Below are 56,211 nucleotides of genomic sequence, written 5' to 3' on the forward strand. Positions count from 1 at the left end.
GTCGTCGAGCGTGGCCAGTGACGCCTCGATGTGCGCCAGCGAGTTCGGGCCGCGGTGCGGGCGGCCACCGAGCAGGTCGACGAACCACGGGTGGCGCTTCACCGCCGCGCGGATGCCGTGCGCGATCTCGGTCAGCGCCGTGCGCCACTCCGTGCCCGGTGCCGGCAGCGCGATCTCGCCGTAGACCTCGTCGACCATCAGGTCGAGCAGCTCGTCCTTGGTCTCGATGTAGCCGTACAGGCGCATCGGGCCGGCGCCGAGTGCGGCCGCGACCTTGCGCAGCGACACCTCGTCGAGCCCGCCCCCGTCGGCGAGCTCCATCGCGGCGGCGACGATCAACTCCCTGCTCAGCGGGGTCGGTGACGGTTTGCTGGGCGGCTCTGGGCGGTCCCACACGAGTTCGTTCGGCATCGGGCTGGACGATACACCGTCTATCTGCGATACAGTGTATTGAGCGATACGCCGTATCGAGAGGGGACGGACATGAAGACACAGGTGTTGGTCGTGGGTGGGGGACTCGCCGGGACGTCGGCCGCGTTGTTCCTCGCGTGGCGCGGGGTGGACGTGGTGCTGGTCGAGAAGCATCCGGGCAGCTCACCGCACCCGCGGGCGGTCGGTTTCAACGCGCGGGTGGGCGAGTTGCTGCGCGCCGTCGGGATCGAGGACGAGCTGCCGAAGAGCAGGATGTCGAAGGGTTTCGGGATCCGGCGGGTCCGGGCCGAGAGCCTGGTCGGCAAGAAGTACGACGAGACGTTCTGGACGCCGCCAGCCCAGCTCTCCGACGTCGAGTACTCGCCGGTCAGGGGCGTCGGCGTGGCCCAGGACCGGATGGAGCCGCTGCTGCGCGACAAGGCCCGCGAGCTGGGCGCCGACATCCGGATGAGCACCCGGATGCTGGAGTTCTCCCAGGACGACAAGGGCGTCACGGCACTCGTCCAGGGCGACGGTGAGCCCTACGAGATCCGGGCGGACTACCTGGTCGCCGCGGACGGCCACCGCAGCCCGATCCGGGAGCAGCTCGGCATCACCCGCACCGGCCGCGGGTACATGCACACGTCCCGCAGCGTGCTGTTCCGCGCGCCGCTGGACGAGTACCTGAAGGACGGGATCGGCCAGTTCGTGATCGACGACGTCGGCTTCCTCACCACCTACGGCGACGGCCGGTGGGTGCTGATGCTCGACGACGGCGAGTACGACGAGCCGGAGCTGCGGCAGAAGATCTTCCGGGCCATCGGCCGCGACGACGTGCCCGTCGAGATCGTCACGACGGGCAAGTGGACGATCAGCGCGTCGGTCGCCGACGAGTTCTCCCGCGGACGGATCTTCCTGGCCGGCGACGCCGCGCACACGCTGCCGCCCAGCCGCGGCGGGTTCGGGGCGAACGTCGGCATCGAGGACGCGCACAACCTCGCGTGGAAGCTCGCGGCGGTGCTGAAGGGCGAGTCACGCCCCGAGCTGCTGGAGACCTACGACGCGGAACGGCGGCCGGTCGCGACCCTCTGCCACCAGCAGATCTTCGCGCGCAACGACGGCCACAACCGCGACGGCCAGGCCGAGGCGGCGCAGCTCTACGACAACAACGCGATGCACTTCGGCATCCTCTACCGCTCGGCGGCGGTGCTCGGCGCGGGCGAGGACCTGCCGCCCGCACAGCTCCCCGAGCAGTGGAACGGCCAGCCCGGCACGCGTGCCCCGCACGTGTGGATCGAGCCCGGCAAGTCCACGTTGGACCTGTTCCAACGCGGCTGGGTGCTCGTCGCGGACCACCCGCAGTGGGAGGAAGCGGCCAGGGCGCTGGGCATCGCGTGCGAACGGGTCGAGCGGCTGGACGCGTTCGGACTGTCCGAAAAGGGTGCGTCGCTCGTCCGCCCGGACGGCTACGTCGCCTGGCGCTCCACCGACCTGCCGGACGACCCGGCGAGTGCGCTGGAGGACGCGTTCAGCTCGACTTCTGCAGGAACTCGGTGATCAGCCGGCTAGTGGTGTGGGGCGCCTCCTGGTTCGGGAAGTGCCCCACCTCCGGCAGGTAGCGGAACTCCGAGGACGGCCCCAGCCACGGCAGCGAGTCGCGCGCCGACGACTCCAGGGTGATCGGGTCCAGCGCGCCGTGGATCTGCAGCACCGGCACCTGCACCGGCTTGTCGACCGCCTCGGTGAACCGGCGGCCGTCGCTGCGCAGCTGCGAGCGCACCGCCCAGCGGTAGTACTCCATCGCGCTGTGGGCGACGCCCGGCACCGTCATCGCCTGCCGGCAGCGGCGGATGACCTCGTCGAACTCCGGCGCCGACCGCCACTTCGGGCCGGACCAGGCCGAGAGCAGCCTGGCCACCTGCAGGCCGTTCTCGCCGGTCAGCCAGCGTTCGGGGTGGATCGGCAGCTGGAAGCGCAGCACGTGCGAGTTCAGCAGCGGGTGCCGGCGGAACGCGCGGCGCATCGCGAGCGGGTGCGGTGCGGACAGCACCGAGATCGACGAGACCACGCGCGGGTGCAGTGCGCCGACCGTCCACGCGGTGGCGCCACCCCAGGCGCTGCCGACGAGGTGGGCGCGCTGGGCGCCGAGCGCCTTGATCAACCCGGCGACATCACCCGCGAGGGTGAAGCCGTCGTAGCCGCGCGGGGGCTTGTCCGAGTCGCCGTACCCGCGCAGGTCGACGGCGACCGCGCGGTACCCGGCCTCGGCGAGCGCCGTCAGCTGGTGCCGCCACGACCACCAGAACTCGGGGAACCCGTGCAGCAGCAGCACGAGCGGCCCGTCGCCCAGCTCGGCGACGTGCAGGCGGATGCCGTTGGCCGACACGTCGCGGTGCGTCCACGGGCCGGCGACCCGCACCACCGACGGGTCGGGCTTGCGGCTCAGTCGGAGTCACCCTTGCGGTGGGTGAGCGCCGCGACCGTGTCCTTCGCCGCCGCGATCGACCGCTCCGGTGCCCTGAGCTTGCGCACCTTGCGGTAGCCGAGGAACGCGAACAGCACGGCGGTCAGCAGCATCACGGCGAAGACGAGCCCGAAGCCCGCCCAGTAGCCCCAGCCGAACCACTCGGCGAAGCCGAAGCCGAGCGCCATGAACAGGAAGAACAGGCTGAAGCACAACACCGTCAGCGCGACGATGAAGAAGACGCTGCCCTTCACGCCCTTCTTGATCTCGGCCGTGATCTCGCCCTTGGCGAGCTCGACCTCGGCTCTGACCAGAGTCGACACGTGCGCGGTCGCGTCGCGGACGAGGCCGCCGATCGAGGCCTCGGCGGTGGGGTCGTCTGCGGTCAGCGGAATCGACGCGATGTGTTCCCTGGTACTCACCCCGACATCGTGCCATGTGCCCGGCTGCGGCGAATGAGCAACACCGCGGCGAGCAGCGACGAGATCATCGAGGCGATCAGCACGGCGGCCTTCGCGGTGTCCGGATCGGCCAGCGAGAGCTCCGCGATGAGCAGGCTGACGGTGAACCCGACCCCGCCCAGCACGGCCACCGCCACGATGTCGCGCGGCCCCGCCCCGGACGGCCAGACCGCCGCCTTGAACCACACCGCGAGCGCCGACGCGCCCACGATCCCGATCACCTTGCCGAAGACGAGCCCCGCGACCACCCCGATCGCGATCTTGTCCGTGAAGAGCTCCCGGAACGCCTCGGCGCCCACCGGGACACCCGCCGCGAACAGCGCGAACACCGGCACCGCCACCCCGGCCGAGAACGGCTGCAGCCGGTGCTCGAGCCGCACGGCCGGCGCCTCCTGCTCGTACGGGTCGCGCCGCACCCGCGTCAGCAACGCCAGCGCGACGCCCGCGATCGTGGCGTGGATGCCCGACTCGTGCATGAACCACCACGTCGCGAGTGCGATCGGCACGTGGAGCCAGGCGCTGGTGATCCTCTTGTGCTGCAGGAACCAGTACAGCGCCAGCAGCAGCACGACCGCACCGGCCGCCAGCAGGTTGAACTGCGAGGTGAACAGGACCGCGATCACGATGATCGCGCCCAGGTCGTCCACCACGGCCAGCGACAGCAGGAACACCCGGATGCTCGACGGCAGCCCGGACGCCGTCAGCGCCAGCACCCCCAGTGCGAACGCGATGTCCGTGGCCACGGGGATCGCCCAGGCCTTCTCGATGCCCGGCTGCCCCCAGCCGACCCCGAGCGCGATCAGCGCGGGCGCCACCATCCCGCCGAGCGCCGCGATCACCGGCAGGGTCGCGGCCTTGACGTTCGACAGCTCACCGACGACGAGCTCGCGCTTGAGCTCCAGACCGGCGACGAAGAAGAAGATCGCGAGCAGCCCGTCCTTGGCCCAGTCGCCGACGCTCAACGGCCCGAGGTGCAGGTCGCGGAGTCCGAAGTAGGCGGACGACAGCGGCGAGTTGGCCCACACCAACGCGATGGCCGTCGCCGCGAGCAGCACGGAGCCGCCGACGGTCTCGGTGCGGAGGTAACGGGCGAAGTCAGCGATCTTGCGGGGCACGGGTCTCCCAGGGCGGTCAGCGGACACGACAAAGCAGTGCCGACCAGACTTCCCGGCTCACCCTGATGCGATCCTAACGGCGACGGGCGCCCTCCGCAGAGAGCGCCCGTCGTCGTTTGCGCTGATCAGTCCTCGGACTTGCCCGACTGCAGGCCTGCCGAGATCAGGTCCATCACCGACGAGTCGGCCAGCGTCGTCACGTCGCCGACCGCGCGGTTCTCCGCCACGTCGCGCAGCAGGCGGCGCATGATCTTGCCCGAGCGCGTCTTCGGCAGCTCCGGCACGACCATGATCTGCCGCGGCTTCGCGATCGGGCCGATCTCCTTGGCCACGTGGTCGCGCAGCGCCTTGATCGCCTCGGCACCACCGGCGTCGTCACCCGCGCCGCCGCGCAGGATCACGAACGCCACGATGCCCTGGCCGGTGGTCTCGTCGTTCGCGCCGACGACGGCCGCCTCGGCCACGGTCGGGTGCGAGACGAGCGCGGACTCGACCTCGGTGGTCGAGATGCGGTGGCCCGACACGTTCATCACGTCGTCGACGCGGCCGAGCAGCCACAGGTCGCCGTCGTTGTCGTACTTCGCGCCGTCGCCCGCGAAGTAGAAGCCCTGGTCGGCGAACCGGGACCAGTACGTGTCCTTGTAGCGCTCGTCGTCGCCCCAGATGCCGCGCAGCATCGACGGCCACGGCTCGTCGAGCACCAGGTAGCCACCGCCGCCGTGCGGCACCTCGACGCCCTCGTCGTTGACGACCTTCGCGCCGATGCCGGGCAGCGGGCGCTGCGCGGAACCGGGCTTCGTCGCGACGACACCGGGCAGCGGCGAGATCATGATCGCGCCGGTCTCGGTCTGCCACCACGTGTCGACGATCGGGGCGGAGCCGCCGCCGATGTTCTCGCGGTACCAGATCCACGCCTCGGGGTTGATCGGCTCGCCGACCGAGCCCAGCACGCGCAACGACGACAGGTCGTGCTTGGCCGGGATGTCCGCGCCCCACTTCATGAAGGTGCGGATGAGCGTCGGTGCCGTGTAGTAGATCGAGACGCCGTACTTCTGCACGATCTCCCAGTGGCGGCCCTCGTGCGGGGTGTTCGGCGTGCCTTCGTAGACGACCTGCGTCACGCGGTTCGACAGCGGGCCGTAGACGATGTAGCTGTGGCCGGTGACCCAGCCGATGTCCGCGGTGCACCAGTACACGTCGGTGTCCGGCTTGAGGTCGAACACGTTGAAGTGCGTGTACGACGCCTGCGTGAGGTAGCCGCCGGACGTGTGCAGGATGCCCTTCGGCTTCCCCGTGGTGCCCGAGGTGTAGAGGATGAAGAGCGGGTGCTCCGAGTCGAACGCCTCGGGGGTGTGCTGGTCGGACTGCGAGTCGACCAGCTCGTGCCACCACACGTCCTTGTCGGTCCACGCGACCTCGGTGTCGGTGCGCTTCACGACGATGACCTTCTCCACCGACGGCGCGCCCGCGACGGCCTCGTCGACGGCCGGCTTGAGCGGAGCCGGGTTGCCGCGGCGGTACTGGCCGTCGGTCGTGATGACGAGCTTGGCCTCGGAGTCCTGGATGCGGGTGCGCAGCGCCTCGGCGGAGAAGCCGCCGAACACGACGTTGTGCAGCGCGCCGACGCGGGCGCACGCGAGCATCGCGAAGATCGCCTCCGGCACCATCGGCATGTAGATCGCGACGCGGTCCTCGGCGCCGATCCCCAGCGACGTCAACGCGTTCGCGGCCTTCGAGACCTCGCGCTGCAGCTCGGCGTAGGTGATGGCGCGGGAGTCACCGGGCTCGCCCTCCCAGTGGATCGCGACCTGCTCGCCGTGGCCGGACTCGACGTGCCGGTCGACGCAGTTGTACGCGACGTTGAGCTTGCCGCCCACGAACCACTTCGCGAACGGGGCGCCCGACCAGTCGAGCACCTGGTCCCACTTGGTGTCCCAGTGCAGCCGTTCCGCCTGCTTCGCCCAGAACGCCTCGCGGTCGGCCTTCGCCTCCTCGTACAGCGCGGGCTGTGCGTTCGCCTGTGCCGCGAACTCGTCGGAAGGCGGGAACGTCCTGCTCTCCGTGAGCAGGTTGTCCAGAGCGTTGCCCTGGCCTGGCGACTGCGTCATGGTGCGAGACCTCCTGGAAAGTCCAGACCTGTCGTGGATGCGGGTACTGACCGTAGTGCGAGCCAGTTCACTGCGACAGGTTCCACCCCAAAAAGGTTCAGACCAATTTGGGGCGGTCGGTTACACGGCTGTCACTGTGTAACCCGTTTTGTCTGGTCCAGGCACGTGTGGCGCGATGAACGGGCGCAGTTGCGCGCTCAACGGTCCACCCAGTGAGCTGGATCACCCGTTTCACCTGGTCAGGTACTCTGCGCGACCGTGACCGATCCTCTCGCCCCACTGCTTTCCTTGCCCGGCGTGGCCGATGCCGCGAGCGCCGCCAAGGACGCCGTCTTCCAGGTGCACCGCCATCGGGTGAACCTGCGCGGCTGGGCCACGACGGCGGCGGAGGCGTCCGTCCGCGCGGCCCGTGCCTCAGCGGCGCTCGAGGGCGGTCCGACCGAGATCCCCTCCTCCGGCGAGGTGTCCGACCCGGTGCTCGCGGGGTCGTTGCGCGTCGCGGAGGCGCTGGGTGGTCTGGTGGCGACGTGGCAGCGCGCGCCGTTGCAGGCCCTCGCGCGGTTGCACGTGCTCGCCGCCGCCGACCTGACGACCGACATCGGCCGCCCGCGGGTGTCCGAGGACGTGTCGCAGCGGCTCGACCTGATCGGCTCGCTCGTCACCGGCGGGACGTCCGTGCCGGCGCCCGTGCTCGTCGCCGTCGTGCACGGCGAACTGCTCGGGCTGGCGCCGTTCGACGTCGCCAACGGCGTGGTGGCCCGTGCCGCCGCCAGGATGACGTCGATCTCCAGCGGCCTCGACCCCAAGGGCCTCGGCGTGCCGGAGGTGGCGTGCCTGCGCCGGTCCGCCGAGTACGAGGCCGCCTCGGTGGCGTTCGCGTCGGGGACGCTGGAGGGCCTCGCGCAGTGGATCCTGTTCGTCTGCTCGTCGCTGGAGGCGGGCGCCCGCGAGGCCAAGAGCATCGCGGACGCCGCACTCGCTAGTTGACGATCTCGGCCAGGACCTCGGCGGCGCGGATCGCGTCCTCGTCGGTCACGTAGAGCGGCGCGAACCCGAACCGCAGGATGTCCGGCGGCCGGTGGTCGCCGATGACCCCGCGCGCGATCAGTTCGTCCATCACGGGCTTCGCGTTGGCGCAGCGCACCGAGATCTGGTTGCCGCGGTTCTCCGGGGTGATGACCTCCAACGAGGTCAGCTTCTCGACCTGCTCGCGGAACAACGCGGTCAGGGCGAGACCGCGCTGCCGCAGTTCGGCGAGGTCGATGTCGTCCCACACGTCCAGTGACGCGTCGAGGGCCAGCATCGACAGGATGTCCGGCGTGCCGACCCGTGCGCGCGCGATGCCGGGGTCCGGTTCGTAGGACGGCTTCATGCCGAACGGCTCGCGGTGCCCGTTCCAGCCAGAGAGCGGGTTCTCGAACGTCGGCTGTTTCGCGTGCGGCACGTAGATGAACGCGGGCGCGCCCGGTCCGCCGTTGAGGAACTTGTACGTGCACCCGATCGCGAAGTCGACTTGGAGCGCGTCCAACTCGATCGGCAGCACGCCCGCGCTGTGGCAGAGGTCCCAGACCACCTGGGCGCCCACGGCGTGCGCCTGTTCGGTGAGCGCCTTCATGTCGTGCAGCTCGCCGGTGCGGTAGTCGACCTGGTTGAGCAGCACCACGGCGGTGTCCTCGGTCAGGTCCAAAGAGGACGGATGCGCCGCCCGGATCTTCCTGCCCGTCAACGAGGCCACGGACTGCGCGATGTAGCCGTCGGTCGGGAACGTCGACTCGTCGCACACGATCTCGATGCGGCTGGTGCCCTGCACCGCGCCCATCAGCGCCTTGAAGACGTTGACCGACGTCGAGTCGCCGACGACGACCTGGCCGGGTGCCGCCCCGACCAACCGGCCGACGCGGTCGCCGACCCGTTGCGGGGTCTCCCACCAGCCCTCGCTCCACGACCGGATCAGCCGCTCACCCCATTGGTGCGCAACGACTTCCTGCATCCGTGCGGCGACGTGCCTCGGCGGCGCGCCGAGCGAGTTGCCGTCCAGGTAGACGACACCTTCGGGGATGTCGAACAGCTCCCGCCTCACACGTAGCTCCTCGCCGTCCACAGTTCCGGGAACACCGCACGCTGCGTGCGCTTCTCCAGCCATGCAACACCAGCGGAGCCACCCGTGCCCACCTTCGCGCCCATCGACCGCCGGGTCGCGAGCAGGTGGTCGTAGCGCCAGCGGGCGAACTCCTCGGCGATGTCGGTCAGCGCCTCGCCCAGCTCCAGCAGGTCGCGGTCGTCACCGCGGTAGATCGCCGCCCACACCTGCTCGACCTCGGCGGACGGCTCGTAGGCCTTGGTCAGGTCGCGGTCCAGCACGGCCTGCGGGATGTCGAAACCCCTGCGCTTCAACGCCGCCAGCACGTCGTCGTAGAGCGACGGCTTCGCCAGCGACTCCTCCAGCTGCGCGTGCATGGCCGGCACCGCGCGGTGCGGCACGAGCATCGACGCGGACTTCTCGCCGAGCAGGAACTCCATCTCGCGGTACATGCCGGACTGGAAGCCGGAGCCCTCGCCGAGCGCGTCGCGGAAGGAGTTGAACTCGGTCGGCGTCATCCGCGCGATCGGCCGCCAGGCCGCGGACAGCGCCTGCAGGTGCAGGTCGGAGCGTCGCAGCGTGCGCACGGCCGCCCGCAGGTCGTCGGCGCGCAGCTCGGTCTGGGCCTGCCGCCACTCGAAGCAGAGCAGGCCGAAGTACAGCTCCATCACCTGCGTGATGACCAGGAACGACATCTCGCGCGGGTCCTTGGACCACTGCTGTTGAAGGGTGTGCAGCACCGACGCGTGCACGTAGTCCTCGTACGGCGTGGTGCCGCCGAAATCCAGCTTGGGGGAGACCGGGCAGCTCATGGCTCAATCCTCGCGAGAACCGCACGCCACCTGAATGGGTGACGAAAGGCGTTCGGGTCGAACTTCTTCCGAACGCAAAGCGAGTCGCCGAGTAGCTTTGCGTTCATGTTGGACGAGGTGGACAAGGCCCTCTTGGAGGCCCTCCAAGAGGATGCGCGGCTGTCGTACAACGAGCTCGCGCGTCGGGTCCACGTCTCGCCGCCGACCGTCGCCCAGCGCGTGCGGCGGTTGGAGAACATGGGTGCGATCACCGGCTATCGGGCCGTGGTCGACCCGACCGTCGTCGGACGTCCAGTCGTCGCGCTCGTGCGCATGAAGTGCTACGGCCCCCGGTGCATCACCGTGCACCCCCAGCTGCTCGACGACCTGCCCGAAGTGGTCGAGGTCGTGCGGCTCACCGGGGACATCTGCTCGGTCGTCAAGGTCGTCACCACGTCGATCGTGGAGCTGGAACGGCTGCTGGTCCGGCTGGCGGCGCACGGAGAGACCTCCAGCGCGATGGTGCTGTCGACGCCGATCCCGTGGCGTCCGGTGCTGCCCGGCTGACCGCTCATCGACTAGCTGCTCATCGATTGGGTGCCCACGACGAGCGCCAAGGCCAGGCGGTCGGCGTCCTCGGTGCCCGGTTCCGCGGTGTAGACCGTGATGCGCAGGTCGTCCTGGGCGACGATCAACGTGTCGCAGTCGAGCGTGATCAGCCCGGCCGCCGGGTGGTCGACCGTCTTGTGCCGGGACGGGTCCGGCACCGGTGGCGACGCCTCGTCGTGCCAGAGCTCCGCGAAGCGCTCGCTGGTCAGCAGGTCGGCGACCAGCCGCCGGAGCCCGAGGTCGGCGGGGTACTGCGAGGCCGTCAGCCGGAGGGCGGCCACGAGCCGTGCCTCGTGCTCCTCCTGTTCCCGCGGCGAGTGCACGACCCTGGTGGGCATGCGGGTGACGTTGCGCCAGACGGCGTTGCGCTCCAGTCCGGTCCAGGACGTCGTGTCGCCCATGAGCGCGTCGTACGGCGCGTTGGCCAGCACCAACGTCCAGCTGGCGTCGTACACGACCACGGGTGTGTACGAGAGGCGGTCGAGCAGCCGCCGGACGCTCGGCGTGATCCGCGACGGCACGACGTCACGGCCGGGCGTGGCGTGCCCGGCCAGCGTGTAGAGGAGGTCGCGTTCGGCGTCGGCCAGCCGCAGGGCCCTGGCGAGCGCCTCGACCACCTGGGCCGAGGGCGCCGTCGCGCGGCCCTGTTCGAGGCGGGTCAGGTAGTCGGCGGAGATGCCGGCCAGCGCGGCCAGCTCCTCGCGGCGCAACCCGGCCGCGCGCCGTCGCCGACCGGCCGGCACCCCGGCGGCCTCCGGTGACACCCGGTCGCGCCAGCGCCGCACCGTCCGCCCGAACTCCCACGTCTCCACGAAGTCCAGTGTGCGCGGGCTCGCGACCGTTGTCCTGGGCACGTCAGTCCCAGGAAAACGGGTCGGCTGGCTGACGTCCGGCACCGCTCGCAGTGTGGGGGCATGAGCGAAACAGGAACTGTGCTGATCACCGGTCCGACCCGCAACCTGGGCAGGCACGCCGTGCTGGCCATGGCCCGCCGCCCGCGCGAGCGGAGGCCCGACCTGCTGCTGGTCGGTCGCCGGGGTGCGGACCTGACCGCGGTCGCCGACGAGGCCCGCGCGCTCGGCGCGTCCGTGCGCGAGATCGGCTGCGACCTCGCGAGCCTGGAGGACGTCCGCGCCGCTGCCGCGACCGTGCGCGACCTGGTGACCAGTGGCGCCGTGCGGCCGCTGCGGGCGTTGGTGGCCAACGCGGGACTGGCCGTGGCGGGACAGAAGTCCGCCGACGGCTACGAGATGACGTTCGCGGTCAACTACCTCGCCCACGCCCAGCTGATCGGCGACCTGCTCGGCTCGTTCGCCGCCCCCGCGCGGATCGTGCTGATCGGGTCGAACACCTACCACCAGAACCGCTGGCGCAAGCTGCTCGGCGTGGCGCCGGCGCAGTGGGCCGATCCCGTCGAACTGGCGCGTGCGTCCGGCGAGGACTCGATGACCACCTACTCCACCGCGAAGCTGGCGATCCTCTACTACGCCCACGAACTGCAGCGGCACGCCGGCGACGGCGTCAACGTGTCCGTGTTCGAGCCCGGCTGGATGCCCGGCACCGCACTCGGCAGGAGCGCGCCCGCCGCCGTCCAAGCCGTCAGCAGGGCTCTCGGGAGGATTCCCGGGGTGTCGACGCCCCAGCGCTCGGGGCCGTTGCTCGCCGCCATGGCGTTGGACGACAAGTGGGCGCACCTGCGCGACGGGGCGTTCGTCGTCAAGGACGAGCTGACCGAGGTGCAGCCCGTCGCGCACGACCGCGCACGCGAGCGGCGCCTGTGGGAGGCGACCGCCGAACTGTTGCCCGGATAACACGAATCTAAGATACCAATTAAGCTAGTCTCGATCTTGTGAGGCTGACCAAGAGCACCGACATCGCCCTGCGGATCGTGATGCGGCTGGCCGTCGTCGACGACAGCGCGAACCCCACGACGCGTGAGGTCGCCGACGTGATGGGCGTCCAGTACACGCACGCGGCGAAGGTCGTCGCCCGGCTCCAGCACCTCGGTGTCGTCGAGGCCCGGCGCGGCCGCGGAGGTGGGCTCACGCTCACCGAAGCGGGCCGGTCCGGGTCCGTCGGGCACCTGGTGCGAGCGCTGGAAGGTAACGGCGACGTCGTCGACTGCGAAGGCGAAGTGCCGTGTCCGCTCAGTTCCGCCTGCCGGTTGCGCCACGCGCTGCGCCAGGCCCAGGAAGCTTTCTACGCCTCGCTCGATCCGCTCCGCGTCGATGACCTCGTCGCCCAACCCACCGGTCCCGTACTGCTCAGCCTCCAGCTGAGGTGAGGAGCTCGTCGATGCTGTCCCCGAAGTCCGCCGACCTGGTCGAGGCCACCCTGCCCGCCGTGGGCGCCTCCATCGGTGAGATCAGCGCGTTGTTCTACCAGCGCATGTTCGCCGACCACCCCGTCCTGCTGCGCAACCTGTTCAACCGCGGCAACCAGGCCAACGGCACCCAGGCGCAGGCACTGGCCGGGTCCGTCGCCGCCTTCGCGTCCGGCCTGCTCGCCGGGAAGACGCCCGACGCGATGCTGCGGCGGATCGCCCACAAGCACGTGTCCGTCGGCGTCACCACCGGCCAGTACGCCGTCGTGCACAAGTACCTGCTCGGAGCCGTCGCCGAGGTCCTGGACGTGAACGACGAGATCGCCGCGGCCTGGAGCGAGGTCTACTGGCTGATGGCCGACGCCCTGATCGGCATCGAGCGGTTCCTGCCCAGGGGGCTGCAGGAGCACCGGGTCATCGCCCGGTTCCAGGAGACCGAGGACGTGGTGACGTTCGTGGTCAGACCGACCAGCGGTCCGGTGGCCCCGAGCAAGCCGGGGCAGTACGTGTCCGTGCACGTCCCGCTGCCCGACGGCGCCCGGCAGATCCGCCAGTACAGCCTCTCCGGGCGGACCGACGACGCGCTGCAGTTCTCGGTGAAGCGCGACGGCGAGGTGTCGAACCAGCTGCACGACTTCGCCCCGGTCGGCAGCACCATCCGGCTCAGCCAGCCCGCCGGCGACCTGACGCTCGAGCCCGGCGACGGCCCGGTGCTGCTCGCGTCCGCGGGCATCGGCTGCACGCCGATGATCTCCATGCTCGCCGAGCTCGCCGCCACGGACTCGGCCCGGCAGGTCGTCGCGGTGCACGGCGACCACGACCAGCTCACGCACCCGTTCCGCGCCGAGCTCGCGCAGCTCGTGGCGAAGCTGCCGGACGCGCAGGCGCACGTGTTCTACGAGCGGCCGTTCGGCGAGTGGCCCGCCGACCGGACCGGGTTCGTCGACCTCACCTCGGTGGAGGTCCCGGCCGGCACGACCGCCTACCTGTGCGGCCCGGTGCCGTTCCTGCGCGCCGTGCGGACCCAGCTGCTCGCCGCGGGGATCACCGACATCCACTACGAGGTCTTCGGGCCGGACGTGGTCTCAGCCGGCTAGCCGGTCCAGAGCGTCGCGGACGTGGCCCTTCGCGTCCCGCAACGCCTCCGCCGCCCGAGCGGCCGGCACCCCGGCGAGCAGGTGGACCAGCGCAACCTTCAGGTCACCGGACGCCTCCACCAGCGCCTGCTCGCAGTCCGTCGCGGGCAGGCCGGTGGCCTCGTGCAGGATCCGGATCGTGCGGCCGCGCAGCTTCGCGTTCGTCGCGCGCATGCTGACCATCAGGTTCGAGTAGGTCCGGCCGAGCTTCACCATCACCGCGGTGGAGAACGACGTCAGGACGAGCTTCTGGGCCGATCCCGCCTTCATCCTGGTGGACCCGGCGATGGCCTCGGGACCGGTGTTCAGCGCGATCAGGACGTCCGGCGTGAACGGCACCGACGCGTTGTTCGACACCAGCACGGTGTGGGCGCCCAGCGCTTGCGCCTCTTCCAGCGCACCGATCACGAACGGCGTGCGGCCGGACGCCGTCACGCCCACGACCAGGTCGTTCCCGTCCGCGTGCCGCCGGATCTGGGCGGCGCCCGAGTGGTCCTCGACCTCCTCGACGGCACGGACCAGGGCTTCCTGGCCACCGGCGTGGTGGGCGACGAACCAGTCCGCGGGGGCGTTGAACGTGGGGACGAGCTCGGCGGCGTCCAGCGTCGCGAGACGACCGGACGTGCCGGCGCCGACGTAGTGGACGCGGCCGCCGCCCGAGATCGCGGCGACGCCGAGGTCGACCGCGCGGGCCAGCTCCGGCAGCGCCTCCGCGACCGCCGACGGGACCTTGCGGTCCTCGTCGTTGATCATGCGCAGCACGTCGATCGTGGAGACCCGGTCGATGTCCGCGGTGCGGGGGTTCCGCCCCTCGGTCGGAGACTCCACGCGCACCGCCACACCGTTCCGGGGGGAGGTCATTTAGACGTCTCCCGCGGTCGTCGCCTGCCGTCCGGCCTGGCGCCCAGCCGGTGGCCGGACACCGCTTCGTACGTCGCCTCCAGCGCCGTCTTCGCCGTGTCGACGTGGTGCTGGGCGACGCCGATGAACAGGCAGTCGATCACCGTGAGCTGGGCGATGCGGCTCGCCATCGCGCCGGAGCGGAAGGTGGTCTCGCGCGCGGCCGTGGTCAGCACGTGGTCGGCGGCCTCGGTGATCGGCGAGCGCGGGAAGTTCGTGAGGGCGACTGTGGTGGCGCCGGTCTCGCGGGCGACGCGCAGCGCCTCGACGGTCTCCGCGGTCGAGCCGGTGTGCGAGATGCCGACGGCGACGTCCGCCCCGGTCAGCACGGCCGCCGACGTCAGCGCGATGTGCGTGTCGTTCCACGCGAAGCAGGTCAGCCCGATGCGGTGCAGCTTCTGCTGCAGGTCGAACGCGACGAACGCGCTCGCGCCGAAGCCGTAGACGTCGACGCGCCGGGCGCCCGCCACGGCCTGCACGACCTGGGCGAGTGCCTCGACGTCGAGCTGTTCCGCGGTCTCCTCGACCGCGCGGGCGTCGGCGAACGCGACCTTGCCGACGACCTGCGCCAGGTCGTCGCCGGGACCGATGTCGCCGCCCATGTCGTGGTTGGCCCTGGCCTGGCTGCGCGCGGTGTCCGCCGCGAGCGCGATGCGCAGCTCCGGGTACCCGCCGACGCCGATGGCCTTGCAGAACCGCGTCACTGTCGTCTCACTGGTGCCCGCCTGCTCGGCGACCTCGGTGATGCTGCGGTGCGCGACCGTGGCCGGGTTCTCCAGCACCACCTTCGCGACGCGCTGCTCGGCGCGCGCGAGCCCCGGCAGCAACGACCGGATCTTCACCAGCGGACTGGACTCGGCACTGCTCTCAGTGGACACGTGGGAAACTTACTAACCGCCACTGCGAGGGTCAACGGAGTGTGTCCGAAAGTCACTCTGTCGGCGCGGGGGATCACCTGATGTCCGGCACCTTCCTCGTCGACACGGCGATCCGGTTCCAGGCGTTGATCGTGAAGATCAACGCGATGAGCTGCGCGAGCTCCTCCTCGCCGAAGTGCTGCGCCGCCCGCTCGTAGACCTCGTCGCTCACGTACTCGTGGCTGCTCAGCACGGTGACGGCCTCGGTGAGGCGCAGCGCCGCCTGTTCCTTCTCGGTGTAGAGATCGCCTGCTTCCTCCCACGCGCTGAGCAGGTAGATGCGGGCCTCGGTCTCGCCTCCCTTCCGCGCGTCGACCGTGTGCATGTTGAGGCAGTAGGCGCAGTGGTTGAGCTGGGAGGCGCGGATGCGCACGAGCTCGGCCAGCTGCTCGTCGAGGCCCTCGCGGGCGGCGGCGTCGAGCGCGATCATGGCGCGGTAGACCTTCGGGGCCTTCTTGGCGATGTCGATGCGGTTCGTCACGTCTTCGAACCTATGCCGCTGATTGGCTCTGTTCGTGGTGCAATCTGGTCGTGGAATCGTGGGCCAATCTTGACTTCCACCTCGACCTGTCCGGTCCGGGTGGGCTGCGGCAGCGGTTGACGGCGTCGTTGCGGGAGGCCGTGCGGTCGGCGCGGTTGCCGCCGGGGACCAGGTTGCCGGCGTCGCGGTCGCTCGCCGCTGACCTGGGGATCGCGCGGAACACCGTGGCCGAGGCGTACGCGGAGCTCGTGGCCGAAGGGTGGCTGACCGCGCGCCAGGGATCGGGAACCGTTGTCGCGCAACGGGTCGCGCCGCCTGCGCCGGTCAAGCGCGTGGTGTCGTCGGCCGAGGTGCGGTTCGACCTGACGGTGTCGACGCCGGACGTCACGGAGTTCCCGCGCGCGGAGTGGGTGCGGTCGACGCGGCGGGCGGTGATGGCGGCGCCGTCGGAGGCGTTCGGGCCGGGAGATCCGCAAGGGCGCGTCGAGCTGCGGACGGCGTTGGCCGAGTACCTGGCACGGGCCCGTGGCGTGCGGGCCGATCCCGAACGGATCGTGGTGTGCTCGGGGTTCGGCGGTGCCGTCCAGATGTTCAACCGGCTGCTGCGCGGGCCGGTGGTCGTCGAGGAGTACGGGCTGGAGTTCCACCGGTCGTTGTGGAAGTCCACCGTGCCGTTGGCGGTGGACGACCACGGCGCGAACACCGAGCAGTTGCCGGACGACCTGCGTGCCTGCGTGCTGACGCCGGCGCACCAGTTCCCGTTGGGCGGTCCGTTGCACCCGAGGCGGCGCGCTTCGGCCGTGGAGTGGGCACGGCGCGTGGGTGGCGTTGTGCTGGAAGACGATTACGACGGCGAGTTCCGCTACGACCGGCAGCCCGTCGGGGCGGTGCAGGGGTTGGATCCGGAGCACGTCGTGTACCTGGGCACGTCGAGCAAGGCGTTGTCACCGGCCTTGCGGATCGCGTGGATGGTGCTGCCGGACCGGTTCGTGGATCCGGTGCTGGCGTTGAAGACCGATCGCGAACAGCACGTCAGCATGCTCGACCAGTTGACGCTGGCCGATTTCCTGTCATCGGGTGCGTACGACAGCCACGTGCGGCGAATGCGGTTGAAGTACCAACGGCGTCGCGACCGGCTCGTTGACGCTGTTTCGCCGTATGCGTCCGTGTCCGGAATCGCGGCCGGAATGCACGCCGTGCTGGAGACGCCGCACGAAACCGCGATTGTGGAAACCGCACGGGAACGGGGAATCGCGGTCAGTCCGCTCTCGTGGTTCCGGCACTCGTTGAGCTCCGACGACCGTTCCGGCGTCGTGGTGAGCTTCGGGGCGCCCGCGTTTCCACGGGCGCTCCCGCATTTCGCCGAAGTGCTAGCGGCGTGCCACTGACCAGCCTTCGGCCGTGACGTCGCTGCGTGCGTGCACATACACGCCACGGCCGTTGTACTGGCCCGCCTTGGTGTAGATGAATCGGGACTTCTTTTGTTCCGTGGCAACCCATCGTCGTTCAGTGGTGGTGATCGTGCGTACGTCCTGCCATTGGGTGCCGTCCCAGTGCTGGATCGTCAGCTTGTCGCCGCTGTCTCCGTCGACGAAGACCTCGACGGGGCGGTCCGCGGTGAGGGTGGCGCCGGAAGTCGTGGCACGCCACTGCTTTCCGCCCGACTTCACGGCGAGCGCGTTCGCCAGTCCGTCGGCGACCGCTCGCCGAGCCGGGTTGACGCTGCCCCAGTCACGGCTCGGGTGCACGCGGTTGGTCAGCAGGACCGCGATCGACCGGGAGGCCTTGTCGATGACGAGCGACGTGCCCGTGTACCCGGTGTGACCTGCGGTTCCCGGTCCGCTCAGCGCACCCATGTACCAGCGCTGGTCGAGCTCGAAGCCGAGGCCGTGCGCGTTGCCGGGGAACTGCTGGTTGAAGTTCGTGAGCATCAGCTCGACGGAGTGCTCGCTGAGGATCCGGTGGCCGTCGTACGTGCCGCCGTTGAGGATCGTCTGGCCGAGGACGGCGAGGTCCTCGGCCGTGCCGAACACGCCGGCGTGCCCCGCGACTCCGCCGAGGGACCAGGAGTTCTCGTCATGCACCTCACCGCGGACCATGCCGCGCGGTGGTGCCGTCTGGAACTCGGTGGCGGCCGTGCGGTCCTTGGCCTTCGGGTTGTAGCCCGTGTCCTTCATGCCGAGCGGTGTGGTGATGCCGTCTTTCACCGCTTGGTCGAGCTTCTTGCCGCTGACCCGGAACACCAGTTCGCCGAGCGTGATCAGGTTCAGGTCGGAGTAGACGTACGTCGTGCCGGGCGTGGACTTCGGCGCCACGTCCATCACGGCTTTGATGCGTGACGGGATGTCCGGGTACTTCTGCCACAAGGGGATGAACGGTTCGAGACCGCTCGTGTGCGTCAGAAGCTGTTTGACGGTGATGTTCTCCTTGCCGTTCACGCCGAACTCGGGCAGGTAGGTGGCGACCTTGGCGTCGATGTCGACGCGGTGCCGCTCGACCTGCTGGATGACCGCGATCGACGTGAAGAGCTTGGAGATGGAGGCGAGGTCGAAGATCGTGTCCTTGCGCATGGGGACGCGTTCTTCTTCGGGCAGCTGGGTCTGCTGGTCCTGGTAGAGGACCGCGTAGCCCGTGCGGTCGTGCGTGACGATCTTGCCGTCGTGCACGTACATCGTGACGGCGCCGGCGTAGAGCGGTTTGCCGTTGGCCTGCGGCTGGGTGAAGTCGCGGACCTGACGCAGGGCGGCGTTGATCGGCTCGGGGTCGAGGTTCGCCCAGTACGGGTTGGAGTCGCGCAGCGTGGTCCACGGCGGCGCGAAACCGTTCTGGGGCTGGTCGAAGTGGCCGGGGATCGCGACCGTCACGAGTGTGGCGGCCAGTGCAGGGATGAGCATGGCGTCCTCACCGGTAGCGCAGGTAGGGCTGGCGGGTGCGGCGGAACTGCTGGAGCTCCTGCTGCCACGCGCCGACGACCTCGTCGAGAGGTGCCCCGGCGTCGATCATCGTGCGCAGCCTGGCGGAGCCGCTGAGATTGTCGATCCAGTTGTCGGGACGCCATGCGAACGCGTCCGGGTACAACGCTTTCGCGGTGATCAGCATCGCGACCGCCGCCTTGATGGCGTCGAACTTCGCCGCGTCGGTGACGTGCAGGGTGACACCGCCGCAGGTCTGGCCCTGGAACTTGTTGAACGTCGGCGAGAAGTAGGTCTCGCGGAACCGGACGCCCGCCAGGCCGAGCGCGTTGAGGTGCTCGGCCCACCGCCAGTCGAGGCCGGGGGCGCCGACGGTCTCGAACGGGCGGGTGGTGCCACGGCCCTCGGAGAACACCGTGCCCTCGAACAGGCACGTGCCGGGGTAGACGAACGCCGTGTCCTGGGTCGGCATGTTGGGGCTCGGTGGGACCCACGGGAGGCCGGTGTCGAGCTGGGAGCGGTGCCAGTTGCGGACGTCCACGACCTGGAGGCGCGTCTTGACGCCGAACTCGCCCACGTAGAAGCGGGCGAGCTCGCCGACGGTCATGCCGTGCTGCTGCACGATCGGCTTCAGGCCGACGCCCGTGGCGTACGCGGGGTCGAGCTGCGGGCCGTTCGCGGTGCCGCCGATGGGGTTCGGACGGTCCAGCACGATGAAGTCGAGGCCCGATGCGGCCTGCATCGCCGTGTAGAGCGACCAGATGTAGGTGTAGAAGCGCGCGCCCACGTCCGCGATGTCGAAGACGACCGTGTCGATGCCCGCTTTCGCGAACATCGCTTGGAGTTTCGTGGCGTTGGCGCCGTACGCGTCGTACACCGGGATGCCAGTGCGTGGGTCTTGATAGTCGCCCTCGGAGCCGCCGGCTTGTGCGGTGCCGCGGAAGCCGTGTTCCGGTCCGAACACCGCTGTCGGCTTGGCGCCGTGGGCGACCATCGAGTCGACGATGTGCGTCTGGTCCGTGAGGATGCCCGTCGGGTTCGTCAGCACGCCGGCTTTGCGGCCCTTGAGCTTGCGCCAGCCGTCGTCCGCGAGCTGCTGGGCGGCAGTGGCGAGCTTCGGGGCCGCGGCGGCCTGGGAGGCGCTGACGACGGAAACGGACAGGGCGGTGGCGGTCGCGGTGAGGAAGCTGCGCCGCCTCACCACGTCACCCCGTGGCCGAACGGGTAGGGCGTCGGGCCGGGGACGTCGACCGGGAGCTTGCCCTGCGGCTTGACCTCGCCGAGCAGGACCCTGGCCAGCGCCTCCATCGAGACGGTCGTGGTCGAGTAGGTCGCGAGCCACGTCTTCGCGTTGCTGTGGGCGACGTCGTACGGGTTGCCCGTGGCGGCCGCGACGACCGGCTTGCCGGTGGCGACCAGCTGGTTGATCAGGTCGACCTGGGCGGGCCTCGTGCTCGCGTTGCTGGTCAGCACGACGATCTTGTCCGCGTTCGCCGCCGCGGCCACGGCCTGCTGGATCTGGGCGGCCGTCGGGCTCGTCGCCGTGACGAGCTTGGTGCCCTTGAGCCTGGTCGCGAGGGCCGCGGTCTGGGCGTCGCTCGTGCCGACGACCAGGGGAGCGGTGGCGTTGAGCGGGAGCGCCTGCTCGTCGTTGCGGACGGCCGTGATGGTGCGGTCGGCGATGTCCTGGGCCTTCTGCGCGTTGGAGCCGACGACCTGGTCGACCTTGTTCTCGTCGACCTGGGCGGTGAGCATGACGCCGCGCAGGAGCTTCATCTTGAGGATGCGCAGGACGCTCTGGTCGATGCGCTGCTCGGTGAGCTCACCGCTGCGCACGGCCTTGACGACGCTGTCGATCGCGAGGCCGAGGTTCGGCGGCATCAGCAGCTGGTCGACGCCCGCCTTGATGGCCAGCACCGGGATCTCGGCGTCGGTGTGCAGCTTGCGGACGCCCGCCATCTCCAGCGAGTCCGTGACGATGACGCCGTCGTACTTCAGCTCCTCGCGCAGCAGACCGGTGATGATCTTCGGGCTGAGCGTGGCTGGGTCGCCCGACGGGTCGATCTGCGGCACCTGGATGTGCGCGGTCATGATCGAGTCGATCTTGGCGGCGACGGCGGCCCTGAACGGCGGCGCGTCGATCTGGCGCCACTGGTCGAGGCTGCGGTTGGAGACCGGCAGGGCGGTGTGGCTGTCCTCGGACGTGTCGCCGTGGCCGGGGAAGTGCTTGGCGGTCGACGTGACGGACTGCGGGTCGAACCAGCGGCGGCCCTCGTAGCCCTGGACCTGGGCGGCGACCATGTCGGCCGCGAGCTTCGGGTCGCTGGAGAAGCTGCGGACGCCGATGATCGGGTTGGCCGGGTTGGAGTTCACGTCCGCGTCCGGCGCGAAGTTCTGGTTGATGCCCATCGCCCGGAGCTCCTGGCCGGTGATCCGGGCGGCCTCCTCGGCGTCCTTCGTGCTGCGACCGGCGCCGAGGGCCATGTTGCCCGGCAGCTGCGTGGCCGGCGGGCCGATGCGCGTGACGAGACCCATCTCCTGGTCGGTGGAGATGAGCAGCGGGATCTTGCTCGCCTTCTGCAGGCCGTTGGAGAGCTGCGCGATCTGCTTCGGGGTGTCGATGTTGTCGCGGCTCGAGTTGTTGAAGTAGATGACCCCGCCCGGCTGGTACTTGCGCACCATCTCCGCGGGCGTGCCCACTCCGAAGTCGGTCTGGTTCTTGGGGTGCGGGACGTCGGCGGCCTGGCCGTTGACGTACGTGACGAACAGCTGGCCGACCTTCTGTTCCAGCGACATCCCGCGGAGCGTGGTCACGGAGGCTTCCGCTCTCGCCACCGGCGTGAGGGCGACCATGGCTGTGACCAGCGTCAACGCGGCGAACTTCCGCACTTGTCCGTGCCTCCCGGTGATGTTCCCACAGGTAACTGGCGCATTTCGCAAGTTACTCACGGCTGCGTGGTGGGTCAACGGGCGCACATTCTGCCGTTCGGCTGGTTCGGAGGCCGAACAAGCAAACGGGGCGCCCTCGAGAGGGCGCCCCGTCGACAGCGCGGGCTTGCGAGTTACCAAGCGTGCAACTCGTGTCGTACAACCCTGGCCTCGGCGTCCGGCGTCCCGGTACGCAGGCCCTAGACGACAAGCCTCCCGCGGCGTGCTGCGCGTGGGTACTCGAAGTCCGCGCACGGAGCTCTGCCGGGGTGGAGTCTGGCTTCTCTTCGCCAGGTCCCTGGCCGACCGGAGGTCCGCACCACCTATTTAAGTGCGTGGGCCCGGTCACAGCAAGGGCTCGGAAGGGTGCACCGGTCAAGCCACGTTCAGTGAGGAAAGTTCTGCTGTTCCAACGGTTGTGACGCTTCCTTCACGTTCCGGTACCGCCGAGAGGGCGCAGCTGTGCACTCACCGGGGCACCACGTGCGCGGGCGGTTGCCGCTACTCGCCGGTACCGGATCTCCATCGGGTTCTTGCGGTCGTAGGCCTTGACTAATCGCGTCCGCGCTTGCGCCGCAGGCCGTACCAGGCGGCGCCGGCCGCCGCGACCGCGCCGAGGCTGATGGCCGTGACCGCGACCGCCTTGCCCGACGGCGTGGGGAAGCGGCCGCGCAGGCTCACCGGGTCGACGAACTGCAGCACCGGCCAGTCCTTCTCGGTGGCCGTGCGGCGCAGGCCGCGGTCCGGGTTGACGGCGGTGGGGTGGCCGACGACCTCGAGCATCGGCAGGTCCGTGATGCTGTCCGAGTAGGCGTAGCTCTTGCTGAGGTCGTAGCCGTGCTCCGCGGCGAGCTGCTTGATGGCGACGGCCTTGTTGTCGGCGGCGCAGTAGAAGTCGACCTCGCCGCTGTAGCGCCCCTCCTGCACGACCATCTTGGTGCCGACGCTGTAGTCCGCACCGATCATCTGGGCGATGGGCGCGACGAGCTCCTCGCCGGACGCGCTCACGATGACGACGTCGTGGCCCTCCGCCTTGTGGTCGGCGATCAGCTGCGTCGCCTCCTTGTACACAAGCGGGTCCACGATGTCGTGCAGCGTCTCGTTGACGATGCTGCGGATCTGCTCGACGTCCCAGCCCGCGGCCAGGGCGGTGATGTGCGCGCGCATGCGGTCCATCTGGTCCGCGTCCGCTCCGGCGAGCATGAACACGAACTGGGCGTAAGCGCTCTTCAGCACCGCGCGGCGGTTGATCAGCCCCTCCTGGAAGAAGGGACGGCTGAACGCCAGCGTGCTCGACTTCGCGATCACGGTCTTGTCGAGGTCGAAGAAGGCGGCGATCCGACTCATGACGTCAGCTTAGGTGTACTGGTCAGTAGGCCGTTCGGGCGGCATTTCGACCGTGTACGAAATCGTTGTGCTGCACGGTTACCGAAACTTGGCCCGCAGCTGTTGCCGAAGTTGCGCGCGGCACTGGCGCTTGGGGATACAGTAGGAGAGTCCGGTTCGACGGACGGGTTCAGTCCGACCCCCCGGGACTGAACCATTGACGACCCCCGTCCCTCCCCCCTGGCGGGGGTCGTCCCATATCCGGACCCCGTTTCCGCGTGGGCGCGACTGGACCTCTGCCGCTCTTTCCCGGCCGTCCGGTGCCCAACCCTCCAGAGTCGCACACACCCCCGACAGCCCCGTGCCGTCAGGGCCTCCAAGATCGCGACTTGTCCACACCCGCGCAGTTGTCCACATCTGGATCTTCGCGCGTTGTGTCGTTCCTCACGACACACGACGGTGGACCCATGACCAACCCCGTCACCCTGCTCACCGACACGGACCTGCTGGACGAGGTCCTCCGCGTGGCCGCGGCCGCCGACTGCCCGCTCACCTGCGCGCCGGACGTCACGTCCCTGCGCGCCCAGTGGCACACCGCGCCCCTGGTCCTGCTCGACCCGGCGGCTGTCTCGTCCTGCCTCGACGCGGGTTTCCCCCGCCGCTCGGGCGTGCTGGTGGTCCACGGTGGCGACCCGCCCTGGGCGCCGGCGGTGGCACTGGGCGCGGACGGCGTCCTGGAGCTCCCGGTCGACGCCCGTGTCCTGGTGGGCGCGCTGACCGACCTGGGCGAGGGCCCGCCATCGGACCGCGGCCGGGTGGTGTCCTTCGTGGGAGGCAGGGGAGGCGCCGGCGCCTCGATCCTCGCCACCGCCTGCGGCCGCGAGGCGACGGCCGACGGCGGCGAGGCGATGCTCGTCGACTGCGACCCGCTCGGCGGCGGCCTCGACCTGGCCCTGGGCACCGAGTCCGACGAGGGCGCCCGCTGGCCTGGCGTGCACTGCAGCGGCGGCACCGTCCCGATCTCCGCCCTGCGCGCCGCCCTCCCCACCGCCGGCGGCCTCAGCGTCCTGGCCTGCGACCGAGCAGGCCCGGATCCCGAACCGGCAGCCGTGGCAGCCGTCCTCGACGCCGGCCGCAGAGCGGGCAACACCGTCGTCTGCGACCTCCCGCGCCACCCGACCGCCGCGGCCTCAGCCGCCCTGGACCGCACCGACCTGACGATCCTGGTGGTCCCAGCCGAGGTCAGGGCAACCGCCGCAGCCACCCGAGTGGCCACCCGCCTCCTCACCCAAGGCCGAACCGTCCGCCTGGTCGTGCGAGGCCCCTCACCGGGCAACCTCCAGGCAACCGAGATGGCCGACGTGATCGGCGTCCCCCTGCTGGCCAAGATGCGCCCGGAACCGGGCCTGGCCGAACTGCTGGAACGAGGCCGCTTCCCCCGCAACGCCAAGGGCCCTTTGGCCACCACAGCCCGCCTGGTGCTGAAGGAGCTGCGCCCGTGACCCACCCGAACCCCGGCTCGACCCCGGCACCACAACCCCCGCAGCACCCGTCGGCCCAGCAGCACCCGATGGCACCTCATCCGCTGCCACCACACCCGTGGGCACGGCCGCGCCCTCGGCCCGCACCCCGTCCCTCAGCGCGCCGTCGACTCCCGTCCTGGCCCCTCCCGGCTGCGATCCCGTCCCCGAGGAAGGCCCCGTGCCCGTGACGCCAGCCCAAGACCCCGAGCGCCCCAAGCAATCCCCGCCCGTGACCCACCTCCGAGTCTGGGCCCGCATGGTCCGCAACCTCTTCGTCTACGGCCGCCCCATCCCACCCCGCTACATCTTCCGGGAGCCACCGAAATGAACCGCTTCCTCATCTGGTGCACCGAAACCTGGCACCGCCTGACCGGCCGCGCCATCACCTACGGCCGCCACGCCCGCCGCCCGGACATCCATCCCGAAGCAGCCACCTGACCGCAGCGGCCGGCGCCGCCAAGCCCAAGCCGTGCCCGAAATCCACGGCCGCCCGACGCCCAAGCGTCACCACCATCGGTCACCACGCGCATGCCGTGGCCACATCTCCGGGCTGGCCGTGAGCCAGGCCGCGTCCGCCGCCCGCCCGCGCTGGCGACGTGCGTCTGTTGCCCGGAAGCCACTGCCGCCGGACACCCCAGCGTCACCCCGGCCGCCGCTGTGGAGCACCGCCGCCGCATCTCCTCAGCGAGCCGCGCGCCAGGCCGCCTCCCACCGCTCAACCACCCGTCCGTCCACCCCCTCAACCACTCCGTCCGCCACTGTCGCCACCCCAAAACCCCTGCCGTCACCCAACTCCCGTCCACCCATCCCGAGGTGTGCCCCATGACCTCCTCCCTCATCGACCGCGTCCGCCACCGCCTCGCCGGCACCGACATGGAGATGACCGCCGCCGTAGTCGCCCACGCCGTCCGCTCCGAAGCCGGCGGCGTCCTGGCCGACGGCGACGTCCTGGAAGCCCTCCAAGTCCTGCGGCAGGAGTTCAGCGGCACCGGCCCGCTCGACCCGTTGCTGAGCGACCCCGGCACCACCGACGTCCTCGTCACCGCACCCGACCAGGTCTGGGTCGACGGCACCACGGGCCTGCGCAAGACCGGCATCACGTTCCCGGGCGAGGACGCCGTCCGCCGCCTCGCCCAACGACTCGCGGTGGCAGCGGGCCGGCGGCTCGACGACGCCTCGCCCTGCGTCGACGGCTGGTTACCGGGCAGCGGAGTCCGGCTGCACGCGGTGTTGCCGCCCATCGCCGACAGCACCTGCCTGTCGCTGCGGGTCCTCCGGCCGGCGGTCCACGGCCTCGGCGAACTGCAGCGGCTCGGCACGTTCGACGCCGAGATCGCCGACGCACTCCGCGCGATCGTGCGAAGACGCAAGGCGTTCCTGGTGATCGGCGGGACCGGGTCGGGCAAGACCTCGCTGCTGTCGGCACTGCTCGGGTGCGTCCCGGCTGAAGAACGCATCGTGTGCGTCGAGGACGCCGGCGAGCTGCAGCCCGACCATCCGCAGTTCGTGCGGCTGGTGGCGCGGCCGGCGAACGTCGAGGGTGCGGGCGAGATCACCGTCCGGCAGCTGGTGCGGGAGGCGTTGCGCATGCGGCCCGACCGGATCGTCGTCGGCGAGGTCCGGGGTGCTGAGGTGCGGGAGCTGCTGACGTCGTTGAACACCGGGCACGAAGGCGGCGCGGGAACGTTGCACGCCAACTCGCCCAACGAAGTCCCTGCTCGCCTCGAAGCACTCGGCGCCCTGGGCGGTCTGACCCAACAAGCGTTGCACAGCCAGGTGATCGCGGCGGTTCAGCTGGTGCTCCACATGCGTCGGGACGACAACACCAGGTACCTCAACGAAATCGGCGCGTTCGGCAGAACGGAGTCCGGGCTCACTGTCCGTCCGATTTGGACAAGAGAGCGCGGCTGGCAAGCGAAGGAGTTGCTGTGCTGAGCCTTCTGCTCCTGGCGGCGGCGTTGCTCGCGTGGCCGCAGCTCAAACAGATCCGCCGCCTGAGACCCAAGGGCAAGCGGGAAGTCGTCGTGCCGAAACCGGTGTGGCTCGTGGTGGCCGCGGTGATCGTCTACCTCGCTGCGGGCATCGGCGGAGTGATCGCCGGTGCGGTTCTGGCGGCGGTCATCCACCGTAACCTCCGGCAGAACAAGCGCGGCAAAGCGCTGAAGGCGGCGACCGAAGCGCTCAGCACCGGGCTGGGTGGCGTGGTCGACGAGTTGAGGGCCGGCGCTCATCCCATTGCTGCGGCAGAGGGAGCGGCCCTGGACACCCCGGCGCCGGCCGGTGAGGTGCTGAAAGCGGCGGCGTCGGCGGCAAGGCTCGGTGGTGACGTCGAACGGACGTTGCGCGATCTCAGGCAACCGCTGCTCGAAACGGCGACCGACCAGCTGGCCAAGGCGTGGCACGTGTCGGCGAAGCACGGTGTGGCGTTGGCGGATGTCCTGGACGCCACGAGGCGTGATCTCGACGAGCAGGCGGCGTTTGCGCGGCAGGTCAACGCGCGCATGGCGGGGCCGCGGGCGAGTGCGGCGGTGTTGGCGGCGTTGCCGATTCTCGGAGTTCTGCTGGGTGAGCTCAGTGGTGCGCGACCGCTCCACGTCCTCACGGGCACTACGGCGGGGCAGTTCCTGCTGGTCCTGGGCGCGTTGTTCCTGGCGGCCGGGCTGTGGTGGACGCAGCGGATCACCGAGGTGAAGTCGTGACGTATCTGCTGCTCGCGTTGGCAGTGCTGGTGGTGCCGACGCCACGGGCGGTCGACCGGCTCCGGCCGCGAGCCCATGATCCGCCGCCACGAAAGCGCAGCACCGGTGGTCCGTTCGAACGGGCTGCGGCCTGGGACCTGCTGGCGGCCTGTCTCAAGGCAGGGCTGCCGGTGCCCACGGCGATCCAGGCTGTCGGCATCGGCGAACTGGGTCAGGTCGCCGAGCTGCTCAGACTCGGGGCCGACCCCGTCACGGCGTGGGCGTCCGCGCTCGAACACCCCGCCACCGCGCCGCTGGCCAGGGCCGCGCGGAGAACGGCTCGGTCCGGTGCCGCGCTGGCCGGGCAGGCCGCGGAGCTGGCCTGCCGGACCAGGTCCGAGGCGATGAACGACGCCGAGGCCGAGGCGCAGCGGGCCTCGGTGGCCGTGGCGGCGCCGCTCGCACTGTGTTTCCTGCCCGCGTTCCTGTGCCTCGGCGTGGTGCCGGTGGTGCTGGGACTGGCCGATCAATTCTTCATCTAAGGAGAGAGATGGAACTGCTGAAGGACGACAGTGGCATGAGCACCGTGGAATATGCGATCGGGACGCTGGCTGTTGCTGCGCTCGCCGGGGTCTTCTACGCGTTGGTCACCAGCGACTTCGTGCAGAACCTGTTGCAAGGGCTGATACAGCGTGCGCTGTCTTCGGTCTGACGACCGGGGCATGGTCACCGTTGAGGCGGCTGTTGCCGTGTGTGCGTTGCTCGCCGTCATGGCGTTGGCGGCGGCTGGGCTGACTGCGGTCATCGAGCAGATGCGGTGCACCGATGCCGCGAGAGAGGCCGCACGGCTGGTCGCTCGCGGTGAGAGGCAGCGAGGAGAGCAGGTGGTCGGCGAGATCGCGGCAGGGGCGAGCGTCGTGATCCGCGGTCAGGCGGATGCCGTGCGGGTGGTCGTCAGCAAGCAGGGGCCACTTGGCTTACCGCTCACCGCGGAGGCGTTCGCCGTGCTGGAGCCGCGATGAACGGTTCGGCGACCGGTTGCGAGCGGGGTTCGGCTGCGGTGAGCGGTGTGGTGGCGATGTTGCTGCTGATCATCGTCGCGGTGGCCGGTGCGGAGGCCGGCGCGGTGGTCGTCGTGCGGCACCGGGTGACCGGCGCCGCCGATCTGGCGGCGCTGGCGGCTGCCGCTCATCTCGTCAAAGGCGAGACAAGTGCTTGTGAGCAGGCAAAACTCGTGGCCGAGGCGAACAGGGCCGCGCTGAACGGGTGTGCGGTGAGCGGATGGGAGGTGGTTGTCGAGGTCTCGGCGGCGACGCCGTTCGGCCCGGTGAACGCACGTGCCAGGGCAGGTCCGGCTGAAGATCGAAGCGTTTGGAGCACGATGAGCGGTCGAAACGCATCGGTGAGCGGACTCACATCGGGGTCCGGACATGCTGAACGGTGATCGAACCAAACGTCCGGAGTTCGGTGGCTCGTTTTGTCATAGCGCGTTCGCCGTTCCAGAGCGACCAGTTGTCGCGACGGGGGTTACCAACCCCAGGGCCGGTGTCGTTAGTTGTAGTAGCGGCACCGACGCGGTGTCCTACGAACACCGGCACCACGTTGATGTCGAGTCAGAACTAGGAAGAAGGCGACGGAAGATGGATTGGTCGGACAGCTGGCGCGGGGCCTTCCGCATCGAACTGCGTGCCGAGGCCGTGAGCCTCGCGTACCGCGGTTGGCCTGTGCTGCCCGGCACCTACCCGGCCGGTTCGGAGAACGGCGTCACCCAGTGGGCCGGCCGCAGCGGTCTCGAGCTCCACGGCCCGATCCCGGTGCACCGCGACTGGGTCGACCGCATCGGCACGCGTCCTGAGCAGGTCGCCACCTGGTGGGCCGGCGCTTCCTACAGCCTTCTCGTCGCCACCGGCCACGTGGTGGACGCGATCGAGGTCGGCACCGACCTCGGCCGTCGCGCCGCCGTGGTCCTGCGGTCGATCGGTGTTCCCGTGCCGATCGCCGCGACCCCGTCCGGCCGCTGGATGTTCCTCGTGAAGTCCGGCTCGAAGCTCAACACCGAGCTGGCCGGCAACCCGGACGTGCACCACTACGCCCAGGGCGAGTACATCCCGCTGCCCCCCACCACCATGGCGCACGGTGTCGTGCACTGGCGGGTCAAGCCGCAGGTCTGCGGCTGGAACCTGCCGGACGCGCACGTCGTGCAGGACGCGCTCGTCGAGGCGCTGCACGCCCCGGCTCGCAGCTACCAGCTCGAAACCGTCTGACACAACTACAAAGCCCGGCCGCGCTGGGTGTCGTCGTGGACTCTCCCCGACAACCCCGAAGGCGATGCCCTGCGCGGCCGTTCCACCCCGCCCGATCCGCTGATCGGTTCCCGCACCCCGCACGTCGGGGACCGCGGAGGAACGGGCGAAAAGCCGAACACGCACCCCGAAGGACAGCCTCCCGCACCAGTGACCGGACCGAGGAACGTTAGTGGCAGAGCACCAGCTCTGCCGCGGTCGGCGAAGCCGGCTCCTCCCCGGAGTTCGTCAGAAGACAGTGGACACCGTCGCCTCCCGCGTGTCCTGTCCAGACGAACGAACCAGATTCCGCCGATGTTTCCACGGGATCCGGTCGCGAAGCGGTAGCAGGCGGGAAAACAGTGTTCGGCACGTGGAGAGCGCGGCGGGGGAACCCGTGAGCCCCCGCCGCGCCCACGAAAAGCAGGAGACCTACCGGCTTTCCGCGTAGGACGCGAAGGCGAAGGTCTCCTCGAGGGAACCGGACCGCGGAACGGCATCGGCGCTCCAGCCGAGGTCCCGGTCCCGCAGGACTTGCTCGATGAGCGGGTGCCACCGCTCATCGAGCACATTCAACGCCCACAACAGGGCGCCGCGCTTCGACTCCACCTCTCCCGTGTGGATGGTGTAGAGCGTGCGGCAGTAGGCCGAGACGATGTAGCGCTGCGTCCACGCGTTGCCCATCGGCGCCCACTCCCGGATGCCGTCCAGGACGTGCGGCAGCTCGGCGCGCATCGACGACCGCAGCACGGACGCCGGCACCTCGTCGACCAGCGACGTGATCGGCGGGCCGTCCAGCACGATGCCGTGCCGGCGCAGGATCCACCGAGCGTGCGGGCTGTTGCAGTGGGTGTCCCAGACCAACGTGCGCGTGCCGTGGTCGTTGAACAGCCACGGAACCCCGAGGCCCGCCACGGATCGCAGCGATTCCACGTCGGCGTACGAGCCTTCGATCTCCGTCGACCAGCGGCCGGGGCGGAGCGGGATCTCGTCGTGCAGGGCGCGCAGGCCCGCTTCGCGCGAGCCGGACGGCAGTTCGGTGCACGCGACGATGAAGTCGCAGTCGCTGTGGACGTCGGCCGCACCCAGGGCGAACGAGCCCTGGACGTACGCGCCGACGTAAGTGGGGCCGAGGATCTCGCGCACAGAACCGACGAAGTCGGTGAGCAGCGCGTCGAGGTCGGCGAAGGGTGTGAACAAGGCAGACTCCAAGGAACCCGTGGCCGGAAGGGGACGGGCGCGGCGGAGCGATCAGGCCCGATCACGCCGAAGGCGCGACGGATGTCCGGCTTCGCCGCGCTAGGAGCGACGGGTCCGGTCGGTGGCGTTGCAACTGCATGCGTTCACAGCGACACCGTAGCCACCCCACTGCCGGGCGGTCAGGCGATTTTGTCCAGCACGACGTCCAGGACCAGCACGGCGCCGGCCTTGTCCAGCGGGTCGTTGCCGTTGCCGCACTTCGGCGACTGCACGCACGACGGGCAACCCATCGGGCACGCGCACGCGCTGATCGCCGCACGCGTCGCCGAGAGCCAGGCGCGCAACGCCGAATGCCCGCGGTCCGCGAAGCCCGCGCCGCCGGGGTGGCCGTCGTGGACGAAGACCGTCGGCATGCCCGTGTCCGGGTGCACGGCCGTCGACACACCGCCGATGTCCCACCGGTCGCAGGTCGCGAACAGCGGCAGCAGGCCGATCGCCGCGTGTTCGGCTGCGTGCAGGGCGCCGGGGATCCGCTTCGGTTCCACGCCGGCGCTGACCAGGAGAGACTCGTCGACCGTGTACCAGACGGCACGGGTCTGCAGGGTCTGCTCGGGCAGGTCGAGCGGGATCTGGTCGAGCACGACGCCGGACGGCAGGCGGCGCAGGTAGCCGACCACCTGCGTCGTCACCTCCACCTCGCCCAACGACACGGAGACGCCGCCGAAGTCGGTGCGTTCGATCTCGCGCACGACCGTGATGTCCACGCAGTCGCGCGGTTGGGTGGTCCACTCCGGGTCTTCGCGGTGGACCATCGCCAGGCCGCTGTCCAGGTCGAGCTCGTCGACGACGTACGCGCGGCCCTGGTGCAGGTAGACGGCTCCCGGATGCACCTGCCAGCAGGCGGATCCCGGGTCGACCGTGCCGAGCATGCGGCCCGAGTCGGCCTCGACGACGGCCACCTGGTCGCCGCCGGAGCCGCGGATGTCCACGCCGGCGTGCGGGCGGTCGTGCGACGCCCAGTACCAGCCCGCCGGCCTGCGGCGCAGCAGCTTCTCGGCCACCAGCTCGGCCAGCACGGACTCCGCCAGCGGACCGCCGAAGTCGTCCAGACAGGCCGGTGTCAACGGCATCTCGGACGCCGCGCAGGCCAGCTGCGGGCCGAGAACGTACGGGTTCAGCGGGTCCAGCACGGTCGCCTCGACCGGGCGGTCCAGGACGGCCGCCGGGTTGTGGACCAGGTAGGTGTCCAACGGGTCGTCGCGCGCCACGAACACCACCAGCGCGCTGTCGCCCGACCTGCCCGCGCGGCCCGCCTGCTGCCAGAACGAGGCCAGCGTGCCAGGGAAACCGGCCACCACCACGGCGTCGAGACCGGCGATGTCGACGCCGAGTTCCAGCGCGTTCGTGGTCGCCACGCCGAGCAGGTCGCCGGTGGACAGCGCCTTCTCCAGGGCCCGGCGTTCCTCCGGCAGGAACCCGCCCCGGTAGGCGGCCACCCGAGGGGGCAGCTCACCGTCCACTTCGGACAGAATGCGCTGCGTGCCCAATGCCGTCAGCTCCGCGCCGCGGCGGGAGCGCACGAACGCGAGCGAGCGCGCACCCTCGACGACCAGGTCGGCGAGGATCCGCGACGTCTCCGCGCCCGCCGAACGCCGGACGGGCGCGCCGTTCTCGCCCTCCAGCGAGGTCAGCGGCGGTTCCCACAACGCGACGGTGCGCGACGCACGCGGTGAGAAGTCGTCCACGACAGCGGAAACCGGAACTCCGAGCAGGCGTTCCGCCGACGAAGAAGGATCAGCCACAGTGGCCGATGCCAAAACGAAGATCGGGTCCGCGCCGTATTTCCGCGCGACCCGGCGGAGCCTGCGCATCAACAACGCCACGTGCGACCCGAAAACGCCGCGGTAGGAATGGCACTCGTCGATCACCACGTACTTCAGCCGCCGGAAGAACCGCAGCCATTTCGGGTGCTGCGGAAGGATTCCGCGGTGCAGCATGTCCGGGTTGGTGAAGACCCAGTTCGCGTGCGCCTTGACCCAGTCGCGTTCGGCCATCGGGGTGTCGCCGTCGTAGGCCGACGCGCTCACGCCCTTGATCCCCAGCTCGTCGAGCGACCGGAGCTGGTCCGCCCCAAGGGCTTTGGTCGGCGACAGGTACAGGGCCGTCGCCCTCGTGTCCGCCAAAAGAGTGGAAAGCACGGGCAGCTGGTAGGCGAGCGACTTGCCAGACGCGGTGCCCGTCGCGAGCACCACGTGCCGGCCGGACCACGCGAGCGACGCCGCCTCGACCTGGTGCCGCCACGGCTCGCGCACGCCCGTCTCCAGGAACGCCTCGACCACCGGCGCAGCGGCCCACGAAGGCCATTCCACGTGATCAGCCTGCCGCAACGGCAGGTCCCGCGCGTGTGTGAGAGGTGACTCCCCGGCGGGCACTCCCGCCAGCACGCGGTCCAGCAACCGCCGTCCCTGATCCACCACAACGGCGAGCTTCGCACACGCCACCGACAGTTCCGGCCGGGGCGTGCTCGACTTCCAGGGCGGATAACGGTGTGTGCACGCTTCGGGACGTTTCGTTGCCTCGTTGCAAGCACCCCCTAGACTCCCCGCTCATCGCATCCAATGAGGGATGCGTCACGTCGCGCTGGGCGGCTGGTCTGCCTTGGCGCTGCACATGGCAACTCACCAGGAGGACGGATGTCCCGGCAATTCCTCGCGGAGAGCCTCGAGCTCTCCGGGGGTGATCGCGGCGTCGTAGCCGTGGTCGCCGTGGTCGCCCTGGCTGCTCTCGCCGTCGGGTACGTGCTGCTCAGGGAGGTGCTGGCCGCGGGCCAGGGCACCCCGAAGATGCAGGACATCGCCAAGGCGGTTCAGGAGGGCGCAGCGGCCTACCTCAACCGGCAGTTCCGCACGCTCGGCATTTTTGTCGTCGTCGTGTTCGTGCTGCTGTTCGCGCTACCGGCGGAAGACATCGCCGAACGAATCGGCAGGTCTTTGTTCTTCATCGTCGGTGCCGTGTTCTCGGCGATCATCGGCTACCTGGGCATGTGGTTGTCCACGCGCGCCAACGTGCGTGTCGCCGCCGCCGCGAACGAAGGTGAAGGCGGTCGCGAAAAGGCGATGCGCGTCGCTTTCCGCACCGGTGGCGTGGTCGGCATGACCACGGTCGGTCTCGGTCTCTTCGGTGCCGCGCTGGTCGTGCTCGTGTACGCGGGCCAGGCCCCGAAGGTCCTGGAGGGCTTCGGTTTCGGCGCCGCGCTGCTCGCGATGTTCATGCGCGTCGGCGGCGGCATCTTCACCAAGGCCGCCGACGTCGGCGCCGACCTGGTCGGCAAGGTCGAGCAGGGCATCCCCGAGGACGACCCCCGCAACGCCGCCACCATCGCGGACAACGTGGGCGACAACGTCGGTGACTGCGCCGGCATGGCCGCGGACCTCTTCGAGTCCTACGCCGTGACGCTGGTCGCGTCGCTGATCCTCGGCACCGCCGCGTTCGGCGCGCAGGGCCTGCTGTTCCCGCTCATCGTGCCCGCGATCGGTGTGGTCACGGCCGTCATCGGCGTCTACACGACCAGCGCGAAGGCGGGCGAAAGCGGTCTTACGGCCATCAACCGCTCCTTCTACATCTCCGCGGTCATCTCCGCGGTGCTGTGCACGATCGCGGCGTTCACGTTCCTGCCGAGCTCCTTCGCGGACCTCAACGGCATCGCCGACTCGGTCAAGGCCACCAGCGGCAACCCGGCGCTGATCGCGTCCGTCGCGGTGATCATCGGCATCGTGCTCGCCGGCGTCATCCTGTGGCTGACCGGCTACTACACCGGCACCGAGCACAAGCCGGTCAAGGAGGTCGGCCAGACCTCGCTGACCGGTGCGGCCACCGTCATCCTGTCCGGCATCTCGGTCGGTTTCGAGTCCGCCGTCTACACCGCCCTCGTGATCGGTGCGGCCGTGTACGGCGCGTTCCTGCTGTCCGGTTCGGTCGTCGTCGCGCTGTTCGCGATCGCGCTCGCCGGCTGTGGTCTGCTCACGACCGTCGGCGTCATCGTCGCGATGGACACCTTCGGCCCGGTCTCGGACAACGCGCAGGGCATCGCCGAGATGTCCGGTGACGTGCACGGCGAGGGCGCGCAGATCCTCACCGAGCTCGACGCGGTCGGCAACACGACCAAGGCCATCACCAAGGGCATCGCGATCGCGACGGCGGTGCTCGCCGCGACCGCGCTGTTCGGCTCGTACCAGGACGCGATCACGCAGGCACTGGTCAAGGTCGGCAACGTCGCCGGCGACCTGCCCGTGTCGTTCAGCAACCTGGTGTTCAGCCCGAACGTGCTGGTCGGCGTCGCCATCGGTGCCGCCGTCGTGTTCATGTTCTCGGGCCTCGCGGTCAACGCCGTGACGCGCGCCGCCGGTGCCATCGTGTTCGAGGTGCGCCGCCAGTTCCGCGAGAACCCGGGCATCATGGACTACTCGGTGAAGCCGGAGTACGGCAAGGTCGTCGACATCTGCACCAAGGACTCGCTGCGCGAGCTCGCGACCCCTGGTCTGATGGCCGTGCTCGCCCCGATCGCCGTCGGCTTCGGCCTCGGTGTCGGCCCGCTGGCGGGCTACCTCGCCGGCGCGATCGCGACCGGCACGCTCATGGCGGTCTTCCTGGCCAACTCCGGTGGTGCCTGGGACAACGCCAAGAAGCTGGTCGAGGACGGCAACCACGGCGGCAAGGGCTCCGACGCCCACGCCGCGACGGTCATCGGCGACACCGTCGGCGACCCGTTCAAGGACACCGCCGGTCCGGCCATCAACCCGCTGATCAAGGTGATGAACCTGGTCTCGGTGCTGATCGCGCCCGCCATCGTCACCTTCTCGATCGGTGACAGCGCGTCCGACCCGATCCGCATCGCGATCGCCGTCGTCGCGGCACTGATCATCGTCGGTGCGGTCGTCGTGTCCAAGCGTCGTGGCACCGCGATCGCGGACTCGCCCGCGGAGACCGTGAGCAACGGCGCCGCGTAGTTCCGATGCCTCCGGTCGGGGTACTTTCGGGGCTCCCCCGACGTACCCCGACCGAGGAGTTCCGACATGAGGCGCAGCCTCGTCGCCACCGCCGCCGTAGCCGCCTTCGCGCTGGCCGGGTGCACCAACGGCGGCAGCTCCGGCACCTCCCCGACGCCCACCAGTGGCGCTGCCAGCGCCGACGCCGTCGCCTACATGGACAAGGTCTGCGGCGCGGCCTCCGAGTTCGCCAAGGTCGACAAGACCCCTCCGAAGCTCGACGCGACGGACTCCACCAAGCTCAAGGCCGACATGGCCGCGTACATGGGTCAGCTCGCCGACGCGTTCACCAAGTCCGCCGAGAGCCTCAAGAACGTCGGCCCGTCGCCCGTCGCGGGCGGCGAGGAGGCCGTCACCAAGATGGCCGAGACCTTCACCTCGCTCAGCACCCTCTTCGCCGACGCCAAGACGAAGGTCGAGCAGGCCGACGCCAACAACGCCAACGGAGGCCTGCAGGCCGCGGGAGAGGCCATCAACAAGCTCGCCGAGTTCGCCGCGTCCAACCCGCTGCGCGACCCCAACACCGTCCCCGAGCTGCAGAAGGCCACGCTGACGGCGCCGAAGTGCCAGGAGATGCAGCGCCTCGACGTCACGCCGACGAGCTGAGCGTGAACGTGCCGGGTAGCTTCCGCTCCATGCGCCGCACAGCCACCGCCCTCCTGACGAGCTGCCTGCTGGCGGTCTCCGCCTGCAGCACCGGAGGCTCGTCCGCGCCGTCGCAGCCCAGCGAGGCCGACGTCGTCGCGTGGATGGACAAGGTCTGCGCCGCGGTGGACCCCACCTCGAAGCTGTTGGCCGACGAGCCGAAGTTCGACCTGACCGACGAGTCCACGCTCAAGTCGGGCCTGTCGGAGTGGCTCGGCGCCAAGGTGACCTCGGTCGAGAAGTCGCTCGACGACCTCAAGGCGCTGGAGGACGGCCCGCACCCGAAGTCGAAGGAGCTGGTCGGCACTGCCGAGAGCGGTCTGGGGCAGGTCAGGACCCTGCTTTCGGACACCAAGTCGAAGGTCGACTCGTCGGCCGACACGACGCAGATCGTCACCGCTTTCACCGAGATGGCCGCCAAGGCCTCGGAGATGGACGGGCAGGCCTCCAACGTGCGGCGCAAGCTGGGCGAGACGGGTCTCACCCCGGCCGCGCTGAAGGCGGGCAGCTGCAAGGACCTCGATCTCTCGAGTTCGTCCGCACCGACTTCATGACGCCTCTCCGGACAGCCGAACCGGATCACCCGAACGAGTTGCCGTGCGCTCGCGAAGCAGGCTGAAGGAAGATGAGGTCATGACCTCACGTCTGCTCGCAGCGGTCCTCGCCGCGCTGGTGCTGGCCGGCTGCGGTTCCGACGAGGACGAACCGCTCGGCGACGCCCAGGCGAGGTGGGTCGACGCGTTCTGCACCGGTCTGCTGCCCGGCAAGAAGGCAGGTCAGGAGCTCACGGCCCAGGACCCGGCCGACCCGGCGGCGGTGAAGGCGGCCTACCTGAAGCTGGTCACGGCCAACGCCACCGCGCTCGCCGACGCCGAGAAGAAGCTCGAGGAGCTTGGCCCGCCGTCGGACGAGCTGAAAGACGTTCACGAACGGCTGACGAAGTACGTCGGCGAGTCGGCGAGGTCCTACGCGGCCGCGGAGGCGCCGGTGAAGGCGCTGGAGCCGAACGCCGGGTTCTGGGACGCGGCCGAGAAGGCCCTCGCCGACACGTCGCAGGTCAGCAAGCCGGAGGACCTGCGGGCGACGTTCGACGCGCTGGAGAAGTCGCCGAAGTACTCGGCCGCGATGGGCAGGTCGAAGCCGTGTCAGGAGCTGCAAACGGGCAGCCAGAGCTGATCGCTCGACTGGCGTAGTAACACACGCACCACTGGTCACAGTCGAACGTCTGTTCTACCCTGTGGGCCGTGGTGGGGCAGTTGTCCTTCTTCTCGGCCGAGGCGCGCACCCCGGCCAAGGCGGACCTCGCCGGCTTCCTGTGCGGGCCGGGTCAGGCCGTCAGCTTCGCGCGCGGCACGGCGGCCCGCGTGTACGTCGAGCTGCGCGACGAGTGGCGCTACCGGCCGCTCAAGCAGGCCTGCGACGAGCGCGGGGTCACCTCCGAGCTGTGCGTGAACGAGGAGGGCACGCGGTTCGTCCGCACGCCGTTCCGCACCGATCTCACCCCTCTGGCCGCCCGCTGGCTGGACGGATCGGTCAAGAAGGTGCCCGACGAGTTCGAGCTGAACGGAGCAGTGCTGCGCGTGTGGGCACTAGCGGCCGGCAGCTGGATGGAGTCCGCCTACCTGCTCGGTTTGGACCCCAACGCGCCGCAGACACACCTGCCGTTGCAAAATGCCCTGCTCGCGTCGGGACTTCCGTGCACCCTGGTAGGGGCCCCGGCGTTGCGGGTCACCGGTCGGCGACGGCTGGCGCGGCTCGCTGAGCTGGTCGGAAGCCCTCCGCACGGGGTGGCGTGCAGCACCTGGCCGGCGGCCTGAACGGGCCGTCAGGCATGGTTGTGTCACTCTGTCTCGTCGTACGGGCGTCGCGGAGACACGACGGATGGTGTGCTTTTCGGCCGACGCTGGGCAACACTGGCGGGCCTGGGAACCGGGTTTGGAAGAGAGCGGGACGGCGAGTGGCTGGATCGACACGGACGAGAAAGAGCAGCGGAGGAGCGGGTGGCACCCGACGACTGGTGATCGTCGAGTCGCCCACGAAGGCGCGCAAGATCGCGTCCTACCTCGGCGCCAACTTCGTCGTGGAGTCCTCCAGGGGACACATCCGGGACCTGCCGCGCGGTGCCGCCGACGTCCCCGCCAAGTTCAAGGGCCAGGCCTGGGCCAGGCTCGGCGTCGACGTCGACCACGACTTCGAGCCCCTCTACGTGATCTCCGCCGACAAGAAGTCGCTGGTAACCGAGCTCAAGGAAGCGTTGAAGGACGTCGACGAGCTCTACCTCGCGACAGACGGTGACCGCGAGGGCGAGGCCATCGCGTGGCACCTGCTGGAGACGCTCAAGCCCAAGGTGCCGGTCCGCCGGATGGTGTTCCACGAGATCACCGAGTCCGCGATCCAGGCCGCCGCCGCCAACCCCCGCGACCTCGACCAGGACCTGGTCGACGCCCAGGAGACCCGCCGCATCCTCGACCGCCTCTACGGCTACGAGGTCAGCCCGGTGCTGTGGAAGAAGGTCATGCCGAAGCTCTCGGCTGGCCGCGTGCAGTCCGTGGCGACCCGCCTGGTCGTGGAGCGCGAACGCGAGCGCATGAAGTTCGTGAGCGCGAGCTACTGGGACATCTCCGCGCAGATGGACGCCGGTGAGAAGGCCACGCCGCGCCAGTTCGGCGCCCGGCTCGTGGCCGTCGACGGCACCAGGCTCGCCACCGGCCGCGACTTCGGCTCCGACGGCAAGCTCACCGGCAAGGCCGACGTGGTCGTGCTGGACGAGGCGCAGGCCAGGGCCATCGCGAACGGGCTGGAGAACGCGCCGGTCAAGGTCTCCTCGGTCGAGGAGAAGCCGTACACCCGCAAGCCGTACGCGCCGTTCATGACCTCGACGCTGCAGCAGGAGGCGGGCCGCAAGCTGCGGTTCTCCGCCGACCGCACGATGCGCACGGCGCAGAAGCTGTACGAGAACGGCTACATCACCTACATGCGAACCGACAGCACGACGCTGTCGGAGACGGCCATCAACGCCGCCCGCACGCAGGCCACAGACCTCTACGGCGCCCAGTACGTCGCGGACAAGCCCCGCCAGTACACGCGCAAGGTCAAGAACGCGCAGGAGGCCCACGAGGCGATCAGGCCGGCGGGAGAGGTCTTCCGCACGCCCGGCCAGGTGGCCGCCGAGCTCGACTCCGACGAGTTCAAGCTCTACGAGATGATCTGGCAGCGCACGATCGCGTCCCAGATGGCCGATGCGCGGGGCAACACGACCAGCGTGCGCATCCAGGGGCGGGCCGGGACGGGCCAGGAGGTCACGTTCGCCGCGTCCGGCCGCACGATCACGTTCGCCGGCTTCCTCAAGGCCTACGTCGAGACCGTCGACGCCGAGGCCGGCGGCGAGTCGGACGACGCGGAGTCGCGCCTGCCGCAGCTGGTCAAGGACCAGGACCTGACGATCGCGGAGCTGTCCGCGGACGGCCACACCACGTCGCCGCCCTCGCGCTTCACCGAGCCGTCGCTGATCAAGACGATGGAGGAGCTCGGCATCGGCCGTCCCTCCACCTACTCGTCGATCATCAGCACCATCCAGGACCGCGGCTACGTGTGGAAGAAGGGCGCCGCGCTCGTCCCGTCGTGGGTCGCGTTCGCCGTGGTCGGGCTGCTGGAGCAGCACTTCGGCCGCCTGGTCGACTACGACTTCACGGCCGCGCTGGAAGACGAGCTGGACGGCATCGCCGCAGGTCGTCAGGGCCGCACGAACTGGCTGTCCGGGTTCTACTTCGGCGGCAGCGTCGGGCCGGACGGCTCGATCGGCCGCTCCGGTGGCCTGAAGAAGCTGGTCGGCACGGGTGTCGAGGACATCGACCCGCGCGCGGTCAACTCGATCCCGCTGTTCAGCGACGACGAGGGCCGTACGGTCGTGGTCCGCGTCGGCCGCTTCGGTCCGTACCTGGAGCGCGAGGTCGACGAAGCCGCGCAGCGCGCGAACCTGCCCGACGACCTGGCGCCCGACGAGCTGACCGCCGAGATCGCCGAGAAGCTGTTCTCGACGCCGCAGGAGGGCCGGTCGCTCGGCACCGACCCGGTCTCGGGCAACGAGATCGTGGCCAAGGAGGGCCGCTTCGGCCCGTACGTGACCGAGGTGCTGCCGGAGCCCGCCGAGAACGGCACGCCGAAGTCCAAGGCGAAGGCCCCGAAGCCGCGCACCGGCTCGCTGTTCAAGTCGATGTCGCTCGACACGATCACGATCGACGACGCGCTGAAGCTGCTCTCGCTGCCGCGCGTGGTGGGCAAGGACCCGGAGACGGGCGCCGAGATCACCGCGCAGAACGGCCGCTACGGCCCGTACCTGAAGAAGGGCACGGACTCGCGGTCGCTCACGGACGAGTCGCAGATCTTCACCGTCACGCTCGAAGAGGCCGTGAAGATCTACTCGGAGCCGAAGAAGCGCGGTCGTGCGGCCGCCGCACCGCCGTTGCGCGAGATGGGCAACGACCCGGTGTCGGGCAAGCCGATGGTGATCAAGGAAGGCCGGTTCGGCCCGTACGTCACCGACGGTGAGGCCAACGCGTCGCTGCGCAAGACCGACAGCGTCGAGTCGATCACCGACGAGCGCGCGGCCGAGCTGCTGGCCGAGAAGCGCGCCAAGGGGCCGGTCAAGAAGAAGGCGCCCGCGAAGAAGGCGACGACGGCCGCGAAGAAGCCCGCGGCGAAGAAGGCTCCCGCGAAGTCCAAGAGCTGACCAGAGGAGGTGGCGGTGCCGAACTCCGACTTCGGTCCGGACGGGACTCAGGCCCCGCCGCCTCCCCGGCTGTTCCCCGATCCGTTGGCGGGGCTGGTGACCGCCGACACGTGGGTCGGTCCCCAAAGGACTCGGGCGTCTTCCACGTCACGTGTGTCCGTGCCTACACCGCCGGCGCCGACCGAGGACGCGCGGCAGGCGATCTGGTCGCAGATGCAGCAGGAGCAACGGCGTCCGCGCACCCGTCAGCAGCGGGTTGCGCAGCAGCCGTTCGTTCAGCAGCAGTTCGCGCAGCAGCAGTGGGCTCGTGGACCGCAAATGCCCGTGCCGCAACAACAACAGCCCGCCCGGCCGGCCAACGGCGTGGCCGCGTTCGTCGGCTGCCTGATCGTGGTCGTGTTCTTCGTCCTGGTGCTGCTCGCCGTTCTCGGATCGATCTTCAGCAGCTAACGCTGAGAGTCCGCCTACCTGACCCACCACATCCGGTTACGCTGACCGCACGGGGTTGGGCTGATAGGGGTGACTGAAATTCAGGACGCGGACACACCGGTGACCGAGGCAGGCCAGGCAGGGCAGGCCCAGTCCAGCGTGTCCACGGTTCACCGGCTTCGCTCGGTACTGGCCATCAGGCCGTTCCGAAGGTTGTGGCTTGTCACCTACCTGTGCAGCGTCGGTGACTGGCTGTCACTGCTGGCGCTGACGGGTCTCGTCTCCGAGATGATGAACAGCTACCAGTGGCAGTCGTTCGCGCTGTCGCTGGTCGTGCTCACCCAGCTGCTGCCCGGCATCCTCTTCGCGCCCATCGGCGGCGTGCTCGCGGACAAGTTCGACCGCCGCAAGGTCATGGTGGTCTGCGACGTCCTGCGCGGGTCGCTGTTCATCTCGATCGCGCTGATCGGCTCGCCGATCTGGCTGTTCGTCGCGAACTTCCTCGTCGGCTGCTGCGCGATGCTGTGGATTCCGGCCAAGGAGTCGGCGGTCCCCAACCTGCTGCGCCGTCCGGACCAGGTCGAGTCGGCGAACCAGCTCGGCCTGGTGATGACCTACGGCATCTCCACGATCAGCGGCTTCGGCCTGTACTCGCTGATCGCGGGCATCCCCGGCTACCTGAACCTGCAGGGCGGCAACCTCGAGTTCCGGATCGCCACGATCGCGGTGATCATCAACGGCCTGCTGTACTTCACGTCCGCGATCCTGATCGCGACCAGGCTGCCCGAGCTCTCCGGACGCGTGGCGGCCCAGAAGAAGGAAGTCGACGCCGACAAGCCCGGCTTCCTCGCGATGTTCCGCGACGGCCTGCGGTTCGCCGGCCAGACCCCGCTGGTCCGCGGCCTGGTCATCGGCATGATCGGCGCGTTCGCCGCGGCCGGTGTCGTGATCGCGACCGCGAAGCTCTACGCCCAGTCGTTGCTCGGTGGCGCCTCCACGTTCGGCCTGCTGTTCGTGGCCGTGTTCGTCGGTCTGGCGATCGGCATGGCCACGGCGCCGCGACTGGCTCGGCGGCTCGCCTACAACCGCCTGTTCGGCGTCACGATCGTCGGAGCGGGCATCACGCTGGTGCTGGTCGCGCTGGCTCCGCACCTGTGGATCGCGCTGCTGATGGTGATGCTGGTCGGCGCGTGCGCCGGCGTGGCGTTCCTGACCGGCCTGACGATCGTCGGTTCCCAGGTCGAGGACGAGATGCGCGGCCGGACGGTGGCGCTGATCCAGTCGTTGCTCAAGGTCGTGCTGTTCGGCGCGTCCGCCGGGGCTCCGTTGCTGGTCGCGCTGCTGCAGAAGCGCACGATCAGCGTCTTCGGTCATCCGATGGAGGTCGACGCGACCCGTCCGGTGATGCTCGGCGGCGCGGCGATCGCGATCGTGCTGGGCCTCGTCGCTTACCGGCAGATGGACGACCGGCGCGAGGAGCCGGTGCTGTCGTCGCTGTTCGCGGCGATCCGCGGCCGCCGGTCCGGCAAGGGCATGCTGATCGCGGTCGAGGGCGACACCCGTGAGGACACGTCCGTGCAGGCCAGGCGCCTGGCCGCGGCGTTGCGCGCCGAGGGCCTGGACGTGCTGCTGGCGGCCGATCCCGAGCACGACGAACGCCGTCTGCGCACGATGCTCTCGTCCGCAGAACTGGCCGGCGTGCGCGCGCAGGCTCTCGTGGCCGCCGCCGTGCGTGCCGACGTCGTCGAACGGCAGGTGCGTCCCGCGCTGGACGGGGGTTCTGTCGTCGTGATGGAGCGCTACGTCGACTCGCCGCTGGCGCACTTCAGCGCCACCTCGTCGCTGGAGCATCAGGAGCTCGAAGGCCTGGTCGACTGGGCCACCGGCCGCCTGAGGCCCGATCTGACGATCCTGCTCGACCGCCCCAACGCCGACGGCAAGGCGATCGGCCTGGAGCACCACTGGCGCGTCCAGCGGCTGCTGAGCGAGATGGCCGCCGCGGACCCCGACCGCTACGTCGTGGTCGAGGCGGAGGGCGACGCGGACGCCATCGCCGACCGGGTCCGCTCCGCCGTCATCCCGCTGCTCGCCACCCGCCGGCGCCCGGTCCCCGAAGCCGCCGCCCCGACGCTGTGACCGCCCCGCCCGCTGGGAGACTGGACCCATGAGCGTGTGGGACGAGGTGGTCGGCCAGCCAGAGGCGGTGTCGACCCTGTCGGCGGCTGCCGAGGCCGCGGCCACGATCGTCGCGGGAGGCACTCCCGCCCCCGGTGTGATGACCCACGCCTGGCTCTTCACCGGCCCGCCCGGCTCCGGCCGTTCGTCCACCGCCCGTGCCTTCGCCGGCGCGCTGCAGTGCGTGGTGACGGACGACAGGCCCGGCTGCGGCGAGTGCAACGGCTGCCGCACGACGTTGCACGGCACCCACGCCGACGTGCGCGTCGTCGCACCGGAAGGCCTGTCGATCTCGGTCGCCGAGATGCGGTCGCTGGTCCAGATCTCCGCCCGCCGCCCCACGTCGGGCCGCTGGCAGGTGGTGATCATCGAGGACGCCGACCGGTTGACCGAAGGCGCCGCGAACGCACTGCTGAAGGCCGTCGAGGAACCGCCGGAGCGCACGGTCTTCCTGCTCTGCGCTCCGTCGGACCACCCCGACGACGTGTCGGTGACCATCCGTTCGCGGTGCCGGCTGGTGTCGCTCGGCTCGCCCCGGCCCGCCGCCATCGCCTCGGCGCTGGAGGACGTGGACGGCGTCGCACCGGAGATGGCCCAGTGGGCGGCCTCGGTGTGCGGCGGGCACGTCGGACGGGCCCGGCGCCTGGCCGTCGACGAGCAGTCCCGCGCCCGGCGTGAGGCGGTGCTGCGGATCCCGCTCGCGCTGCGCAAGCCCGCGGACGTCTTCACCTGCGCCGACGAGCTGATCAAGGCAGCGGAGGAGGACGCCTCCACGGCCAACGAGGCGCGCAACGAGGCCGAACGCGAGGCCCTGGAGACCGCGATGGGCGCCGGTGGCACCGGCAAGGGCACCGCGGCCGCCACCCGTGGTGCCAAGGGGGCGCTGAAGGACCTGGAGAAGCGGCAGAAGTCCCGCGCCACCCGCACCCAGCGCGACTCGCTGGACATGGCCCTGGTGGACCTGGCGGGGTTCTACCGCGACGCCCTGGTGACCAGGACGGGCTCCGAGGCGGCGTTGATGCACCCGGACCGCGCGGGCGACTCGCGCACGGCCGCCGCCTCCTGGTCGCCGGAGTCGATCCTGCGGCGCCTGGAGGCCGTGCTGGCCTGCCGGGAGGCCATCGAGGTCAACGTGAAGCCGCGGATCGCCGTCGAGGCGATGGTGACGACGCTGCACCGGGGCTGAGCATGACGGTCACGCGCGAGACGGCCGAGCGGCTCCGCCCGGACTTCGAGCGGCTGGTCGCCGAGTTCCGGGTCGTGGCGCGGGCGCTGGTCGAGGCCCTGCCGGACCCCGACGCCGACGACGACATCCCGGACGAGGTCGAGGCCGTCGGCCGTGCGTGGTGGATCCACTGGCACGACCCGCACTACTGCTGTGAGGACGACGGCGGCGTGGTCGTGGAGGCGCACATCTACAACCCGGACCTGGTCGACCCGTGGTTCCTGCTGCAGTACGCGAAGACCGCCGGTGGGCACGAGACCGTCGTGGCCGCGTGCCCGGAGGGGTTCGGCGACATGGCCCGGCTGTTCGACCTGCTGCTGGACCCGGCCGAGCCGGGGTCAGCCCCCGGCGCGTGACCGGCGCCTGCCCGGCAGCGCGGCGACGACGACCACACCCGCGAGCAGCAGCCCCGTGCCGGTCCAGAACAGCGGGATCGACTGGTAGGCGGCGTTCGTGTAGGCGAGCGGCGGCGCCTTCTTGGGAGGTGCGGCCTGACCACCGGGCTGCTCCGGCACGACCGGCTGGCTGGTCCCGCAGACCACGCCACCCTGCGGCGCCGCAGCCCTGACGATCTGCTCACCCAGCGAGATCTGCGCGAGGGCGGACGGCAGGTTCGGCAGCTTGAGCTTGTCCGTCGGCAGCAGCTGCACGTCGAGCATCCGCGCGGTGGCCCCGAGCTGGAACCCGGTGAACCCGTTGCCGCTGAAGGCCGCCTTCTTCTCGGTGAGCCCGGCGATCTGCAGCTTGATGACGACGAGGTCCAGCAACAGCGGGACGTCGATCGTGGGATGCGCGGCGTCGAGCGTGCCGAGGTCCTTGCCGTTCTGACTGACCTTGAGCAGCGGCGCCGTGTACGTGATCTTCGACGTCGCCTCGTCCCCGGTAGCCGTGGCCGTGAGCGTCGGCGGGCTCACCACGTCGATCTTGATTCCGCCCGCGAGCTCCACGCTGACCGCGCGCATGGTCGACGTCGACTCGACCGCCTTGTTCTTGCTACCCGGCAGGTCGACGAGCCGCACCTGCGAGTGGGCCTCGAACGTGTCCGGCACGCTGATCAGACTGGTCTTCGCGGGCAACGGCACCTCGGCCGGCAACGCGCTGAGCACCTCCAGCCCGGCCAGCGACGTCTTCGCCGTCGCCAGCGGACTGACACAGGGCCCGAGCTTCTCGTCCCACCTCGCCTGCACGCTGCCGTTGAGCACCTTCAGCTTGCCCAGCGGCGTCTCCGGAATCGGCAATCCACCAGTCGTGGGCTGCGGGTTGTCCGGAATCGCCGTCTGCACCAACGTCCCCGGCGTCTGCGGCGCCCGCCCCGCCACCGCGAACCCGAACGGACTGGCCTGCGTGACCACCCGCTCGGTCGTGAGGAACGCCTCGGAGTTGACCTGAGCGCTGGCCAGCCCCAGCCCGAACTCGGTGACCGACTGCTTGGGTAGCTGATCCCCGAACCCGGGCAGGATCGTGTTGGTCGGCACCCCCTGCGGCCCGAGCCTGATGACGCTGAGCCCGGTACCGGCGTCCCCGACGGCGTGCCCGAGCGGCTGAGGCCCGTTGGGCGCCGACGCAGGCGGCTGGTTCGGGTCCCGCGGCCCCGGCACCGGGGTGGTGGGAGGCTGCGCGAGCGCGGGCGCCGCGACGAGCGCGAGCAACAACCCGGCCAGCGGCACGGACGACCAACGGCGCATGAACCCACTCCTCGGCGGTGAGGCGGTGACATCGGTCACGGTCCGTCTAACGAAGCGACCCCCTGTCAGTGACGGGTCTTCGGGTGCGCTATGGTTATCGCGTCTCGCCGCCTTAGCTCAGTCGGCCAGAGCGGCTCACTCGTAATGAGCAGGTCATCGGTTCGATTCCGATAGGCGGCTCGGTGAGATGACCGGCGGATCCTCTGTGGAGGGTCCGCCGGTTCTCGTTTGAGCTCGTAACGATGCGACCCGAGCCGCTACGTTCCTCATGTGCGGTCCATGCGTGGCCTGACCCGTCAAGAACGCAAACTCGTGGTGGCTGCCCGGCACGGGCGGCGCCTCGAGTGCGGCGGCACCGAGGTCGTTCGCGCGGACGTGATCCGTGATCTCCTGCTGGGGCGCTACGGAACGGTGGACCCGCGCGGAGTGCGGCTGCGCGGCGGGCTGATCGAAGGCCAGCTGGACTTGGAGGGCGTGCTCAGCACGGCGGGACTGAATCTCACCGACTGCAGGCTTACGCGTCCTGTCGTCGCTCGAGATGCTCGTTTTCCTTGGTTCGAGCTGGAAGGCTGTCACGTACCCGCGTTGCTCGCGGATCGGCTCACTGTGACCGGTGGCCTGTTCTTGAGGTACGGCTTCACTGCTGTGAGTCTGGAGCAGAGAACGGTCAGACTCCCAGGCGCTCGGATCGGAGGAAATGTCGAGTGTGACGGTGCGATGCTGACAAGTGCGCATGGGCCGGCGCTGCACGCGGAGGACATTCGAATAGAGAGAAATCTCTTCCTGCGCAACGGCTTTTCCGTGATTTCGGATTCATCGCTCGCCGCAGTGATGTTGGGGGGCGCTTCTGTCGGAGGAGGGCTGGACCTTTCCGGCTCAAAGCTGTGCAACACGTCAGGTCCGGCGCTGAGCGCGCATGGGCTGCATGTCGCGGGGCAATTGAAGATCGGCTCCGGGACCTCGTTCCGCGGGCGGAGCAGCAGCGTCACCGTGGACCTGTCCGGCTCTCGTCTGGGTGGTCTTTCCTGGCGCGGATCCTCGGCGGAGAACTCCGATCCTTCCGGTGCCAAGGTGAGTCTCGAGCACGTATCGGCGGGCTGGGTCGAGGTGGAGGAGACGTTTCTCTGCGGCGACAACGCCGAGCGTGACTGCGGTGCGGGCGAGTTGTTGATCAGTGGTCTGTCGTACCGATCGCTTGCGGCTGAGGGCGCGGACTGGCAGCGATGGCTGCATTGGATCCGCTCGCACACGCGTGCCTACACGGCTCATTCCTAATGGCAGTTGGCCGAGGTCGAACGTGCGGCCGGCAACGATGTGGCGGTTCGCCGGGTGTTGATCGCTCAACAGGACGACCGAAGGATCCGGGGCGGTTTCGACAGTCGGCGGTCTCGACTGAGGCATCGCCTTTGGGGTTTGTTGGCCGGATACGGTTACCGGATCGGGCGAATGTTCGTGGCGACGTTGCTCGCTTTCGCGGCTGCGGGCTTTCTCGGCTTCTGGGCAGGGCACACCCCGATCCGCGACGGGCGGTACGCGGCCGGCCACACGAGTCGGGCTGAACTGCCGTTCACGCCATGCTCGACATTCGAACAGATAGGGCTGGGAATCGATCGAGGTCTGCCGCTGGCGGCGACAGGCGTGCGAGAGCGGTGCGATCTGGACACGATCAGCCGTCGCGGCCAAGCGTTTGCTGCGGCGATCTGGCTCCTGCAGCTCGTCGTGTGGCTCCTGGCAACGCTCGTCGTGGTCGGATACTCCGGTTTGATTCGAAGAACCGACTGATCAGGTGGTGGGTGGCGTGCCACAGCTGGCGAGCGCGTTCTCCAACGCCGACCGCTCCGCAGGCGCGACAGAAAGCCCATAAGCGGCCTTCACCGTCACGTACATGCGCCCGTAAGAACACGCATACCCCGCATTGGGCGGCATCCACTGGTCCGGCGTCTTGTCGCTCTTCGACTGGTTCGCCTTCCCCGACACCGCGACGAGGTTCCGCAGGTCGTTCGCCGCCGCCACCCGCTGCTGCGGCGCCCAGGCCGCCGCCCCGCTGCGCCACATCTCCGCCAGCGGCACCACGTGGTCGATCTGGATCTTCGACGTGCCGGAGATCTGCGAGCCGGTGTACGGGTCGTCCAACGTCCCGGACTGCACGCCGCACCGGCCGGGCTTGCGCTCGACGTTGGTGAGATCGCGCGCCAGGACCTGGCTGCGCTGGTCGCACCCGTCGCCGTCCGCGTCGAACCACGGCTGGCCGAACACGCACGCCTTGCCGTCGTCGCAGTCGCGCACGTAGCCGTCGAGCCTGCCCGGTGCCGCCACGGGCAGTGCCGCCAGCGAGGTGCGTGCCGTCGCGGCGTCGAGGGTTCCGGCGGGCACCCGGTCCAGCTGGGGGCCGGAGGAGGCGAGGGGCAGCGCCGAGCAGCCGCTCAGGAGGAGGATCACCAGCAACCACCGCATGCGGAGGGCATACCCGTCGCCGCGAGCGATCATGGCCGCTCAACGGCCTAACTCGCGGGCGACGGATGCCGGACAGGGCTACCCCAGCGTGGACGTCAGGAACTCCGACCACTTCTCCTGAAGGCCTGCCGTGTCACCGAAGATGTGGTGACCGACGGCGTGCGTGCCGTGGAACCGATAGAGCCCCTCGGGCCCACGCACGCCCAAGAACACACTGGGCACGCCGTAGTCGATGACGCCGTGAATCCCGAACGGCTCCAGCGTCACCTCGTCGCCGACCGAGAAGTCGACGGGCACGCCGAGCGCCGCGGCGAGGCGGGGCCACGCGTCCTCGGGCTGCTCGGCCGGTGCCTGCGCGAAGACGTACGTGCCGCGCTGACCGGTGAAGTGCTTGACGTACTGGCCCAGCGTGAACAGGTACATGTTCCAGCCGTGCGACTGCTGGTCGACGAACTCGTCGCCCCAGCCGTCGGCGAGGATGCCGGTGTGCACGAACCGCAGGACCGTCGACCCCTGGTCGCGGCCCTCGATCAGGTACTCCATCGCGTGGAACGTGCCGTCCTCGCCCTTGTCGCTCTCGTAGGCGAGGCGTTTGCCGGGCTCCCAGGCCGTGATCGTCGAGGCTTCCTGGAAGAAGCCCAGGTCGAGCGACATGCGGCCGCCCATGCGTCCGTCGACGGTGTGCGGGCCCATGAACCACGAGTCGATGCCGGGTCCTGTCGCGATGGCGTCCCAGACCTCGTCCGTGGTGCCCTCGACCTCGACTTCCTTGCTGATCTCGAACTCGTGGGTCACGACTGCTCCTCCTCCTTGACGGCGTTGACGCTCGGGTGCAGGGCGACGACGACTCGGTGCGGGCGCCCTCCTTCGGCCTGTTCGTCGTGGTACTTGGCGACGAGCTGCGTGACGCAGCCGGCCAGCTCCTCGGCGAACGCCGCCCGGTCCGCGGCGGTGGCGAACCGGATCTCGCCGTCCAGCGCGAAGGTCGCCAGCCGCTTCTTCGCCTTGGCCGCGCCCGTGATCAACGTGCCGACGTCGCGCACCAGCCTGGCCGAGACCGCGAGCAGCCACCGCGCGGACAACCGGTCGGGTGACCTCGCCGGGTCGGGCTGCACGGCCGCGAGCGCGGTCGGGGAGATGACGTAGGACGCTGCGGTCGCCTGCAGCAGGCGTTCGTTGACGTTGCCCTTGCGCCGTTCCTCGACGAGCTCCACCAGGCCGTGCTGCTCCAGCGTGCGCAGGTGGTAGTTCACCTTCTGCCTGGGCAGGCCGACCTTCGCGGCGAGCATCGTCGCCGATCCCGGCTCTGCCAGCTCCGCGAGCAGCCTCGCCCGCACGGGGTCCAGCGACACCTCGGCCGCGGACGGGTCCTCGATCACCGCCACTTCGAACATGGGGCAACCGTCGCACCGAAAACAAATTTAGTCAAGAACTGAGTTGCTGTCGGTGACTTTGCTCCACCTGGGTGGCATTGGAGCCGGTAACGTAAGCAGCGTCTCGATTGGTCGTTGCCAGATAGCAACCCCTGAGGAGACGAACATGATCACAATGCTGGTCCTGACGCTGCTGGCGTTACCCTTCGCCCTGACCGCCGCCAACGTCGGCAGACGCAGGTGGATACGCAAGAGGGGCGTCGCACGGGTGCGCGCCGAGCTCCACGGCTTCCACGCCGAGCTGGCACGTCAGGGGCTCAGTCACTTCTCCGGCCGGTGAAGCTCGCCCGACGGTGAGATCCGGGTGACCAGGTCGCCGAAGCGGTCCAGCAGCGCGGCCGTGACGGTCTCCGGTGTGCCGACGACGCAGAACTCGTGCAGCACCTCGTCGGTGACCAGCTCGCTCATCTCCACCCACTGCTGCCGCCGCGACATGCGGTGCAGCTCCTCGTGCAGCGCACCCCAGCCGTGCAGGTCCAGCACCGGCCGGTACGCGGGCGTCGACCCGTAGAACGCGATCTGCCGCTTGACGTCGGCGATCTCCTCGTCGTTCGTCGCGGCGAACACGGGCCCGCTGATCTCGAAGCCCTCCAGCGTCTTCCCCGACTTCGCCCGGCCGCGTTTCAGCGCAGGCAGGGTCACCTCGCGCAGGTAGCGCTCGGTCGTGAAGTTGTGGCACAGGAAGCCGTCCGCGACCTCGCCCGCCACCTCCGTCATCCGCTCGCCGACGCCCGCGAGGTAGATCGGCGCGGTGCCGTGCGGGTTGGGGCCCGGGTTGAAGAACGGCGTCATCAGCGTGTGCTTGTAGAACTCGCCGCGGAACGCCAGCCGCTCGCCCGTCTCCCACGCGTGCCAGATCGCGCGGATCGCCAGCACGAACTCGCGCATCCGCGCGGCCGGCCTGCTCCACGGCATCGCGAACCGCTTGGTGATGTGCGCTTCGACCTGCGAGCCCAGGCCCAGGTTGAACCGGCCTCCCGACAGCAGCTGGAGGTCGTTGGCGGTGGTGGCGACGGTCATCGGGTTGCGGGCGAACGCCACCGCGATCGCCGTGCCCAGCTCGATCCGCTCGGTCGCCGCGGCGGCACCGGCCAGCGCGAGGAACGGGTCGTGCTTCGTCTCGGCGAGCCAGAACCCGTCATAACCCCGGTCCTCGGCGCTCTTCGCGATGGCTCCGGCATCGGCGGGGGTGTAGTCGACGGCGGCCTTGTCCAGCTTCATGGTGCTGAGGCTATTAGCGGTAGCGGGACTCGCACGCGATGCCGTTGCGGTTCTCGTCGAGCTCGACGCGGTAGCCCGGCTGGCCCCAGTAGAGCGGCGCGGCGCCGGCGCGGCGGGCGTCGTCGCAGGTCGCGAAGAACACCGGCGGCTTGGCCTGGGTGGTGGTCACCTTCGGCTTCGTCGTGGTGGTGACCGGCGCGGGAGGCGGTGGCGGCGGGGGAGTCGTGGGCGTCTCGGTCGTGTCCTTGCCGCCGCACGGCGAGCCCCAGAGCCCCATCGGGACCTGTTGCGCGACCGTCTCGGCCTCCTTCTGCACGGGCGTGGGGGTGCCCGCGGTGCGCGCGGCGCCGTTGCCCAGCGCGAGCAACGCGTAGTCGGTGCCGTCGGCGAGGCTGAGCGCGCCGGTGGTGCGGTCGTAGCGGACCTGCTGGTTCAGCAGCATGCTCTTCGCGAAGCCCGCGGCGGCGTCCGCCCAGCACGGGCCGGGCTGGGCGAGGCCGCTGACCTCGACCTTCGTCCCGTCGGACAGCACCACCGCGCGGCCGTCGACGATCGAGGCCACGGTGATGTCGAGCTGCGCGGGCGGCACCGACGCCGACGTCGTCACCGGTGTGTTCTCAGCCGGTTTCTCGACGGCGACGGGTGTCGACTGCTGTATCTGTGTGGCACATCCCGTCGTCAATGCGACCAACAGGACGCCGCTCACAGCTCTCCACCCCGACATGGCACCGAATAGTGCCGTAGATCGTCCGTGTGGCCAAGGTTACGTATTTGCCTGCGCCAGGTTCACCCGTGACCGAACTGAAATACGGAGATGCCCAGTTCAGCGGGCGGGCTTGAGCGTCCAGACGACCGTCATCTCACCGGTGGTGACGCCCTCGGCGTTGGTGATCGTGATCGTCACCGGGAACTCGGGCCGCGTGCCGGACTCGAGCTCGGCCAGGACGTCGTCGGCGGAGCGGCCCAGCACGGCCTCCGCCCGCAGGACGCCCGTCGCGATCTTCTTGTAGGAGATGTCCGCGCGGACGGCGAGCGGCGTGGCCTTGCCGAGGTGCGAGGAGAACGCGGCCATCACGACGGCGCCGGACGCGGACTCGCCGAGACCGAACATCACCGCGGCGTGCGGCCCGCCGATGTGGTTGTGCAGCGTCGGCTGGTCCGGCAGCGACACGACGACGCGGCCGGTGGAGACCTCTTCGAACTCGATGCCGGTGGTCTTCACGTACGGCACGGCCTGCTTCATGGCGTCGGCGACGAACGACACGTCTTGGCTCATGAGAGGGATGCTACCGATGAGTAACCCAGGTGACTACCCATCGGTAACAGCCACTCCGCGTGTGCATAGCACTCCACAGTGGAGTGAGACCTGAAACTCACTTGCAATCCGGCGGACCGGGATGGATGCTTGTGTCCAGCAACTAGTTGGGTGATACAAGCAACGAGGTGTCAGATGGTCGATCCGGGCAGGTGCATCGGCGTGGACATGGGCATCGATCCCGAGCACGAGCTCGCGGACCGTGTCGGCATGGCCATGGTGCGCCTGAACAAGATGCACGCCCAGGTGTCGCACCAGCTGGCCAAGCAGGGCATGGACAAGTCCGCCTTCGTTCTCCTCGCGACTCTCTCCGGACTCGGGGAGTGCCGCTCGAGCGCGCTCGCGGAGGCGGTGCTCTCCGACCCGTCCACGGTCAGCCGGCAGGTAGCCGGGCTGGTCAAGGACGGGCTCGTGGAGAGGCGAGCTGATCCGGCAGACGGCCGAGCCAGCGTTCTCGCTGTCACGAAGGCGGGATTCACGCTGATCAAGGACCGGCGCCGGCAGCGCAACGAGGCCATCGAGCGGATGTTCGCCGAATGGCCGGCAGAGGACATCAAGAACTTCGCGGAACTGTTCGAGCGCTTCGTCCAGGACTACGAGCGCTCGGTTCCGGCGTACATGACCGACCGCGGGACGGGGACCCGCGCAGGAGGGGAAAACTAGAAATGTCACAGACGACCGATGCGGCGACACCGACGCCAGGGGCCTCCCTGACGCATCGCCAAATCCTGACGATCCTGTCCGGCCTGCTGCTGGGCATGTTCCTCGCGGCGCTGGACCAGATGATCGTCGCCAGCGCCATGAAGACCATCGCCGACCAGCTGCACGGCCAGACGTTGCAGGCGTGGGCGACCACCGCCTACCTGATCACGGCGACCATCACGACCCCGTTGTACGGCAAGCTGTCCGACATCTACGGCCGCAAGCCGATGTACCTCGCGGCGATCTCGCTGTTCCTCGCCGGCTCGCTGCTCTCGGGCATCGCGACGTCGATGTACGAGCTCGCGGCGTTCCGCGCGGTGCAGGGCCTCGGCGCCGGTGGTCTGATGTCGCTCGCGTTCGCGATCATGGCGGACATCATCTCGCCGCGTGAGCGCAGCAAGTACTCCGCGTACTTCATGGCCGTGTTCGGTTCGGCCAGCGTGCTCGGCCCGGTCATCGGCGGTGTGTTCGCCGGTCTCGACACGTTCCTCGGTGTCACCGGCTGGCGCTGGGTGTTCCTGGTCAACGTGCCGATCGCGCTGCTCGCGCTGTTCGTCGTCGCCCGCGTGCTGAACATCCCGCACCAGCGAGTCAACCACCGCATCGACTTCGGTGGCGCCATCGCGCTGACCGTCGGCCTGGTGCCGCTGCTGATCGTGGCCGAACAGGGCCGCGAGTGGGGCTGGGCGTCGGCGACGTCGATCATCATGTACGTCATCGGCGTGGTCGGCCTGATCGCGTTCGTGTGGGTCGAGAGCCGCATGGGCGACGAGGCGCTGCTGCCGATCCGGTTGTTCCGCAACCAGACCTTCGCGCTCGGCAACACGATCAACTTCGTCCTCGGCATCGGCATGTTCGGCGGCATGGTCTCCATCCCGCTGTACCTGCAGATCGTCAAGGGCGTCACGCCGACGACCGCGGGCCTGATGCTGCTGCCGATGACCTTCGGCATCATGTCGGCCACCGCGATCTCCGGAAAGATCACCTCGTCCACCGGCCGCTACAAGATCTTCCCGATCATCGGCGCCGGCCTGATGGCGATCGCGTTGTTCCTGTTCAGCACGATCGGCACGGACACGCCGAACTGGCAGACCATGATCTACATGTTCATCATGGGCGCCGGCCTCGGCCAGTGCATGCAGACGCTGCTGCTGGCGATCCAGAACGACGCCGAGCCCCGCGACATGGGCGTGGCGACCGCCTCGGCGACGTTCTTCCGCCAGATCGGTGGCACCGTCGGCACCGCGGTGTTCCTGTCGATCCTGTTCAGCACGGTCGGCGACAAGATCGCCGAGGGCCTCAAGGCCGCGCTGCAGACCGAGGCGTTCAAGTCGGCGCTGGGCCACAACCCGGACTTCGCCAAGATGCTGCAGGGCGGCGGCGGTTCGGGCGTGGACATCAACAACACCGAGTTCCTCAAGAACCTCGACCCGGTGCTGGCGAAGCCGTTCCTCGACGGGTTCTCCGGCGCGATCGACCTGGTCTTCATGACCGGCGGCATCGTGATGGTGGCGGCGTTCGTCCTCGTGTGGTTCCTGCGCGAGAAGCCGCTGTCGACCAAGTCGGGTCTGGAGCGGGTCGCGGACGCCGAGGCTGTCGCGATCCACTAGTGAGCTGCTGACTGCGTGAGGAAGGCCCCCGGCTTGGCGTCGGGGGCCTTCTGCGTTGCTGGGGAGGGTCGGCTGGGAGGGCGCGCTGGATCGGCGGGTGGTCAAGGCGGCGGATGGCTCGGGGTTGGCGGGACGGCCGGGTTCGGTGGGGCGGAAAGGACTTGGCGGGCCTGGCGGGCCTGCCCTTGCGGGTCCGCGCTGGCGGGTCCGCTGGCCGAGCCGGCTGGCTGCGCCCAACTGAGGGTCCCCTCGGCGCGATGCGTCGTCTTGCGCGCACGTGCGGTGGCAGTGCGAGGGTTTTATCGCCGGGCGCCTGGAATCGAGCTTTCGCGCCCGTGCGCGTGGAATCGAGGTTTCGCGGCCGTCCGCGCGTCGGCCACCGCCTGCTTTCAGGTCGCGTTGCGGCGGAGGGGTCCCCTCAGCGCGATGCGCAGCCTTGCGCGCACGGGTGCTGACGGTGCGAGGGTTTTATCGTTCCGCGCCCCGAGGCCGAGCCTCCGGCACCGGGTACGCGTCGGGCCAACGAAGCTGCGCCACCAGACGTGCGCCAGCTGCACGACCAACCCCGTCAGCCCGCGTCGGATGAACCAGCCCCGTGAGGCGCGCGTCAGAGCCCACCTGCTCCGTCAGGCGCCCGCCCCGCCGAGCCAGGTCGCGCACCCGCCCGCCCAACGACAAAGGCCGTCCTCCCAACCGGGGGACGGCCTCATCGCGCACGCCTCAGTGGAACGTCTCGCCGTTGGCCTCGGCGTCCTTCAGGCGCTGGTAGGAGCGCTTGATCTCGGCCTCGGCCTCGGTGCGGCCCACCCAGGTCGCGCCCTCGACGCTCTTGCCCGGCTCCAGGTCCTTGTAGACCTCGAAGAAGTGCTGGATCTCCAGGCGGTCGAACTCCGCCAGG

The 56,211-nt window shown here is 69.8% G+C and carries 55 protein-coding genes and 1 tRNA gene (2 of these 56 cut by a window edge); 31 read left to right on the plus strand and 25 right to left on the minus strand.

Annotated elements, in window-relative coordinates:
- Positions 1-411 carry the 5' portion of a TetR/AcrR family transcriptional regulator gene (locus ACFWV3_RS28815; RefSeq protein ID WP_382415557.1) on the minus strand. Its footprint begins 297 nt before the window's first position, so only the first 411 of its 708 coding nucleotides appear in the window; it begins with the start codon at positions 409-411; its stop codon lies beyond the left edge, outside the window.
- 72 nt (positions 412-483) lie between these two features.
- On the opposite strand from ACFWV3_RS28815, the gene ACFWV3_RS28820 reads away from it, so the two are divergent.
- Entirely contained in the window at positions 484-1,968 is a 1,485-nt protein-coding gene (locus ACFWV3_RS28820) for an FAD-dependent oxidoreductase (RefSeq protein ID WP_382415559.1), read from the plus strand.
- Here ACFWV3_RS28820 and ACFWV3_RS28825 read toward each other — a convergent pair.
- The 4 genes from ACFWV3_RS28825 to acs form a co-directional block, all read right to left on the minus strand.
- Positions 1,940-2,857 carry an alpha/beta fold hydrolase gene (locus ACFWV3_RS28825; protein ID WP_382415755.1) on the minus strand — a complete coding sequence of 306 codons (918 nt, stop codon included), beginning with the start codon at positions 2,855-2,857 and terminating at the stop codon, positions 1,940-1,942. The two genes, ACFWV3_RS28820 and ACFWV3_RS28825, sit on opposite strands and share 29 nt — an antisense overlap.
- Positions 2,854-3,297: a phage holin family protein gene (locus tag ACFWV3_RS28830; RefSeq protein ID WP_382415561.1), complete on the minus strand. Its 444-nt coding sequence runs from the start codon at positions 3,295-3,297 to the stop codon at positions 2,854-2,856. Before ACFWV3_RS28830 ends, ACFWV3_RS28825 begins: the two co-directional genes overlap by 4 nt.
- Positions 3,294-4,451 (minus strand): Na+/H+ antiporter NhaA, encoded by a 1,158-nt coding sequence (nhaA, locus tag ACFWV3_RS28835; protein WP_382415563.1) that lies wholly within the window; start codon positions 4,449-4,451, stop codon positions 3,294-3,296. The genes ACFWV3_RS28830 and nhaA overlap by 4 nt, the downstream gene beginning before the upstream one ends.
- 125 nt (positions 4,452-4,576) lie before the next feature.
- Complete coding sequence (acs, locus tag ACFWV3_RS28840; protein WP_382415565.1) at positions 4,577-6,559, minus strand: acetate--CoA ligase; 1,983 nt, start codon at positions 6,557-6,559, stop codon at positions 4,577-4,579.
- A 258-nt stretch (positions 6,560-6,817) separates the two neighbouring features.
- On the opposite strand from acs, the gene ACFWV3_RS28845 reads away from it, so the two are divergent.
- The gene (locus tag ACFWV3_RS28845; protein WP_382415567.1) at positions 6,818-7,546 is read left to right on the plus strand and encodes an oxidoreductase; all 729 of its coding nucleotides are present in this window, start codon (positions 6,818-6,820) and stop codon (positions 7,544-7,546) included.
- Here the strand turns inward: ACFWV3_RS28845 and kynU are convergent.
- Together kynU and ACFWV3_RS28855 are read right to left on the minus strand one after the other, a co-directional pair.
- A complete protein-coding gene (gene kynU, locus ACFWV3_RS28850) occupies positions 7,539-8,639 on the minus strand; it encodes a kynureninase (RefSeq protein ID WP_382415569.1) in 1,101 nt (366 codons plus the stop codon). The genes ACFWV3_RS28845 and kynU overlap by 8 nt on opposite strands.
- Entirely contained in the window at positions 8,636-9,451 is an 816-nt protein-coding gene (locus tag ACFWV3_RS28855) for a tryptophan 2,3-dioxygenase (RefSeq protein ID WP_382415571.1), read from the minus strand. Before ACFWV3_RS28855 ends, kynU begins: the two co-directional genes overlap by 4 nt.
- Before the next feature lie 105 nt (positions 9,452-9,556).
- Here ACFWV3_RS28855 and ACFWV3_RS28860 point away from each other — a divergent pair, with 105 nt between their 5' ends.
- Complete coding sequence (locus ACFWV3_RS28860) at positions 9,557-9,997, plus strand: AsnC family transcriptional regulator (protein WP_330855211.1); 441 nt, start codon at positions 9,557-9,559, stop codon at positions 9,995-9,997.
- Positions 9,998-10,008: 11 nt separating this feature from the next.
- Here the strand turns inward: ACFWV3_RS28860 and ACFWV3_RS28865 are convergent, their stop codons facing one another.
- On the minus strand, positions 10,009-10,851 hold the full coding sequence (locus ACFWV3_RS28865) for a helix-turn-helix transcriptional regulator (protein ID WP_382415574.1): 843 nt from the start codon (positions 10,849-10,851) through the stop codon (positions 10,009-10,011).
- Positions 10,852-10,953: 102 nt separating this feature from the next.
- Between ACFWV3_RS28865 and ACFWV3_RS28870 the strand changes: the two genes are divergently transcribed.
- The 3 genes from ACFWV3_RS28870 to ACFWV3_RS28880 are packed head-to-tail and all read left to right on the plus strand — an operon-like array spanning position 10,954 to position 13,459.
- On the plus strand, positions 10,954-11,850 hold the full coding sequence (locus ACFWV3_RS28870) for an SDR family NAD(P)-dependent oxidoreductase (RefSeq protein WP_382415576.1): 897 nt from the start codon (positions 10,954-10,956) through the stop codon (positions 11,848-11,850).
- Between the two features lie 38 nt (positions 11,851-11,888).
- On the plus strand, positions 11,889-12,323 hold the full coding sequence (locus tag ACFWV3_RS28875; protein WP_382415578.1) for an RrF2 family transcriptional regulator: 435 nt from the start codon (positions 11,889-11,891) through the stop codon (positions 12,321-12,323).
- Between the two features lie 11 nt (positions 12,324-12,334).
- Positions 12,335-13,459, plus strand: a complete 1,125-nt coding sequence (locus ACFWV3_RS28880; RefSeq protein WP_382415580.1) for a globin domain-containing protein — start codon at positions 12,335-12,337, stop codon at positions 13,457-13,459.
- On the opposite strand, the gene ACFWV3_RS28885 is transcribed toward ACFWV3_RS28880, so the two are convergent.
- The 3 genes from ACFWV3_RS28885 to ACFWV3_RS28895 form a co-directional block, all read right to left on the minus strand.
- Positions 13,448-14,359 carry an N-acetylmuramic acid 6-phosphate etherase gene (locus ACFWV3_RS28885; protein WP_382415582.1) on the minus strand — a complete coding sequence of 304 codons (912 nt, stop codon included), beginning with the start codon at positions 14,357-14,359 and terminating at the stop codon, positions 13,448-13,450. The genes ACFWV3_RS28880 and ACFWV3_RS28885 overlap by 12 nt on opposite strands.
- Positions 14,356-15,276, minus strand: coding sequence for a MurR/RpiR family transcriptional regulator (locus tag ACFWV3_RS28890; protein WP_382415585.1), 921 nt, complete (start codon positions 15,274-15,276; stop codon positions 14,356-14,358). The genes ACFWV3_RS28885 and ACFWV3_RS28890 overlap by 4 nt, the downstream gene beginning before the upstream one ends.
- 73 nt (positions 15,277-15,349) lie before the next feature.
- On the minus strand, positions 15,350-15,796 hold the full coding sequence (locus ACFWV3_RS28895) for a carboxymuconolactone decarboxylase family protein (protein ID WP_382415587.1): 447 nt from the start codon (positions 15,794-15,796) through the stop codon (positions 15,350-15,352).
- 50 nt (positions 15,797-15,846) lie between these two features.
- On the opposite strand from ACFWV3_RS28895, the gene ACFWV3_RS28900 reads away from it, so the two are divergent.
- Positions 15,847-17,184 carry a PLP-dependent aminotransferase family protein gene (locus ACFWV3_RS28900; protein ID WP_382415589.1) on the plus strand — a complete coding sequence of 446 codons (1,338 nt, stop codon included), beginning with the start codon at positions 15,847-15,849 and terminating at the stop codon, positions 17,182-17,184.
- Here ACFWV3_RS28900 and ACFWV3_RS28905 read toward each other — a convergent pair.
- The 4 genes from ACFWV3_RS28905 to ACFWV3_RS28920 form a co-directional block, all read right to left on the minus strand.
- Positions 17,167-18,690, minus strand: a complete 1,524-nt coding sequence (locus ACFWV3_RS28905) for a serine hydrolase domain-containing protein (RefSeq protein WP_382415591.1) — start codon at positions 18,688-18,690, stop codon at positions 17,167-17,169. The two genes, ACFWV3_RS28900 and ACFWV3_RS28905, sit on opposite strands and share 18 nt — an antisense overlap.
- A 7-nt stretch (positions 18,691-18,697) precedes the next feature.
- Positions 18,698-19,909 carry an exo-beta-N-acetylmuramidase NamZ domain-containing protein gene (locus tag ACFWV3_RS28910; protein ID WP_382415593.1) on the minus strand — a complete coding sequence of 404 codons (1,212 nt, stop codon included), beginning with the start codon at positions 19,907-19,909 and terminating at the stop codon, positions 18,698-18,700.
- Positions 19,906-21,561 carry a glycoside hydrolase family 3 N-terminal domain-containing protein gene (locus tag ACFWV3_RS28915; protein ID WP_382415757.1) on the minus strand — a complete coding sequence of 552 codons (1,656 nt, stop codon included), beginning with the start codon at positions 21,559-21,561 and terminating at the stop codon, positions 19,906-19,908. The genes ACFWV3_RS28910 and ACFWV3_RS28915 overlap by 4 nt, the downstream gene beginning before the upstream one ends.
- Positions 21,562-22,188: 627 nt before the next feature.
- The gene (locus ACFWV3_RS28920) at positions 22,189-22,983 is read right to left on the minus strand and encodes an HAD family hydrolase (RefSeq protein WP_382415595.1); all 795 of its coding nucleotides are present in this window, start codon (positions 22,981-22,983) and stop codon (positions 22,189-22,191) included.
- A 446-nt stretch (positions 22,984-23,429) separates the two neighbouring features.
- Here ACFWV3_RS28920 and ssd point away from each other — a divergent pair, with 446 nt between their 5' ends.
- The 8 genes from ssd to ACFWV3_RS28960 all read left to right on the plus strand — a co-directional run bounded on the left by ssd (position 23,430) and on the right by ACFWV3_RS28960 (position 29,427).
- A complete protein-coding gene (gene ssd, locus ACFWV3_RS28925) occupies positions 23,430-24,464 on the plus strand; it encodes a septum site-determining protein Ssd (RefSeq protein ID WP_382415596.1) in 1,035 nt (344 codons plus the stop codon).
- 843 nt (positions 24,465-25,307) lie between these two features.
- A complete protein-coding gene (locus ACFWV3_RS28930; RefSeq protein WP_382415598.1) occupies positions 25,308-26,420 on the plus strand; it encodes a TadA family conjugal transfer-associated ATPase in 1,113 nt (370 codons plus the stop codon).
- Positions 26,414-27,184 carry a type II secretion system F family protein gene (locus tag ACFWV3_RS28935; RefSeq protein ID WP_382415600.1) on the plus strand — a complete coding sequence of 257 codons (771 nt, stop codon included), beginning with the start codon at positions 26,414-26,416 and terminating at the stop codon, positions 27,182-27,184. The genes ACFWV3_RS28930 and ACFWV3_RS28935 overlap by 7 nt, the downstream gene beginning before the upstream one ends.
- Positions 27,181-27,705, plus strand: a complete 525-nt coding sequence (locus tag ACFWV3_RS28940; protein WP_382415602.1) for a type II secretion system F family protein — start codon at positions 27,181-27,183, stop codon at positions 27,703-27,705. Before ACFWV3_RS28935 ends, ACFWV3_RS28940 begins: the two co-directional genes overlap by 4 nt.
- Before the next feature lie 8 nt (positions 27,706-27,713).
- Entirely contained in the window at positions 27,714-27,875 is a 162-nt protein-coding gene (locus ACFWV3_RS28945) for a DUF4244 domain-containing protein (RefSeq protein WP_382415604.1), read from the plus strand.
- Between the two features lie 10 nt (positions 27,876-27,885).
- Complete coding sequence (locus ACFWV3_RS28950; protein WP_382415606.1) at positions 27,886-28,185, plus strand: TadE family type IV pilus minor pilin; 300 nt, start codon at positions 27,886-27,888, stop codon at positions 28,183-28,185.
- A complete protein-coding gene (locus ACFWV3_RS28955) occupies positions 28,182-28,607 on the plus strand; it encodes an Rv3654c family TadE-like protein (RefSeq protein WP_382415608.1) in 426 nt (141 codons plus the stop codon). The genes ACFWV3_RS28950 and ACFWV3_RS28955 overlap by 4 nt, the downstream gene beginning before the upstream one ends.
- A gap of 196 nt (positions 28,608-28,803) precedes the next feature.
- Positions 28,804-29,427: a bifunctional DNA primase/polymerase gene (locus ACFWV3_RS28960; RefSeq protein WP_382415610.1), complete on the plus strand. Its 624-nt coding sequence runs from the start codon at positions 28,804-28,806 to the stop codon at positions 29,425-29,427.
- Positions 29,428-29,877: 450 nt separating this feature from the next.
- Here ACFWV3_RS28960 and ACFWV3_RS28965 read toward each other — a convergent pair whose 3' ends face one another.
- Positions 29,878-30,645, minus strand: coding sequence for an aminoglycoside adenylyltransferase domain-containing protein (locus ACFWV3_RS28965; protein ID WP_382415612.1), 768 nt, complete (start codon positions 30,643-30,645; stop codon positions 29,878-29,880).
- 179 nt (positions 30,646-30,824) lie between these two features.
- A complete protein-coding gene (locus tag ACFWV3_RS28970; protein WP_382415614.1) occupies positions 30,825-33,122 on the minus strand; it encodes a DEAD/DEAH box helicase in 2,298 nt (765 codons plus the stop codon).
- Positions 33,123-33,338: 216 nt separating this feature from the next.
- Between ACFWV3_RS28970 and ACFWV3_RS28975 the strand changes: the two genes are divergently transcribed.
- From ACFWV3_RS28975 to ACFWV3_RS29020, 10 genes are all read left to right on the plus strand, one after another.
- A complete protein-coding gene (locus tag ACFWV3_RS28975) occupies positions 33,339-35,651 on the plus strand; it encodes a sodium-translocating pyrophosphatase (protein ID WP_382415616.1) in 2,313 nt (770 codons plus the stop codon).
- Positions 35,652-35,717: 66 nt separating this feature from the next.
- Complete coding sequence (locus ACFWV3_RS28980) at positions 35,718-36,296, plus strand: hypothetical protein (protein WP_382415618.1); 579 nt, start codon at positions 35,718-35,720, stop codon at positions 36,294-36,296.
- 29 nt (positions 36,297-36,325) lie between these two features.
- Positions 36,326-36,889, plus strand: a complete 564-nt coding sequence (locus ACFWV3_RS28985; RefSeq protein WP_382415620.1) for a hypothetical protein — start codon at positions 36,326-36,328, stop codon at positions 36,887-36,889.
- 79 nt (positions 36,890-36,968) lie between these two features.
- Positions 36,969-37,511: a hypothetical protein gene (locus ACFWV3_RS28990; protein ID WP_382415622.1), complete on the plus strand. Its 543-nt coding sequence runs from the start codon at positions 36,969-36,971 to the stop codon at positions 37,509-37,511.
- Positions 37,512-37,579: 68 nt separating this feature from the next.
- The gene (locus tag ACFWV3_RS28995) at positions 37,580-38,152 is read left to right on the plus strand and encodes a hypothetical protein (RefSeq protein WP_382415624.1); all 573 of its coding nucleotides are present in this window, start codon (positions 37,580-37,582) and stop codon (positions 38,150-38,152) included.
- A 140-nt stretch (positions 38,153-38,292) separates the two neighbouring features.
- Positions 38,293-41,064 (plus strand): type I DNA topoisomerase, encoded by a 2,772-nt coding sequence (gene topA, locus ACFWV3_RS29000; protein WP_382415626.1) that lies wholly within the window; start codon positions 38,293-38,295, stop codon positions 41,062-41,064.
- Positions 41,065-41,223: 159 nt separating this feature from the next.
- Complete coding sequence (locus ACFWV3_RS29005; protein WP_382415628.1) at positions 41,224-41,514, plus strand: hypothetical protein; 291 nt, start codon at positions 41,224-41,226, stop codon at positions 41,512-41,514.
- A 69-nt stretch (positions 41,515-41,583) separates the two neighbouring features.
- A complete protein-coding gene (locus ACFWV3_RS29010; protein WP_382415630.1) occupies positions 41,584-43,629 on the plus strand; it encodes a bifunctional MFS transporter/dTMP kinase in 2,046 nt (681 codons plus the stop codon).
- A 28-nt stretch (positions 43,630-43,657) separates the two neighbouring features.
- Entirely contained in the window at positions 43,658-44,854 is a 1,197-nt protein-coding gene (locus ACFWV3_RS29015; RefSeq protein WP_382415632.1) for a DNA polymerase III subunit delta', read from the plus strand.
- 2 nt (positions 44,855-44,856) lie between these two features.
- Positions 44,857-45,249: a hypothetical protein gene (locus ACFWV3_RS29020; protein ID WP_382415634.1), complete on the plus strand. Its 393-nt coding sequence runs from the start codon at positions 44,857-44,859 to the stop codon at positions 45,247-45,249.
- Here ACFWV3_RS29020 and ACFWV3_RS29025 read toward each other — a convergent pair.
- The gene (locus ACFWV3_RS29025; RefSeq protein ID WP_382415636.1) at positions 45,232-46,578 is read right to left on the minus strand and encodes a hypothetical protein; all 1,347 of its coding nucleotides are present in this window, start codon (positions 46,576-46,578) and stop codon (positions 45,232-45,234) included. The two genes, ACFWV3_RS29020 and ACFWV3_RS29025, sit on opposite strands and share 18 nt — an antisense overlap.
- 106 nt (positions 46,579-46,684) lie before the next feature.
- Here ACFWV3_RS29025 and ACFWV3_RS29030 point away from each other — a divergent pair.
- From ACFWV3_RS29030 to ACFWV3_RS29040, 3 genes are all read left to right on the plus strand, one after another.
- Positions 46,685-46,758, plus strand: a tRNA-Thr gene (locus tag ACFWV3_RS29030).
- Between the two features lie 99 nt (positions 46,759-46,857).
- The gene (locus ACFWV3_RS29035; protein ID WP_382415638.1) at positions 46,858-47,853 is read left to right on the plus strand and encodes a hypothetical protein; all 996 of its coding nucleotides are present in this window, start codon (positions 46,858-46,860) and stop codon (positions 47,851-47,853) included.
- A 6-nt stretch (positions 47,854-47,859) separates the two neighbouring features.
- A complete protein-coding gene (locus ACFWV3_RS29040) occupies positions 47,860-48,360 on the plus strand; it encodes a hypothetical protein (RefSeq protein WP_382415639.1) in 501 nt (166 codons plus the stop codon).
- On the opposite strand, the gene ACFWV3_RS29045 is transcribed toward ACFWV3_RS29040, so the two are convergent.
- The 3 genes from ACFWV3_RS29045 to ACFWV3_RS29055 are packed head-to-tail and all read right to left on the minus strand — an operon-like array spanning position 48,361 to position 50,426.
- Entirely contained in the window at positions 48,361-49,065 is a 705-nt protein-coding gene (locus ACFWV3_RS29045) for an HNH endonuclease family protein (protein WP_382415641.1), read from the minus strand. It abuts the gene before it with no gap.
- A gap of 45 nt (positions 49,066-49,110) precedes the next feature.
- The gene (locus tag ACFWV3_RS29050; RefSeq protein WP_382415643.1) at positions 49,111-49,827 is read right to left on the minus strand and encodes an SRPBCC domain-containing protein; all 717 of its coding nucleotides are present in this window, start codon (positions 49,825-49,827) and stop codon (positions 49,111-49,113) included.
- A complete protein-coding gene (locus tag ACFWV3_RS29055) occupies positions 49,824-50,426 on the minus strand; it encodes an ArsR/SmtB family transcription factor (RefSeq protein WP_382415645.1) in 603 nt (200 codons plus the stop codon). The genes ACFWV3_RS29050 and ACFWV3_RS29055 overlap by 4 nt, the downstream gene beginning before the upstream one ends.
- 145 nt (positions 50,427-50,571) lie before the next feature.
- On the opposite strand from ACFWV3_RS29055, the gene ACFWV3_RS29060 reads away from it, so the two are divergent.
- Positions 50,572-50,745 carry a hypothetical protein gene (locus ACFWV3_RS29060; protein ID WP_382415647.1) on the plus strand — a complete coding sequence of 58 codons (174 nt, stop codon included), beginning with the start codon at positions 50,572-50,574 and terminating at the stop codon, positions 50,743-50,745.
- Here ACFWV3_RS29060 and ACFWV3_RS29065 read toward each other — a convergent pair.
- The 3 genes from ACFWV3_RS29065 to ACFWV3_RS29075 form a co-directional block, all read right to left on the minus strand.
- Positions 50,727-51,686, minus strand: coding sequence for a TIGR03617 family F420-dependent LLM class oxidoreductase (locus ACFWV3_RS29065; RefSeq protein ID WP_382415649.1), 960 nt, complete (start codon positions 51,684-51,686; stop codon positions 50,727-50,729). The two genes, ACFWV3_RS29060 and ACFWV3_RS29065, sit on opposite strands and share 19 nt — an antisense overlap.
- 13 nt (positions 51,687-51,699) lie before the next feature.
- On the minus strand, positions 51,700-52,293 hold the full coding sequence (locus tag ACFWV3_RS29070; protein ID WP_382415651.1) for an excalibur calcium-binding domain-containing protein: 594 nt from the start codon (positions 52,291-52,293) through the stop codon (positions 51,700-51,702).
- Between the two features lie 216 nt (positions 52,294-52,509).
- Positions 52,510-52,962, minus strand: coding sequence for a DUF4442 domain-containing protein (locus ACFWV3_RS29075; protein ID WP_382415653.1), 453 nt, complete (start codon positions 52,960-52,962; stop codon positions 52,510-52,512).
- 174 nt (positions 52,963-53,136) lie between these two features.
- Between ACFWV3_RS29075 and ACFWV3_RS29080 the strand changes: the two genes are divergently transcribed.
- Both ACFWV3_RS29080 and ACFWV3_RS29085 read left to right on the plus strand, forming a co-directional pair.
- Positions 53,137-53,664, plus strand: a complete 528-nt coding sequence (locus ACFWV3_RS29080) for a MarR family winged helix-turn-helix transcriptional regulator (RefSeq protein WP_382415655.1) — start codon at positions 53,137-53,139, stop codon at positions 53,662-53,664.
- 2 nt (positions 53,665-53,666) lie between these two features.
- Positions 53,667-55,313: an MDR family MFS transporter gene (locus ACFWV3_RS29085; RefSeq protein WP_382415657.1), complete on the plus strand. Its 1,647-nt coding sequence runs from the start codon at positions 53,667-53,669 to the stop codon at positions 55,311-55,313.
- 720 nt (positions 55,314-56,033) lie between these two features.
- On the opposite strand, the gene ACFWV3_RS29090 is transcribed toward ACFWV3_RS29085, so the two are convergent.
- A protein-coding gene (locus tag ACFWV3_RS29090) for an inorganic diphosphatase (RefSeq protein WP_382415659.1) crosses the window boundary here: on the minus strand, positions 56,034-56,211 show its 3' end. The gene runs 329 nt beyond the window's last position; 178 of the gene's 507 nt are visible here — the last part of the coding sequence; its start codon lies beyond the right edge, outside the window — the gene reads right to left on this strand; its stop codon occupies positions 56,034-56,036.

It is taken from the genome of Lentzea sp. NPDC059081 (genome assembly GCF_042738015.1).
Taxonomy (GTDB): domain Bacteria; phylum Actinomycetota; class Actinomycetes; order Mycobacteriales; family Pseudonocardiaceae; genus Lentzea.

Bases quoted from the DNA above. Each gene is read 5' to 3' on its own strand.
- ACFWV3_RS28820 (WP_382415559.1), top strand. From the start codon at position 484: ATGAAGACACAGGTGTTGGTCGTGGGTGGGGGACTCGCCGGGACGTCG.
- acs (WP_382415565.1), bottom strand. From the start codon at position 6,559: ATGACGCAGTCGCCAGGCCAGGGCAACGCTCTGGACAACCTGCTCACG.
- ACFWV3_RS28855 (WP_382415571.1), bottom strand. From the start codon at position 9,451: ATGAGCTGCCCGGTCTCCCCCAAGCTGGATTTCGGCGGCACCACGCCG.
- ACFWV3_RS28860 (WP_330855211.1), top strand. From the start codon at position 9,557: ATGTTGGACGAGGTGGACAAGGCCCTCTTGGAGGCCCTCCAAGAGGAT.
- ACFWV3_RS28870 (WP_382415576.1), top strand. From the start codon at position 10,954: ATGAGCGAAACAGGAACTGTGCTGATCACCGGTCCGACCCGCAACCTG.
- ACFWV3_RS28880 (WP_382415580.1), top strand. From the start codon at position 12,335: ATGCTGTCCCCGAAGTCCGCCGACCTGGTCGAGGCCACCCTGCCCGCC.
- ACFWV3_RS28885 (WP_382415582.1), bottom strand. From the start codon at position 14,359: ATGACCTCCCCCCGGAACGGTGTGGCGGTGCGCGTGGAGTCTCCGACC.
- ACFWV3_RS28905 (WP_382415591.1), bottom strand. From the start codon at position 18,690: ATGCTCATCCCTGCACTGGCCGCCACACTCGTGACGGTCGCGATCCCC.
- ACFWV3_RS28915 (WP_382415757.1), bottom strand. From the start codon at position 21,561: ATGGTCGCCCTCACGCCGGTGGCGAGAGCGGAAGCCTCCGTGACCACG.
- ACFWV3_RS28920 (WP_382415595.1), bottom strand. From the start codon at position 22,983: ATGAGTCGGATCGCCGCCTTCTTCGACCTCGACAAGACCGTGATCGCG.
- ssd (WP_382415596.1), top strand. From the start codon at position 23,430: ATGACCAACCCCGTCACCCTGCTCACCGACACGGACCTGCTGGACGAG.
- ACFWV3_RS28930 (WP_382415598.1), top strand. From the start codon at position 25,308: ATGACCTCCTCCCTCATCGACCGCGTCCGCCACCGCCTCGCCGGCACC.
- ACFWV3_RS28945 (WP_382415604.1), top strand. From the start codon at position 27,714: ATGGAACTGCTGAAGGACGACAGTGGCATGAGCACCGTGGAATATGCG.
- ACFWV3_RS28950 (WP_382415606.1), top strand. From the start codon at position 27,886: ATGGTCACCGTTGAGGCGGCTGTTGCCGTGTGTGCGTTGCTCGCCGTC.
- ACFWV3_RS28955 (WP_382415608.1), top strand. From the start codon at position 28,182: ATGAACGGTTCGGCGACCGGTTGCGAGCGGGGTTCGGCTGCGGTGAGC.
- ACFWV3_RS28960 (WP_382415610.1), top strand. From the start codon at position 28,804: ATGGATTGGTCGGACAGCTGGCGCGGGGCCTTCCGCATCGAACTGCGT.
- ACFWV3_RS28975 (WP_382415616.1), top strand. From the start codon at position 33,339: ATGTCCCGGCAATTCCTCGCGGAGAGCCTCGAGCTCTCCGGGGGTGAT.
- ACFWV3_RS28980 (WP_382415618.1), top strand. From the start codon at position 35,718: ATGAGGCGCAGCCTCGTCGCCACCGCCGCCGTAGCCGCCTTCGCGCTG.
- ACFWV3_RS28985 (WP_382415620.1), top strand. From the start codon at position 36,326: ATGCGCCGCACAGCCACCGCCCTCCTGACGAGCTGCCTGCTGGCGGTC.
- ACFWV3_RS28990 (WP_382415622.1), top strand. From the start codon at position 36,969: ATGACCTCACGTCTGCTCGCAGCGGTCCTCGCCGCGCTGGTGCTGGCC.
- ACFWV3_RS29015 (WP_382415632.1), top strand. From the start codon at position 43,658: ATGAGCGTGTGGGACGAGGTGGTCGGCCAGCCAGAGGCGGTGTCGACC.
- ACFWV3_RS29020 (WP_382415634.1), top strand. From the start codon at position 44,857: ATGACGGTCACGCGCGAGACGGCCGAGCGGCTCCGCCCGGACTTCGAG.
- ACFWV3_RS29025 (WP_382415636.1), bottom strand. From the start codon at position 46,578: ATGCGCCGTTGGTCGTCCGTGCCGCTGGCCGGGTTGTTGCTCGCGCTC.
- ACFWV3_RS29035 (WP_382415638.1), top strand. From the start codon at position 46,858: ATGCGTGGCCTGACCCGTCAAGAACGCAAACTCGTGGTGGCTGCCCGG.
- ACFWV3_RS29045 (WP_382415641.1), bottom strand. From the start codon at position 49,065: ATGATCGCTCGCGGCGACGGGTATGCCCTCCGCATGCGGTGGTTGCTG.
- ACFWV3_RS29055 (WP_382415645.1), bottom strand. From the start codon at position 50,426: ATGTTCGAAGTGGCGGTGATCGAGGACCCGTCCGCGGCCGAGGTGTCG.
- ACFWV3_RS29060 (WP_382415647.1), top strand. From the start codon at position 50,572: ATGATCACAATGCTGGTCCTGACGCTGCTGGCGTTACCCTTCGCCCTG.
- ACFWV3_RS29065 (WP_382415649.1), bottom strand. From the start codon at position 51,686: ATGAAGCTGGACAAGGCCGCCGTCGACTACACCCCCGCCGATGCCGGA.
- ACFWV3_RS29075 (WP_382415653.1), bottom strand. From the start codon at position 52,962: ATGAGCCAAGACGTGTCGTTCGTCGCCGACGCCATGAAGCAGGCCGTG.
- ACFWV3_RS29080 (WP_382415655.1), top strand. From the start codon at position 53,137: ATGGTCGATCCGGGCAGGTGCATCGGCGTGGACATGGGCATCGATCCC.
- ACFWV3_RS29085 (WP_382415657.1), top strand. From the start codon at position 53,667: ATGTCACAGACGACCGATGCGGCGACACCGACGCCAGGGGCCTCCCTG.